Raw genomic sequence first — 57,671 nt, 5'->3', positions numbered from 1 at the left:
GAGTTCCGCCATGGCAACCAGCACGTACAGTACCCAATAGTTCCAGCCTGACGCGAAGCCGGCGAAACTGCCCCAGTATTTATAGGCAAAGTGGCTGAATGACCCGGCTACCGGCTCTTCCACGACCATTTCACCGAGCTGGCGCATGATCAGGAAGGCAATAAAGCCTGCAATGGCATAACCCAGAATAATGCCCGGACCGGCTGACTGGATAACGGAGGCACTGCCGAGAAACAGGCCGGTACCGATAGCTCCACCCAGCGCAATCAGCTGGATATGGCGGTTTTTGAGGCCGCGCTTCAGCTGGTCGCTGTGCTGTTGACCTTCCATCATGAAACCTCGTGTGTGGTTGTTATTTGTACGTTTGTAATCAGGGAATTCCATTTCCTGTATTTTTATGTTTACGAAAGAGAGTGAATAAAAATGAGAGGAACTCTTTCGTCCAGGGAAGAATAGTGGTAAGTGCGCGGAAATGCACCTGCTTTATGAGTGGTTGATGACGGATTGAATAAAAAGAAACCAGTTGTAAGTGTAGCAGCCAGCCCCAGAAGTGGGTAAGCATGTACATTTTGTCAACAATAAGTGCATAAATATTCATTGTTTGGCAAAGTGAAACGCTTCAGTGTGCGTAATTTTCGTATATTTTTCGTTAATTGTACTTCCAACGTGGTAAAGACATTTTTTGTGCAAGGTTACAATTCTGAAACATCATTTCTGTAATGTTGTTAAAAAGTGCGTGGTTTACTGATTTCAATCAAAACCTGTATGGACAGAAGGTGAATACTTTGTTACTTTAGCGCTACGAACTTGAAATTGGTAAGACCAATTGACTCCGGGCTAATGGCAGGTACAGGGAACTATGGCCTACAGCAAAATCCGCCAACCAAAACTTTCTGATGTGATTGAGCAGCAGTTGGAGTTTTTGATTCTTGAGGGGACATTACGCCCCGGCGAAAAACTTCCACCTGAACGCGAACTGGCGAAACAGTTCGACGTATCCCGTCCCTCGCTGCGTGAGGCGATTCAACGTCTCGAAGCGAAAGGGTTACTGCTTCGTCGCCAGGGCGGCGGGACTTTTGTCCAAAGCAGCTTGTGGCAGAGCTTCAGCGATCCGCTGGTAGAGCTTCTGTCCGACCACCCTGAATCCCAGTTTGATCTGCTTGAAACCCGTCACGCGCTTGAAGGTATCGCGGCTTATTACGCGGCACTGCGCAGCACTGATGAAGACCGCGAACGTATTCGCGAACTGCATCAGGCCATCGAACGGGCTCAACAATCGGGCGACCTCGACGCAGAGTCGAGCGCCGTCGTCCAGTATCAAATCGCCGTGACCGAAGCCGCCCACAATGTGGTGTTGCTCCATTTGCTAAGGTGTATGGAGCCGATGTTGGCACAAAACGTTCGGCAGAACTTCGAGTTGCTGTATGCCCGTCGGGAGATGCTCCCGCAGGTCAGCAATCATCGCACCCGGATTTTCGAGGCGATTGTCGCCGGTGAACCGGAGCAGGCGCGTGAAGCGTCGCACCGTCACCTGGCCTTTATTGAAGAGATTTTGCTGGACAGGAGCCGTGAACAGAGCCGTCGTGAACGCTCGTTACGTCGCCTGCAACAGCGCAAGGATTGAGTTTTTTCTGGCAGCGGTTTTACCAGAAAGATATGTGATAAGCGCCAATAAAAGTGCGCGGCAACTAAACACAGAACCTGTCTTATTGTGTTTTCCACTGAAAGCACAATGGGACAGGTTCCAGATAAATCAACGTACTAGATAGATAAGGAAAACCCCATGTCAGAACGTTTCCCAAATGACGTGGATCCGATCGAAACTCGCGACTGGTTACAGGCGATCGAATCGGTTATCCGTGAAGAAGGTGTTGAGCGCGCTCAGTATCTGATCGACCAGGTGCTGTCTGAAGCCCGTAAAGGCGGCGTTCAGGTAGCGGCTGGTGCAGGTGCTAGCGGTTATGTAAACACTATTGCCGTTGAAGACGAACCGGAATACCCGGGCGATCTGGATCTGGAACGCCGTATTCGTTCAGCTATCCGCTGGAACGCGATCATGACCGTTCTGCGCGCGTCCAAGAAAGATTTGGAACTGGGCGGCCATATGGCATCCTTCCAGTCTTCCGCAACCTTCTACGAAGTATGTTTCAACCACTTCTTCCGTGCACGCAACGAGCAGGATGGCGGCGACCTGGTTTACTTCCAGGGTCACATCTCTCCGGGCGTTTACGCACGTGCGTTCCTTGAAGGCCGTCTGACCGAAGAGCAGATGAACAACTTCCGTCAGGAAGTTCACGGTAAAGGTCTGTCTTCTTACCCGCACCCGAAACTGATGCCGGAATTCTGGCAGTTCCCGACCGTATCAATGGGTCTGGGCCCAATCGGTGCGATCTACCAGGCTAAATTCCTGAAATATCTGGAACACCGTGGCCTGAAAGATACCTCTAAACAAACCGTTTACGCGTTCCTCGGCGACGGCGAGATGGACGAACCGGAATCCAAAGGTGCGATCACTATCGCCACCCGTGAAAAACTGGATAACCTGGTCTTCGTTATCAACTGTAACCTGCAGCGTCTGGATGGCCCGGTCACCGGTAACGGCAAGATCATCAACGAACTGGAAGGCATCTTTGGCGGTGCTGGCTGGAACGTTATCAAGGTTATCTGGGGCGGTCGTTGGGATGAGCTGCTGCGTAAAGACACCAGCGGTAAACTGATCCAGCTGATGGAAGAAACCGTCGACGGCGATTACCAGACCTTCAAATCCAAAGATGGCGCTTACGTGCGTGAGCACTTCTTCGGTAAATATCCGGAAACCGCAGCCCTGGTTGCAGACTGGACTGATGAGCAGATCTGGGCGCTGAACCGTGGTGGTCACGATCCGAAGAAAGTTTACGCTGCACTGAAAAAAGCGCAGGAAACCAAAGGCAAAGCGACTGTTATCCTGGCCCATACCATCAAAGGTTACGGCATGGGTGATACCGCTGAAGGTAAAAACATCGCTCACCAGGTTAAGAAAATGAACATGGACGGCGTGCGCTATATCCGCGACCGCTTCAATGTTCCGGTAACCGACGAGCAGGTGGAAAACCTCTCTTACCTGACCTTCCCGGAAGGTTCTCCAGAGCATACTTATCTGCACGCTCAGCGTCAGAAACTGCACGGTTACCTGCCGAGCCGCCAGACCCACTTCACTGAGAAGCTGGAAATGCCGACTCTGGAAGATTTCGCACCGCTGCTGGAAGAGCAGAATAAAGAGATCTCTACCACTATCGCTTTCGTTCGTGCCCTGAACGTGATGCTGAAGAACAAATCGATCAAAGATCGTCTGGTTCCGATTATCGCCGATGAAGCGCGTACTTTCGGTATGGAAGGTCTGTTCCGTCAGATTGGTATCTACAGCCCGAACGGTCAGCAGTACACCCCGCAGGACCGTGAGCAGGTTGCTTACTACAAAGAAGACGAGAAAGGTCAGATTCTGCAGGAAGGTATCAACGAACTGGGTGCTGGCGCATCCTGGCTGGCTGCTGCGACCTCTTACAGCACCAACAACCTGCCGATGATCCCGTTCTACATCTACTACTCCATGTTCGGGTTCCAGCGTATCGGCGACTTGTGCTGGCAGGCAGGCGACCAGCAGGCTCGCGGCTTCCTGATTGGTGGTACTTCCGGTCGTACGACCCTGAACGGTGAAGGTCTGCAGCACGAAGATGGTCACAGCCATATTCAGTCTCTGACTATCCCGAACTGTATCTCTTACGATCCGTCTTACGCGTATGAAGTTGCGGTCATCATGCATGATGGTCTGGAGCGTATGTACGGTGAGAAACAAGAGAACGTTTACTACTACATCACCACGCTGAACGAAAACTACCACATGCCGGCAATGCCGGAAGGTGCTGAGGAAGGTATCCGTAAAGGTATCTACAAACTCGAAACCGTTGAAGGTAGCAAAGGTAAAGTTCAGCTGCTGGGCTCCGGTTCTATCCTGCGTCACGTCCGTGAAGCAGCACAGATCCTGGCGAAAGATTACGGCGTAGGTTCTGACGTTTATAGCGTAACGTCCTTCACTGAACTGGCGCGTGATGGTCAGGACTGTGAGCGCTGGAACATGCTGCACCCGATGGAAACCCCGCGCGTTCCGTACATCGCTCAGGTGATGAACGACGCTCCGGCAGTGGCTTCCACCGACTATATGAAACTGTTCGCCGAGCAGGTCCGTACTTATGTACCGGCTGATGACTACCGCGTACTGGGTACTGATGGCTTCGGTCGTTCCGACAGCCGTGAAAACCTGCGTCACCACTTCGAAGTTGATGCTTCCTATGTGGTTGTAGCGGCGCTGGGCGAACTGGCTAAACGTGGCGAAATCGATAAGAAAGTGGTTGCTGACGCAATTACCAAATTCAACATCGATGCAGAAAAAGTTAACCCGCGTCTGGCGTAAGAGGTAAAAGAATAATGGCTATCGAAATCAATGTACCGGATATCGGGTCTGATGAAGTTGAAATCACCGAGATCCTGGTCAAAGTTGGCGACAAAGTTGAAGCTGAACAGTCGCTGATCACCGTAGAAGGCGACAAAGCCTCTATGGAAGTTCCGTCTCCGCAGGCTGGCGTCGTCAAAGAGATCAAAGTCTCTGTCGGCGACAAAACCGAGACCGGCAAACTGATCATGATTTTCGATTCCGCCGACGGTGCAGCTGATGCTGCACCTGCCAAGGCAGAAGAGAAGAAAGAAGCGGCTCCGGCAGCAGCACCTGCTGCGGCAGCGGCGAAAGACGTTCACGTACCGGACATCGGCGGCGACGAAGTAGAAGTCACCGAAGTGATGGTTAAAGTCGGCGACACCGTTGCGGCTGAGCAGTCTCTGATCACCGTTGAAGGCGACAAAGCCTCTATGGAAGTGCCGGCACCGTTCGCGGGCGTGGTTAAAGAGATCAAAATCAACACCGGCGACAAAGTGTCTACCGGCTCGCTGATCATGGTCTTCGAAGTGGCGGGTGAAGCAGGCGCTGCGGCTCCGGCGAAAGCGGAAGCTGCTCCGGCGGCAGCTGCTCCGGCAGCATCCGGCGCGAAAGACGTTAACGTTCCAGATATCGGCGGCGACGAAGTTGAAGTTACCGAAGTGATGGTGAAGGTTGGCGATAAAATCGAAGCCGAACAGTCTCTGATCACCGTAGAAGGCGACAAAGCCTCTATGGAAGTTCCGGCTCCGTTCGCGGGTACCGTAAAAGAGATCAAAATCAGCACCGGCGATAAAGTCAAAACCGGCTCCCTGATTATGGTCTTCGAAGTGGAAGGCGCTGCGCCTGCTGCGGCTCCGGCTGCTGCACCGGCTCAGGCGGCTGCCGCTCCGGCACCTGCGGCAGCTCCGGCTCCGGCGGCGAAAGCTGAAGGCAAGTCTGACTTCGCAGAAAATGACGCTTACGTCCACGCAACGCCGGTGATTCGTCGCCTGGCACGCGAATTCGGCGTGAACCTGGCGAAAGTGAAGGGTACGGGTCGTAAAGGCCGTATCCTGCGCGAAGACGTTCAGGCTTACGTGAAAGACGCGGTGAAACGCGCGGAATCTGCACCGGCAGCTGCGGCTGGCGGCGGCATTCCGGGCATGCTGCCATGGCCGAAAGTGGACTTCAGCAAGTTCGGCGAAATCGAAGAAGTGGAACTGGGCCGTATCCAGAAAATCTCTGGTGCTAACCTGAGCCGTAACTGGGTGATGATCCCGCACGTTACGCACTTCGACAAAACCGATATCACCGATCTGGAAGCGTTCCGTAAACAGCAGAACGCCGAAGCTGAGAAGCGCAAACTGGATGTGAAATTCACCCCGGTTGTGTTCATCATGAAAGCGGTTGCCGCGGCTCTGGAACAGATGCCTCGCTTCAACAGCTCTCTGTCCGAAGATGGCCAGAAACTGACGCTGAAGAAATACATCAACATTGGTGTGGCGGTTGATACCCCGAACGGCCTGGTGGTTCCGGTCTTTAAAGACGTGAACAAGAAGAGCATCACCGAGCTGTCTCGCGAACTGACCACCATCTCCAAAAAAGCGCGTGATGGTAAGCTGACGGCTGGCGAAATGCAGGGCGGTTGCTTCACTATCTCCAGCATCGGCGGCCTGGGTACGACCCACTTCGCACCGATTGTTAACGCGCCGGAAGTGGCTATCCTCGGTGTCTCCAAATCGGCGATGGAGCCGGTATGGAACGGGAAAGAGTTTGTACCGCGTCTGATGATGCCTATCTCTCTCTCCTTCGACCACCGCGTGATCGACGGTGCTGATGGTGCACGCTTTATCACCATCATCAACAACACACTGTCTGACATTCGTCGCCTGGTGATGTAATCGAAAAAGCCGGCCTGACGGCCGGCTTTTTTCTGATAATCTCTTCGTAGTTTTGGGGTTATTAGCAACAAAGGACAAAATCGTTTGCCGTTTGTTGTTTCAAAATTGTTAACAATTTTGTAATATAAACGCGGATAGAACGTCCCGGTGGATATGGGCGACAAGAGTACCCAGGACCGCCGGAAATAATTAAGAGGTCATGATGAGTACTGAAATTAAAACTCAGGTCGTGGTACTTGGGGCGGGCCCGGCAGGCTACTCTGCTGCTTTCCGTTGCGCGGATTTAGGTCTGGAGACCGTCATCGTAGAACGTTACAGCACCCTCGGTGGTGTTTGTCTGAACGTCGGCTGTATCCCTTCTAAAGCACTGCTGCACGTAGCAAAAGTTATTGAAGAAGCCAAAGCACTGGCTGACCACGGTATCGTCTTCGGCGAGCCGAAAACCGATATCGACAAGATTCGTACCTGGAAAGAAAAAGTTATCACCCAACTGACCGGTGGTCTGGCCGGTATGGCTAAAGGCCGTAAAGTGAAAGTGGTTAACGGTCTGGGTAAATTTACCGGGGCCAACACCCTGGAAGTGGAAGGCGAGAACGGCAAAACCGTGATCAACTTCGACAACGCGATCATCGCGGCGGGTTCCCGTCCGATCGAACTGCCGTTTATTCCTCATGAAGATCCGCGCGTGTGGGATTCCACCGATGCGCTGGAACTGAAAGAAGTACCGAAACGTCTGCTGGTTATGGGCGGCGGTATCATCGGTCTGGAAATGGGTACTGTGTACCATGCGCTGGGTTCAGAGATTGACGTGGTTGAAATGTTCGACCAGGTTATCCCGGCTGCCGACAAAGACGTGGTGAAAGTCTTCACCAAACGCATCAGCAAGAAATTCAACCTGATGCTGGAAACCAAAGTGACTGCCGTTGAAGCGAAAGAAGACGGTATTTACGTTTCCATGGAAGGCAAAAAAGCGCCTTCTGAAGCACAGCGTTACGATGCCGTGCTGGTGGCAATTGGCCGTGTACCGAACGGTAAAAACCTCGACGCAGGCAAAGCAGGCGTGGAAGTGGACGACCGTGGCTTCATCCGCGTTGACAAACAGCTGCGCACTAACGTGCCGCACATCTTTGCTATCGGCGATATCGTCGGTCAGCCGATGCTGGCGCACAAAGGTGTTCACGAAGGTCACGTTGCCGCTGAAGTTATCGCCGGTAAGAAACACTACTTCGATCCGAAAGTTATCCCATCCATTGCCTACACTGAACCAGAAGTGGCATGGGTTGGCCTGACTGAGAAAGAAGCGAAAGAGAAAGGCATTAGCTATGAAACCGCCACCTTCCCGTGGGCTGCTTCTGGCCGTGCTATCGCTTCCGACTGCGCAGACGGTATGACCAAACTGATTTTCGACAAAGAATCTCACCGTGTTATCGGTGGTGCGATTGTCGGCACCAACGGCGGCGAGCTGCTGGGCGAAATCGGTCTGGCTATCGAGATGGGTTGTGACGCGGAAGACATCGCGCTGACCATCCATGCTCACCCGACGCTGCACGAATCTGTTGGCCTGGCCGCAGAAGTGTACGAAGGTAGCATCACCGACCTGCCAAACCCGAAAGCGAAGAAGAAGTAAGTTTCTGCGCGACGGTGCCTGATGGCGCTTCGCTTATCAGGCCTACGATGGGTAGGCCGGATAAGGCGTCAGCCGCCATCCGGCAAATAAAAAGCGGCTAATCAGCCGCTTTTTTTGCGTCTGTTACTCCTCCGGCTGCCACGGCGCTGCCGCGTCAAAGCGGGTTATTGCCGCCACTTTCTCCGCTGTTTCCTCACCGAAGTCTGCCTGATAGACCCGATCGTCCTGACTGACGATAAAACTCATCACCCCCGTTTCCCCATACTCTACCGGCCAGGCGATGAGCGCGAAACCGTCGGATTGGTTACTGTCGATAATGCGAAAACGGTAGCCGTGATAACCTTCACCCGGCGCTACCGGGCTGAACGCTGGCCCCAGCGGGCTTGGTGCTTCGCCGGGTTGCATCGGCCAGTAAAGTCCATCCTGCTGGCCTTCGCTGCTGATAAGCTTGCTGGCGTAACGTTGTTTTCTCAGGTGATAATCTTCCTGCGCATCAACGTAGGCATGCATTGCGCCAATCGCCGAAAGCTCGTTGCGCCCGATGGTGCGGGTAATGATTTCATCCTGTGCCGCCTGCATATCAAAATGCCATCCTGCCTCGGTTTTGACGATAGGCAAAGGCAGTTGCCAGCTGTCAGTACCGACATTGATATGGGCGGTATCGCCTTGTTGATCGATACGGTGGCTGATTTTCCAGTCTCGCTCAAAGCGGGCGACGGCTTCCGGGTCAGCGCCATCAGGTGGTAAGAAGTGCCGCCAGTCATCGCCCAGCAGCGCGTTAAGCTGCGGTTCATTACGGGTGGTCACCGCGTCGGCAAAAGCCGTTGCGGCATCGAGCGGGTTAGCAAACTGCTGCTGGGCAAAACTTACCAGGGGAAGCGAGAACAGCAGCGTGCTGAGAAGGATCTTTTTCATAGTGCGCTCTCTTATCGACGGTGGAATTCACGCTGCCCGGCAGCACGTTCGCGAACGGCTTCCCGGTTGCTACTACGCACAACGTTGCGGCTCTGCTGCCCGCGCTGCGCCTGCTGCTGCCAGGATGGCCCACGGCTTTCGTTGCCGCTAAAAACGTTCGCATTTCGCGTATTCACATGCTGGCGAACGTTTTCCTGCCGCTGCTTGCGTTGCTCTGGCGTAGTACTGCTGCGACGTTGCTGCACCGCTTCATGGCGTTGCTGGCGCTGTTCCGGCGTGGTGCTGTTGCGACGCTGCTGCACGGCTTCCTGGCGCTGTTGGCGTTGTTCCGGCGTGCTGTTATTCAGCCGCTGCTGCATCTGCGCTCTTGATGCTTCACGCTGAGTGGACGTGCGCGGCGTGTCGTAACCACGGTAGTTATCACGTTGGGCAATTTGCTGTAGCTGTTTTGAAGCGGCCTGACGCTGCGCATCTTTTGGCGCGGTGGCGATCGGCTGCGACGGCGTTTTAATGCCGCCCTGCGACAGTTTGTCCATGGCCGCCTGGCGCTGGCTGTCGCGGTTCACCGGCGTTTGAGTTGCGCTCAGGCCACCCGGTACGTTGGTCCGGTGGAACTGATTTGCCACGGTGTTATTAGGGTACGGTACCTGATTGCGGTACGCCGAATTATGCTGCCAGCGCAGGGTTTGCCCGTTTAAATTCTGACCCGTGATGTGATTGAAATTATTGACATTAATATTGATGTTATCGCCATTATGGTTATAACCGTCCCGGTGGTAATCATCATCGTCATGGTGATGATGATGGTCGTCGTCATCGTCCCAGTCGATATTGCTGAACAGCGCATAGGTGGTGGCGACGCCCAAACTGTAGCCAAAGCCTTTCACCAGGCTATTGGTAAACTCTTCGCCGGGAGAAGGTGGAATATAAACGGGCGGGTAGGCGGGCGTCGGCCAGGTGCCGTACACCGTTGACGGGTTGTAGCTTGGTACGTACACCACCTGCGGGTCGGCAGGCTCGATTTTAATCACCGTTGACGACGATGCCGGAGCCGATTTTTGCACAGTCGATTGTGTGGCTGGCGCAGAGGTTGAGGCCGGGTCCACCACCGTTTTCGGCACGCTGGTGACAGTTTGTTGCGGCGTCGATTTTAACGAGCCGGTTTGCTGCGCCAGCGCACGCAACTGCTGTACGGCGTTCATGACATCCTGCGGCTGCGCCAGGAAAGCATTCCCCAGATTTTCTACCCACACCGGGTCCTGACCCATCATGGTCATCAACGTTGGGAAGGCGACCAGCGATTTAACGCTGGCATCCCACGGCTGATCCGACACGCCCTGAATGGCGGCATCACCTTGCAGGGACGGATGATCCTTCGACCACTGCACCGCCTGAACCACGTTCGCCGGATAGGTGGCGGCCATCAACACCTGCGACAGCAGGGCATCAGGGTAGAGCGCAATCGGCGCGACCCACTGGTTTATTTGCGCGGGGGTATAGGTGGTTTTCACCTCAGGTGCGGCTTCCGGCGCGGGCGTGGTCACCGGTGTGGCAACGGCTGTTGCGGGCACGGGCGCAGGTACTTCTGGCGTGCGGCTTTTAACGTACAGCGTACCGGCAGCAGCAAGCAATCCCGCGCTGCATATCAGCGCGAGCACATGAGGCTTAAAGGGCAGATTCATATTTATACTCCCGATTTCGGAAGAAATCGTCAGGTCGAAGCGCCTGCATTCGGCAGGTACGATGAAGCGTGAGTATAAAGAGACGATAGTTTAATTTTTGACTAATCTTGGGATAAATTGCACAGATGAATAATCAAGGCAGGGAATTATGTGAGCAAACATTGCAGCTAAAAATTCCCCGTTTAAGGGAAGGGTACTGTTTATAGACCATCCTTAACGATTCAGCCAATATTTTATGTTGCTTTTTTGTAAACAGATTAACACCTCTCTAAAATCCTGCTATTCTGCCCATTGCGGTATCCGGCATACCCCCTACAAACTGCTGTCTCACAGGAGCGTGAAGAAGAGCCGACCGCATATGACAATGAGAGCGAGGAGATACCGTCGTGCTAAAAGAATACCGTGAGCACGTAGCTGAGCGTGCAGCCGAAGGGATTGTTGCTAAACCCCTGGACGCAACCCAAATGGCCGCGCTGGTTGAGCTGCTGAAGAACCCGCCTGCTGGCGAAGAAGAATTCCTGTTAGACCTGTTGATTAACCGTGTACCGCCGGGCGTTGATGAAGCTGCTTACGTCAAAGCCGGATTCCTTGCTGCTGTCGCCAAAGGCGAAGCGACTTCCCCGCTGATCACTCCTGAAAAAGCTATTGAACTGCTGGGCACCATGCAGGGCGGCTACAACATTCATCCGCTGATCGACGCGCTGGACGATGCGAAACTGGCGCCGATTGCTGCCAAAGCGCTCTCCCACACCCTGCTGATGTTCGATAACTTCTACGATGTAGAAGAGAAAGCGAAAGCGGGCAACGCTTACGCGAAGCAGGTGATTCAGTCCTGGGCTGATGCCGAATGGTTCCTGAGCCGTCCGCCGCTGGCTGAAAAAATTACCGTTACCGTCTTCAAAGTGACCGGTGAAACCAACACCGATGACCTCTCTCCGGCACCGGATGCGTGGTCGCGCCCGGATATCCCGCTGCACGCGCTGGCGATGCTGAAAAACGCCCGTGAAGGGATCGAACCGGATCAACCAGGCGTCGTTGGCCCGATCAAACAAATCGAAGCTCTGCAACAGAAAGGTTTCCCGCTGGCTTACGTGGGCGATGTTGTCGGTACCGGTTCTTCGCGTAAATCCGCGACCAACTCCGTGCTGTGGTTCATGGGTGACGATATCCCGCATGTGCCGAACAAGCGCGGCGGCGGTCTGTGCCTGGGCGGCAAAATTGCACCTATCTTCTTCAACACCATGGAAGATGCGGGCGCACTGCCAATTGAAGTGGACGTAAATGACCTGAACATGGGCGACGTGATTGACGTTTACCCGTTCAAAGGCGAAGTGCGTAACCACGAAACCGGCGCACTGCTGGCAAGCTTTGAACTGAAAACCGACGTGCTGATTGATGAAGTGCGTGCTGGTGGTCGTATCCCGCTGATCATCGGTCGCGGTCTGACTACCAAAGCGCGTGAATCTCTCGGCCTGCCGCATAGCGATGTGTTCCGTCAGGCGAAAGACGTGGCGGAAAGCGACCGTGGCTACTCGCTGGCGCAGAAAATGGTTGGCCGCGCCTGTGGCGTGAAAGGCATTCGTCCGGGCGCATACTGCGAACCGAAGATGACTTCTGTTGGTTCTCAGGACACCACCGGCCCAATGACCCGTGATGAGCTGAAAGACCTGGCGTGCCTGGGCTTCTCGGCTGACCTGGTGATGCAGTCTTTCTGTCACACTGCGGCGTATCCGAAGCCGGTTGACGTCACCACGCACCACACTCTGCCGGACTTCATCATGAACCGTGGCGGCGTGTCGCTGCGTCCGGGCGATGGCGTCATCCACTCCTGGCTGAACCGTATGCTGCTGCCGGACACCGTGGGTACAGGTGGTGACTCCCATACCCGTTTCCCGATTGGTATATCCTTCCCGGCGGGCTCCGGTCTGGTGGCGTTTGCTGCTGCAACTGGCGTCATGCCGCTGGATATGCCGGAATCCGTTCTGGTGCGCTTCAAAGGCAAAATGCAGCCTGGTATTACTCTGCGCGACCTGGTTCACGCCATTCCGCTGTATGCCATCAAACAAGGTCTGCTGACCGTTGAGAAGAAAGGTAAGAAAAACATCTTCTCTGGCCGCATCCTTGAAATTGAAGGTCTGCCGGATCTGAAAGTCGAGCAAGCGTTCGAACTGACCGATGCGTCTGCTGAGCGTTCCGCTGCGGGTTGTACCATCAAGCTGAACAAAGAACCGATTATTGAGTACCTGAACTCCAACATCGTTCTGCTGAAGTGGATGATTGCCGAAGGTTATGGCGATCGTCGTACGCTGGAACGTCGTGTTCAGGGCATGGAAAAATGGCTGGCGAATCCTGAGCTGCTGGAAGGTGATGCAGATGCAGAATACGCGGCGGTGATCGACATCGATCTGGCCGATATCAAAGAGCCGATTCTGTGCGCGCCGAACGATCCGGACGACGCGCGTCTGCTCTCTGACGTGCAGGGCGAGAAGATCGACGAAGTGTTTATCGGCTCCTGCATGACCAACATCGGTCACTTCCGTGCTGCCGGTAAACTGCTGGATGCCCACAAAGGTCAACTGCCAACGCGCCTGTGGGTGGCTCCGCCAACCCGTATGGATGCCGCGCAACTGACGGAAGAGGGCTACTACAGCGTCTTCGGTAAGAGCGGTGCGCGTATCGAGATCCCGGGCTGTTCACTGTGCATGGGTAACCAGGCGCGTGTAGCAGACGGCGCGACGGTGGTTTCCACCTCGACCCGTAACTTCCCGAACCGTCTGGGTACCGGCGCGAACGTCTTCCTGGCTTCTGCGGAACTGGCCGCTGTTGCCGCGCTGATTGGCAAACTGCCGACGCCGGACGAGTATCAGACCTACGTTGCACAGGTGGATAAAACCGCTGTCGACACCTATCGCTATCTGAACTTCGATCAGCTTTCTCAGTACACCGAGAAAGCGGACGGGGTGATTTTCCAGACTGCGGTTTAAGGTTTTAGCCTGCGGTGAAAAGCCACTTCTTTGGAAGTGGCTTTTTTTTGCCGGATGGCGGCTGCGCCTTATCCGGCCTACAAAAAGTACCCGTAGCGCCATCCGGCACCGTTATGCTCAGAAGTTGACCCATCGCCTCTCTTTTCGCCACAGAGAGGCACTTTATTTCCATTCCTTCAACCCGCTCCGCTTTTATTCTTCCTGTCGACTGCGATAATTACAGCATGGGTACAATGCAGCGCTGACGCATTGCCTTTGCAGAGGAAGATGATTATGGATTACGAATTTCTGCGCGATGTTACCGGAGGGGTAAAGGTGCGTATGTCGATGGGCCACGAAGTGGTCGGTCACTGGTTTAATGAAGAAGTAAAAGAGAATCTGGCGCTGTTGGATGAAGTCGAAGAGGCGGCGAGCGCAGTCAAAGGCAGTGAGCGCTCCTGGCAGCGGGCAGGCCACGAATACACGCTGTGGCTGGATGGCGAAGAGGTGATGATCCGCGCAAACCAGCTGGAGTTCACCGGCGATGAAATGGAAGAGGGGATGAACTACTACGACGAAGAGAGTTTATCCCTGTGCGGCGTCGAAGATTTTTTACAGGTGGTGGCGGCGTATCGCGATTTTCTGAAGCAGCGGTAAGCATTGCCGGATGGCGCTTCGTTTGTCCGGCCTACAAACCCAACGTGGCTGTAGGCCGGATGGTTGCTCTGTGTTCAGGCAATATTGCGCGCGTAATAAATCTCGCGCATCTCCTTCCATAGCGCAGCGGTAATTTCTTCGCGCTCGGTGTCGGTTAAATCTTCCGGTTTTGTGTGGAACATGTAGTGTTTCAGGTCGAACTCTTTAAGCATCATCTTGGTGTGGAAGATGTTCTCCTGATACACATTCACGTCAACCATGTCATACAGCGACTTCATGTCATCCGACATAAAATTCTGAATCGAATTAATCTCATGATCGATAAAGTGCTTCATGCCGTTGATATCGCGGGTGAAACCGCGCACGCGATAATCAATGGTGACAATATCGGATTCCAACTGGTGGATGAGGTAGTTCAGCGCGTTCAGCGGTGAAATGACGCCGCAGGTCGAGACTTCGATATCCGCTCGGAAGGTACACAGCCCGCTTTCCGGGTGGCTTTCTGGGTAGGTGTGTACGCAGATGTGGCTCTTATCGAGATGCGCCACCACGGCTTCGGGCAGCGGGCCGGGGTGCTCGGTTTTATCAATCAGTTTTGGGTCGACGGGTTCTTCGCTCACCAGAATGGTGACGCTCGCGCCCTGCGGTTCGTAATCCTGACGGGCGATGTTGAGAATGTTCGCGCCGATGATGGAACAGGTTTCTGACAGGATCTCGGTCAGACGATTGGCATTGTAGAGTTCATCGATATAGGCGATGTAGCCATCGCGCTCTTCTGCGGTTTTTGCATAGCAGATATCGTAAATACAAAAACTCAGGCTTTTGGTCAGGTTGTTAAAGCCGTGCAGCTTCAGTTTTTTCAATTTTCCTCACCCCCTTAGCGTCACTGTGCGGACAGTGCGTCATGTAGATATTGCGGCAGCGCGAACGATGCGGTGTGAATAGCCGGGTTGTAGTAGCGACACGCAAGCTTCGCGGTGTGGAAGCGCGCCTGGATAATCTCAGTCGATAAATGACGCAGTGCAGGGTTATCGGTCGCCCAGGCGAAGGTCATAATGCCGCCGTAATAGGTAGGAATTGCCGCCTGATAGAAACTGACATCCGCAAAGTAGTGGCTCAGTTTGCGATGGCTGTCGAGGGCTTCATCCTGCTGGAGGAAGCAAACGCCGTTTTGTGCCACAAAGACACCGCCGGGGTTCAGGCAGCGTTTGCAGCCTTCATAGAACGCCGAGGTGAACAGGCTTTCGCCGGGGCCAATCGGGTCAGTGCAGTCGGAGATAATCACGTCGAAGGTTTTCGCCGTTTGAGTGACGAAATTCACGCCATCATCAATCACCAGCGTAAAGCGCGGGTCGTCATAGGCACCGGCATTGTGATTGGGGAGATACTGGCGACAGAAGGAGACTACGCCTGCGTCGATTTCCACCATGGTGATGGTTTCAATATTCTTATGACGGCTGACTTCACGCAGCATCGCGCCATCGCCGCCGCCGATAATCAGTACATGCTTCGCCTGGCCGTGGGCCAGCAGCGGAACGTGGGTCATCATTTCGTGATAGATAAACTCATCGCGCTCGGTGGTTTGCACCACGCCGTCCAGCGCCATTACGCGGCCAAAGGCGGCGTTCTCGAAAATGATCAAATCCTGGTGATCGGTTTTCTCATGATAAAGCACGTTATCCACGGCAAAGTACTGACCAAACTGGTCATGCAGCGTTTCATGCCACACGGTGTTATCGGACATCGCTTGACCCCTCCATTGTTAACACCTTTGAAACAGGCGCAACATCATAGCTAACAATGACCGTGGGCGCACGGTCGTTTTTTCAGCCGGAAGGTAGAGAGAGTTACTTCACGTAGGCGAGCAGGCTCAGGGAGTCGCGAGCCAGCGATTTGCATTTTTTCGCCGTCGGGATGCCAATACCGCTGAGATCGCGATAGCTGTCTTCGCCAAGCGATTTCATGTCGAAGGTATCGTAGTTGCTGAGATCCCACTGATTTTGCTGGGCAAAGAAAACGAGGGCACGACGAATCTGGCCATTCGGTAGATTTTGGTAACCACAGTCGTTTTTCAGGAACACAAACACCGCAGTGAGATCGGCCATGTCTTCTGCTTCAGACTCGCTTAATGCATAGCTGTGGCTGGACGTGGCTAACAGACATCCAAGCAGCATTGTACGGAAAAACGTCTTCATTTCTTCTACCTTACCTCGTCGAGATTCAACGTTAGCACACTTCCAGACGGGACGCAGAGCCTTTTTCAACGCTTCTTACTTGACCTTACCGCAAGGGTAGGGTTTAAGCTCAAATATTCACCCGCAGCCAGCAAAAGGATGTAATGATGCACCGTCGTGAATTTCTAAAATTGAGCGCCGCCGTCAGCGTGGCAAGCGCATTACCGCTCTGGAGCCGCGCAGTTTTCGCCGCCGATCGTCCCGCACTTCCCATCCCCGCGTTGCTCGCCGCCGATGCGCGCAGCCAGGTGACGCTCACCGTTCAGGCGGGGAAAACGCAGTTTGGTGCGAAAAGCGCCACGACATGGGGTTATAACGGTAACTTACTGGGCCCGGCGATTCAGTTGACGAAGGGTAAACCCATCACCGTCAATATTCATAACCAACTGGCGGAAGAGACCACCGTTCACTGGCACGGCCTTGAAGTACCCGGTGAGGTAGACGGCGGCCCGCAGGGCATCATTAAACCTGGCGGTCAGCGTACGGTGACCTTCACGCCCGATCAACGTGCGGCAACCTGCTGGTTCCACCCGCATCAGCATGGCAAAACGGGGCATCAGGTAGCGATGGGGCTGGCGGGGCTGGTCTTGATTGAGGATGACGATATTCGTCGTCTGATGCTGCCAAAACAGTGGGGTATCGATGATGTGCCGGTCGTTATTCAGGATAAAAAATTCAGCGCCGACGGTGAAATTGACTATCAGCTCAATGTAATGACTGCCGCCGTCGGTTGGTTTGGCGACACGCTGCTGACCAATGGCGCCATCTACCCGCAGCACGCCGCACCGCGCGGCTGGCTGCGCCTGCGCCTGCTTAACGGTTGTAACGCGCGTTCCCTGACTATTGCTGCCAGCGACAACCGCCCGCTGTATGTGGTGGCAAGCGACGGCGGTTTGTTGGCCGAACCTGTCAAAGTGACGGAATTGCCGATGCTGATGGGTGAACGTTTTGAAGTGCTGGTCGAGACCCGCGACGGGAAGCCGTTTGATATCGTCACGCTGCCGGTCAATCAGATGGGAATGGCCGTTGCGCCATTCGATAAAGCGCATCCGGTTCTGCGTGTACAGCCGGTCACCATCAACGCATCGGGTGAGTTGCCGGATATGCTGTCATCACTGCCTGCTCTGCCGTCATTAGACGCCCTGACCGAACGCAGGCTCCAGCTTTCTATGGACCCGATGCTCGATATGATGGGTATGCAGGCACTGATGGAGAAATACGGTACGGGCGCGATGGGGAATATGCGTCACGGCGAGATGATGGGCCACGGGCATATGAATCATGGCAACATGGGGAATATGAATCATGGCGGCGGAGAGTTTGACTTCCACAATGCCAACCGTATTAACGGCAAAGCGTTCGACATGAACACGCCGATGTTTGCCGCCAGTAAAGGGCAGTATGAGCGCTGGTTTATCTCGGGCAAGGGCGACATGATGCTGCACCCGTTCCACATTCACGGGACCCAGTTCCGCATTGTGTCGGAAAACGGCAAGCCGCCTGCGACCCATCGTGCAGGTTGGAAAGACACGGTTCGCGTGGAGGGGGATGTCAGCGAGGTGTTAGTGAAGTTTGACCACGATGCGCCGAAAGAGTACCCCTACATGGCGCACTGTCATCTGCTGGAGCATGAAGATACGGGGATGATGTTAGGGTTTACGGTATAAGAAAGAAGCCGGGGGCGCAGCGCCCCCGGCAATATGTATTACTTCACATCTTCCGGCAACGCATACGCGACAATATAGTCGCCCATCTTCGTACCAAATGAACCATGACCGCCTGCGGAGATGACAACATACTGCTTGCCATTCGCTTCATAGGTCATCGGCGTCGCCTGACCGCCTGCCGGTAAACGGCCCTGCCACAGTTTTTCACCGTTGCTCATGTTGTACGCGCGCAGATAGTTATCGGCGGTTGCCGCGATGAACAGAACGTTACCGGCGGTGGAGATAGGCCCGCCCAGCATTGGCATCCCCATATTAAACGGCACCGGAACCGGCATCGGGAACGGCATGCTGTCCTGCGGGGTACCGATACGTTTTTTCCACACGACTTCGTTGGTTTTCAGATCCAGCGCTGAGATGTAACCCCAGGCCGGCTGTTTGCACGGCAGACCAAACGGCGACAGGAACGGGTTCAGCGTAACGCCGAACGGCACGCCGTACTGCGGCTGAATACCGGCTTCGGTACCGCTGCCTTTCGCGTCTTTTGGCGGCTCCATCGGGTTGCCTGGGCCGCGCGGGATCAGTTTAGAGACAAACGGCAGCGCCATTGGGTTGGCAATGGCGACCTGACGGTTTGGATCCACGGAGATACCGCCCCACTCGAACATCCCCAGGTTACCTGGGAACACCAGCGTGCCCTGCTCAGACGGCGGGGTGAAGATGCCTTCATAGCGCATCTGGTGGAACATCACGCGGCACACCAGTTGGTCGAACATGGTGGCGCCCCACATATCCGCGCCGGTCAAATCTTTCTTCGGACGGAAGCTCAGTTCAGAGAACGGCTGCGTTTTGGTGACGTAATCGCCTTTCGCCGCGCCCTGTGGAACCGGTTTTTCCGGAGCCGGAACAACCAGTTCGCCGTTACGGCGATCGAGCACAAAGATGTTGCCGGTTTTCGCCGGAGCGTAAATCACCGGCACTTTCTCGCCTTTCACGGTGATATCCGCCAGCGTCGGCTGGGACGGCATATCCATATCCCACAGATCGTGGTGAACGGTCTGGTAACTCCACACCAGTTTGCCGGTAGTGGCGTTCAGCGCCACGATGGAGCTGGCATAGCGTTCCTGTTCCGGCGTACGGTTGCCGCCCCAGATATCCGGGGTGGTTACGCCCATCGGCAGATAGACCAGATCCAGCTTCGCGTCATAGGCCGCAGGGGCCCACGAGTTTGGTGAGTTGAAGGTGAAGGTGTGTTCATCCGACGGTATAGCGTTCGGATCTTTCGCGCCCGGATCAAAGGCCCACAGCAGTTTGCCCGTGTTGACATCAAAACCGCGAATAACGCCGGAGGTTTCACGGGTTGAGAAGTTATCGGTCACCGAACCAGCTATCACGATAGTTTTATCGGTAATAATCGGTGGAGAGGTCGGTTCATACAGGCCCGGTGTGGTATCCGGCATGTTGGTTTGCAGGTTGAGGATACCTTTGTTGGCAAAGGTTTCGCACAGCTTGCCGGTTTCAGCGTTGACCGCAAACAGACGACCATCATTCACAGGCAGAATGATACGACGTGGACAGTCGGCTACCACTTCCGGGCTCGCTGTTTCAGCGCGCGCTTCGTGGTATGAAACACCACGGCAGGTGACGTGCTGGAAGCTGGAATTGGAATTCAGTTGTGGGTCGAAATGCCACTTCTCTTTCCCGGTGGCCGCATCAAGCGCGAACAGACGCTGGTGGGCGGTACAGAGATAAAGCATGTTGCCGACTTTAATCGGCGTCACTTCGTTGGTCAGCTCACCCGGATCGTCTTCGCGCTTCAGGTCACCCGTGCGGAAAACCCAGGCTTCTTTTAACTTGTGAACGTTCTCGGCGTTGATCTGCTTGAGGGGGGAGAAACGCTGGCCTTCCTGATTACGACCATAGGCTGGCCAGTCTTGATCGGCCACGGTGGAAATCGGCTCGGCTGGGGTTGCATCAGCACTCAGCGTACCGTTCACTTCCTGCGGGTCATTGAAGCCAGCCCAGGTCAGGATGCCGCCGCTAATCAGCAGCGCGACAACCAGCGCGGCAACGGCCCCGCCGGAAGGGATAATCAAGCGACGCCAGACAAAGGGCAGAATCAGCCAGATACCGAAGAAGACCAGAATATCGCTGCGGGGGGTCAGCGCCCAGAAGTCAAAGCCGACTTCCCAAACGCCCCAAATCATGGTCGCCAGCAGGAAAGCCGCATATAACCAAAGCGCCGCACGCTTGCCGCGCCACAGCATCGCTGCAACGGCCAGCATCACCAGACCTGCAATAGGGTAGTACCAGGAGCCGCCAATGGCGACCAGCCAGCCTCCTCCGATGAGAAGATAGAGCCCACAGATAGCCGCAAAAACGGCCGTGAGCACCACGAGTAATCGTGGTTGTTGTGAATTTGTTTCTGCCATAGAGAATACTCGCGTCAGTTTGTTAATTATTGCTTTCAATTGATTATAGGATTTAACAAGTGTGACGGGTATCACAAAATTTGCTTTATTATCCAATTCAGCGGAGAAATCGATTTGCTGGTATACTGTCGCGCTTGCCGAACGACGTCCGGGCGTAGCGCCGGGGGGTCGAAAGATTTACCTATAAAATCATATGGTTAGTTTTATGAAACATACTGTGGAAGTGATGATCCCGGAAGCGGAGATCAAAGCGCGTATCGCTGAATTGGGCCGTCAGATTACTGAGCACTATAAAGACAGTGGCAGTGAAATGGTGTTAGTGGGTTTGCTGCGCGGCTCATTTATGTTCATGGCTGACCTGTGCCGTGAAGTGCATGTCTCCCACGAAGTCGATTTTATGACGGCTTCCAGCTACGGCAGCGGTATGTCCACCACCCGTGACGTGAAGATCCTTAAAGACCTGGATGAAGACATTCGCGGTAAAGATGTTTTAATCGTGGAAGACATCATCGACTCCGGGAATACGCTGTCGAAAGTACGCGAAATTCTCAGCCTGCGTGGGCCGAAATCACTGGCTATCTGTACGCTGCTGGATAAACCGTCCCGCCGCGAAGTGAACGTGCCGGTTGAGTACGTGGGCTTTGCCATTGAAGACGAGTTTGTGGTGGGTTATGGTATCGATTACGCACAGCGTTATCGCCATCTGCCGTATGTCGGGAAAGTGGTCCTGCTGGACGAGTAATAAAAAAGCGAAACGCCTGATGGCGCCTCGCTTATTCAACCAACCTGTCCTGAGCCGGGTGAGGCAATGACGCCGCCCGGCTTTTTAACAGATGTTACTTGTGGTTAGCGTGTTTCAGCTTGAGGTTGGAAATCCCGTGGCGATAGCGCTGCTCCAGGGTTTCGCGGTTGGTTGCCGTCACATCGAGATCGCGCAGCAGGCCGTCGTGAATACCGTAGGCCCAGCCGTGAACCGTCACTTTCTGCCCACGTTTCCACGCTGACTGCATAATGGTAGAGTGACCCAGGTTATACACCTGTTCCATTACGTTCAGTTCGCAAAGCGTGTCCAGACGGCGCTCCTGCGGCATTTCGCCTAACAGTGAACTGTGTTTGAACCAGATATCGCGAATGTGCAGTAACCAGTTGTTGATAAGGCCGAGCTCCGGGTTTTCAACCGCTGCCTGAACACCGCCGCAGCCGTAGTGGCCGCAAATGATGATGTGCTCAACTTCCAGCACATCCACCGCGTACTGAACCACGGAGAGGCAGTTCAAATCGGTGTGAATGACCAGGTTGGCAACATTTCGGTGAACAAATAATTCGCCCGGCTCAAGGCCGGTTAAACGTTCGGCGGGAACGCGGCTGTCGGAACATCCAATCCATAGAAAGCGCGGTTTCTGCGCTTGCGCCAGTTTCTCGAAAAATCCGGGGTCCTCTTCCACCAGCATTTTTGACCATAGTTCATTGTTGCTGATGAGTGTATCTATGTCTTTCATGGAGGTTAACGACCTGTAACCAAGTAAGTGCGTTGCGCTAATATAGGTCAACTCGACTTTTTTTAAAACCATACATTGAACGCAAGAATTCAAAAGAGATATTCAATGACCATTGCACTGGAACTAAAACAGCTTAAAAAAACCTATCCTGGGGGCGTCCAGGCACTGCGCGGAATCGACCTGCAAGTGGAAGCCGGAGACTTCTACGCGCTGCTCGGGCCGAACGGTGCGGGTAAATCGACCACTATCGGCATCATCAGTTCGCTGGTGAACAAATCGTCGGGATCTGTGAGCGTGTTTGGCTACGATCTGCAAAAAGATGTGGTCAACGCCAAACGCCAGCTAGGCCTGGTGCCGCAGGAGTTTAACTTCAACCCGTTTGAAACCGTGCAGCAGATTGTGGTGCATCAGGCGGGCTATTATGGTGTTGAACATAAAGATGCCATTGAACGCAGCGAAAAGTATTTAAAACAGCTCGATCTGTGGGAAAAGCGTAACGAACGTGCGCGTATGTTGTCCGGTGGGATGAAGCGTCGTTTGATGATTGCCCGCGCGTTGATGCACGAGCCAAAACTGCTGATTCTTGATGAACCGACGGCGGGCGTGGATATCGAACTTCGCCGCTCAATGTGGGGCTTTTTGAAGGATTTAAACGACAAAGGCACCACAATCATTCTTACCACTCACTACCTGGAAGAAGCTGAAATGCTGTGCCGCAACATCGGCATCATTCAGCACGGTACGCTGGTGGAAAATACCTCGATGAAGAATCTGCTTTCTAAACTGAAATCGGAAACCTTCATTCTGGATTTAGCGCCGAAGAGCCCGCTGCCGACGCTCGAAGGCTATCAGTATCGACTGGTCGACACCTCAACGTTAGAAGTGGAAGTGCTGCGTGAGCAGGGGATCAACAGCGTATTCGCTCAGCTTAGCGCGCAGGGCATTCAGGTATTAAGTATGCGTAACAAAGCGAACCGACTGGAAGAGCTGTTTGTCTCGCTGGTCCATGAAAAACAAGGAGAGCAGGCATGATGCAGCTTTATTGGGTGGCGCTGAAAAGCATCTGGGCGAAAGAGATCCACCGTTTCATGCGCATCTGGGTGCAAACGCTGGTGCCGCCGGTCATCACCATGACCCTCTACTTTATTATCTTCGGTAACCTGATTGGCTCGCGTATCGGTGAAATGCACGGCTTTAGCTATATGCAGTTTATTGTGCCGGGGCTGATCATGATGTCTGTTATCACTAACGCCTATGCCAACGTCGCCTCTTCATTCTTTAGCGCGAAGTTCCAGCGCAATATTGAAGAGTTGCTGGTGGCACCCGTACCGACGCATGTGATCATCGCCGGTTATGTCGGCGGCGGCGTGGCGCGTGGTCTCTGTGTCGGGATTCTGGTGACCGCAATCTCCCTGTTCTTTGTGCCATTCCAGGTACATTCATGGGTATTTGTCGCGCTAACGCTGATTCTGACAGCGGTGCTGTTCTCGCTGGCGGGCCTGCTAAATGCGGTCTTTGCGAAAACCTTTGATGACATCAGCCTGATCCCGACCTTTGTGCTGACGCCGCTGACCTATCTTGGCGGGGTGTTCTACTCTCTGACGCTGCTGCCGCCGTTCTGGCAGGGGCTGTCGCATTTGAACCCGATCGTCTACATGATCAGCGGTTTCCGCTACGGATTCCTCGGCATCCATGATGTGCCGCTGGTGACCACTTTCGGCGTGCTGGTGATCTTTATCGTCGCCTTCTACATGCTCTGCTGGTATTTGATTCAGCGTGGGCGTGGCCTGCGTAGCTGATACGCCATTCCCCCGGAGCTTCCGGGGGAAAAATTAGAGCGTTATCACCGATATCTCGCGTTATTCCCGCTACAGTATGCTTTTGCCAGGGAGGTAAGCAGCAATGTTAGGTTGGGTAATCGCCTGTCATGACGATAAAGCAGAGGAACTGCTGGAGCGTCTGGAGAAAAAGTTTGGCCCGCTGGCTCAGTGCCGGGCGGTGAATTACTGGCGCGGAATGAGCTCTAATATGCTCAGCCGTATGATGTGTGATGCTTTGCATCAGGCCGATTCCGGCGATGGCGTCATTTTCCTGACCGATAAAACCGGTGCAGCACCTTATCGCGTTGCGGCTTTGATGAGCCATAAGCACGATCGCTGTGAAGTGATTTCCGGCATCGATTTCCCCTTACTCGCTCAGTACTATCCTTTGCGGGAAACACTCAGCAGCGAGGCTTTTCGTAATGCGATTGTCGATCGCGGCCCGGCAGGCGTCAGCAGTCTTTGGCACCAGCAGCAAAAGAATCCTCCCTTTGTCCTGCTGCATGATGCGTATAAATATTAACCGTAGTTATTGATGTCGCTTTTGTTACAATAGCGACAGTTTTTTGCTGCGGTTCTTATCCATGTTGATGCGCTTTGTATTCGTGCTGACGTTGTTGCTTTCCGGCAACGCGGCTGCTGCTCTGACAGCCCCACAAGGGCTTCCTCCTCGCTATATGCAAACCACTGAAGATGCGGCTGTTTGGGCGCAGGTTGGGGATCGTGTCATTACGGTGGGCAATATTCGCGCCGGGCAAATCCTCGATGTGGTGTCCACGGCGGCGGATTACTATGAGTTTCGCTTCGGGTTCGGTACCGGATTTATCGATAAAGATCATCTTGAACTGGTACAGGGGCGGCAGCGCGTCGAGGACGGGCTGGGGGATTTGCATCGCCCCTCCAGCAATCAGAACCTGATTACCTGGAAAGATACGCCGGTGTATAACGCGCCGGACGCGGGAAGCGCGCCGTTTGGTACGCTGGCGGAGAATCTGCGTTATCCGATTCTGAACGCGCTAAAGGGGCGCCTGAATCAAACCTGGTATCAAATCCGCATTGGCAATCGGCTGGCCTACGTCAGTTCGCTGGATGCACAGCTGGACAACGGCATCCCGATGCTGACCTATCATCACATCCTGCGCGATGAAGAAAATACGCGCTTCCGCCACACCTCCACCACCACCTCGGTGCGTGCTTTCAACAACCAGATGACCTGGCTGCGCGACAGGGGCTATACCACTCTGAGTATGTATCAACTGGAAGGCTACGTGCGTAACAAAATGAATCTTCCGGCGCGGGCGGTGGTGATCACTTTTGATGATGGCCTGAAATCGGTCAGCCGCTATGCGTATCCGGTGCTGAAACAGTACAATTTTAAGGCGACCGCGTTTATTATCTCGTCACGCATCAAAGCGCATCCGCAAAAGTGGGACCCGAAATCGCTACAGTTTATGAGTATTTCTGAACTGCGCGGTATTAAGGATGTGTTTGATTTTCAGTCACATACCCACTTCCTGCATCGTGTTGATTACTCTCGTCATCCGATATTGTTGAGCCGCAGTTATCACAATATTCTGTTCGACTTTAAACGCTCGCGCCGGGCGCTGGCGCAGTTCAACCCGCACGTGCTGTATCTCTCTTACCCCTTTGGCGGCTATAACGCCACGGCGGTACAAGCGGCAAACGACGCAGGGTTCCATCTGGCGGTGACGACGGTGAAAGGGAAGGTGAAGCCGGGGGATAATCCGTTCCTGTTAAAACGACTCTACATCTTAAGAACGGATTCACTGGAGACGATGTCGCGGCTGGTCAGCAACCAGCCGCAGGGGTAGGGCAATCAGGCAACCTGAACCGGAATCGCTTTCGCGGTGCGTTTCATCTCGTTGTCGCCTTCAAAGTAAGCGACTTTCGGACGCCAGGTGCGGGCCTCTTCATCCGGCATGGTGACGAAGCTTGCGATGATCACAATATCGCCCACTTCGGCGCAGTGTGCTGCCGCACCGTTGACGGAGATGATGCGGGAACCGCGCTCTGCCGCGATCGCGTAAGTGGAAAAACGCTTACCATTGGTCACGTTCCAGATATCAATGGCTTCGTTTTCAAGAATACCGGCTGCGTCGAGAAAATCCTGGTCAATGGCGCAAGAGCCTTCGTAGTGCAGGTCAGCCTGGGTCACTTTGACGCGATGGAGCTTACCTTGCAGCATAGTGCGAATCATAACTTCTACCTTTCTACCATAACGATAACAAAGCTGATGTGAATATCAGCTTCAGGAAATTCCTGGCAGTATTGCCCGATTTTTGTTGGGTGTCTACTCATCTGGTGTCGTTTCTTCGCACAGTTTGCGTACAGCTGCGAGAAACTGACGGTAATGAATGTATGCCTTTGATTTTTATCCCGAGCCTGCTCGAGGTGCTAACAATACCTGGCTGACGCCGCGCAGTGGTTCCAGCGATACTGCGCGCACAGGATGAATAGCAAAGGTCGGGAAAATGGAAACAGTCGCCACTATGCCGCATGATGCGGTATTCAAAAATTTTTTGACGCACACCGATACAGCACGAGATTTTCTGGATATTCACTTGCCGGAGGAAATCAAAGCGATTTGCGATCTGAGTACGCTCACGCTGGAATCCGGAAATTTTGTCGAAGAGAGTTTACAGGAGCAGTACTCTGACGTGCTTTACTCCGTATCGATGCAGGGACATCCAGGTTATCTGCATATTTTGATAGAGCACCAGAGCACGCCGAGCAAGAAAATTGCCTTTCGGATGATGCGCTATGCGATTGCCGCGATGCACCGCCATCTCGAAGCGGGGTTTCAGCAGTTACCGCTGGTGGTACCTATCCTTTTCTACCAGGGAAAAACATCGCCTTACCCCTACTCGATGTGCTGGATGGATATGTTTGCCTCGCCGGAACTGGCGCGACGCCTTTACAGCGAACCTTTCCCGCTGGTGGACATTACCACCATACCGGACGATGAAATTATGCAGCATCGCCGCGTGGCCATACTCGAACTGCTGCAAAAACATATTCGCCAGCGCGACTTAATGAAAATGCTGGAGGATCTGGTCACCCTTTTAAGCGCGGAGTACACTACCGAAAGTCAATTAATCACGCTGGTAAACTATATGCTGCTGCGTGGTCATACTGACCAGCCGAAAATATTCTACCGTGAACTGGGAAGGCGCTTGCCGAAGGAGAAAACAATGGGGACTGTTGCTGAGTGGCTTGAAGAGCAGGGAATATTGAAGGGATTAGAACAGGGTATACAGCAGGGCATGCAGCAAGGTATACAGCACGGCATGCTACAAGGGGAAAGCAATGCCACGCATCGGGTTGCGACCCGTATGCTGAAAAGCGGCATGTCGCCAGAGTTCGTTGCGGAGATGACCGACTTAACCCGCGAAGAAATCGACAAAATCCCCGACTGGCGCTAACCGTCGTCAGCGCCAGTATTGGTCAATCAGCCTAATTCGACAATTTTGTTGTCGATCAGGCGTGCCTGTCCGAGCCATGCGGCCATCAGGATCACTGCACGTTTGCTGCTGTCGGTCAGGTCGAGCAGGGTATCCGCGTCGCGAATCTGAATGTCGTCGGCGCGGAAGCCTTTTTCATTCAGTTCCTGCTCGGCGATGGCGATGATTTCCGGCTGATCGCGTTCACCGTTTTGCAGTTTTTCTGCCACGTTACTCAGTACTTTATACAACCCAGGCGCAATTTTACGCTGATCTGACGTCAGGTAGCCGTTACGTGAACTGAGCGCCAGGCCATCTTTGGCGCGAATAATTGGCACGCCAACGATTTCAATATCGAAGCCCATGTCGGCAACCATCTTGCGAATGAGCGCCAGCTGTTGAAAATCTTTCTCGCCGAAGCAGGCGATATCCGGCTGAATCAGGTTAAAGAGCTTGCTGACGATGGTGGAGACGCCACGGAAGTGTCCTGGGCGGCTGGCGCCTTCAAGCATGGTTGAGAGGCCCGGCACGTCAACAAAGGTGTGATGCTCGGTGCCTTGCGGATAGATTTCTTGCGCAGAAGGCGCGAAAACCAGATCCACTTTGCGTTTGTTCAGCTTCTCGCTGTCTTCCTGCAAGGTGCGCGGATAGCGCGCCAGATCTTCCGGTCGATCGAACTGCATCGGGTTAACGAAAATACTGACCACTACCACATCCGCGCGCGATTTTGCTTCATCGACCAGCTTCATGTGGCCATCGTGCAGGTTGCCCATGGTTGGCACCAGCGCCACGCGCTTGCCCTCCATACGCAGACGACGGATATGCTGACGCAGCAGCGGCAGGGTTTCGATAATTAACACAACGTGACTCCTTAATGGAAACTGTGTTCTTCGCCCGGATAAACGCCGGACTCCACTTCAGCCATATACTGCCGTACGGCAGCGCGGATGTCGCCCGTTTCGGCAAGGAAATTTTTGGCAAATTTAGGGATATGGCCGCCGGTAATGCCGAACGCGTCGTGCATCACGAGGATCTGCCCGTCGGTGACGTTACCTGCACCGATACCGATAACCGGAATCGCCAGCGCCTCGGTGACACGTTTTGCCAGTTCAACCGGCACACACTCCAGCACCAGTAGCTGTGCGCCCGCCGCTTCCAGCGCCAGCGCGTCGCTCAGCAACTGGTCGCCCGCATCGCCTCGCCCCTGCACTTTATAACCGCCGAAAACATTGACTGACTGCGGCGTTAGCCCCAGATGACCGCACACCGGTACGGCACGTTCGGCCAGCATTTTGACCGTATCAGCAAGCCAGGCACCGCCTTCAATTTTGACCATGTTCGCGCCCGCGCGCATCACAATAGCCGAGTTCTCAAAGGCTTGTTCCGGCGTGGCATACGCCATAAACGGCAGGTCAGCCAACAGCAGGCAGTTTGGCGCGCCACGACGTACGGCGGCAGTGTGGTAGGCGATATCGGCAACGGTCACCGGCAGGGTGGAGTCGTGACCCTGAACCGTCATGCCCAGAGAATCGCCTACCAGCATGACGTTCAGCCCTTCGTCAGCAAACAGTTTGGCGAAGCTATAGTCGTAAGCGGTGATAGTGGCGAAGCGTTTTTTTTCTTGTTTGTATTTGTTCAATAAGGAGATGGTGGTCGGTTTCATCATAACCCCTGTTAGTCATAAGTGTTATCGATAGGATTGGCGCATTGTAGGGGATGTGAGTGATGAGTGTTAGCCCTTTGTGGTCAAAACCGGCAGGGTTAACTGCCGATATTTTACTCAGGGGTAGGTGATGGAGAAGACGCCCGTTGCTTTGAACTCTCCTCCCCGGATTTGCTGATTACCATCCTGCTTGAGCGTCGCGGTAAAATTCAGCGTCTGGTCGGCAGGCGAACCCGAAGCATTGCTGCCAATAATACCGTTTGAGGTTTCCGGGTTATCACCATACGCTTTATAGATTGAGGAGGCGTCGTTTGGTTTGAGCACCACTTCCGGATAATGCGAGTTGGCTTCGCCTTTAATTTCTACGCCTACACCGCTGGCGGCATCGGTTGTCAGCGAGTTGCCCAATAGCGAGGTTGATACCGCAGGAGCCCCGGTGGTCAGTTTGACATCAATATTGGTTACCCGATAACACCCTTTCAGCACAATTGAAAAAGGCACGCCGTTCAGGCCGTCAATAACCTCTTGTGAGCTGTATTCGCCCAACCCTACCGTATCGCCGTTGCTCACGCTGCTGCCGGTGAGTATCGCCGACGAACAAGTTGGAGAGGTTAATGTGACATTCCCCATATTGAAGGTCTGGAAAATAGTATGGGTATTGAGATTTCCCCCGGGAGACAGGTTTTTCAGCGTGTAGTGATAGGTGGTATCACTCAGCAGGGCAACACTGCCACTCGCGTTGGGATCAAAGGTAGCGTCGTTATAAAAGTCGATATCAATATTTGAAACCAGGCCGCCAAGTTGTTGATACCAGCCAAGATCGCCAGGACAGCTCGTTGAGTGTAAGTTAAGCGTCTGTTGCGCGGCATCCCCAACATAAAAGTCATCCGGTGAAGAGGTGGCGTATGACCAGAGGTTATACATGCGCATGGTGAAATACAGCCCTTGAATGTTGGTTTTAAAGAGCTGGTGGTTATTGAAAACGTAGGGCGCTTTAAGGAAATGACTCTCAAGGGTAATAGGCCCTCCCATGCCACCCGGTGCGCAGTATAGTGCGCCGGTATTGCCATTCCCTGCAGTATCGGCTTGCAACTGTAGCTTTATATTACTGTATTGAAGGGTTGTGGCCCGCCCGATCACCATCTGGCTGTTGCCAGTGGTAAAAGTGGTTGTTGAATAACCATCGCCGGCGGGGCCTTTGTTTTTACTACTACCACTACCGTCAGCGGTTGTTTTACTGCCAACAATCAGTGTATTTGCGGCCTGGAGATAACCTGAATATAAGGGCAGAAGAAGCAGTAGAATTTTGCCCCAATTTAATAACAGAAAACGGTTCATTTCATCATCCTTGAGAACGAATAAGATTATTCATAATAAACACCGACAAACACACTGGCCCGCACGACACCGCTGGTAGCGGATTGCGTCGGGTCGATCTTCTGCATCCGTGCATAAAAATGGTAAGTAGCATTGGCTAACTGATCCGCGCTCACGGGGTAAATACTTTGCGATTGGCCGTGGGTATCCAGCACATTGAAAATATTTTGCGCATCCTGGGTGGATAAAATTACGATGCCGACGTTTTTAGCGCCATCACCTGCCTGATTGGCAAAAACCTGTTGATTGGTTGCGCCGAGGGTACCCCCGACGGGCGTAAAACTCACCGTAAGACGGGAAGGATTTTTACCCGCCATCTGCGCGCAGTCGCTGACGGTGATGTAGAACGCCTGACCACCGCCATAAACGCGATCGACAGCAGTATTCGTGTTCAGATAGTCGTAATTAACCGTGCCCAAATCAATGCTGCCGCTATTGTCGAGTGTGACTTTGCAACTGGTGCTGACAACGTTGGCGGTCATATTAATATTGGTGTTGGCAACACAGACCGCTGAAATAAACCCTAAGCTGGAAACGAACAGTCGAAAGCGTGATTTCATCGTCGTTTACTCATAGGTTACTGAAAAGACAGCGTTAGTGGAGAACTGTCCCGCGCGTACATCGGCGATAGTGTTATCGGCGGCGACGACAATTCTGGAGCTTAACCACCAGTGGACAACGTTCACACCTGACGCGCCCGTCAGATCAACAATACTGGTCGGTTTTGTTTTGCAGTTTAGCTGCACACTTCCCTGACCTTCCGGCTGATTGGTCGTCCATACTTCAATCGATACGCCGGTTGCGGCATCATTGCTGCTGGAGGTCAGTGCATTGCGGAATCCGCCACCCGTACTGGAAGCACCATCGCAGCCTGTTTGCGGCGAAAGTGTGACGGTCGCCTGATCTTTGGCTAATCCTTCACAATTTGAAAATACCAGGCTGAAATTCTGATATTTAGTCTTATTTGCAAGTTCGTTCAGATAGACATCGCCAATATCAATCGTTGTCGCTTGCAGGTCCTGCGCATTGTGAAGTTCTGCTGTGCAGGTACTGGCGGTGACGGTTGTCCTCACCGTCACGTTCAACGTACTGGAACCGGCCAGACTTTGCGTATTTATTCCGATGATCAACAGTAGCGCCACCATTATGCGTTGATAATTCATACACCATCCCTGTTAGTTATAAGTAAAAACGAATATCGCTTTTGTCTGAACTGTACCTGGTTCCATGTTATGAGAAGATGTTGTCTGGCGAACTATCCCTGTAATATCAAATCCATTGGCAATATCATTTCGTGTCCAGTTAATTGACGTCGTTCCATCGACCTTAAACCGCAGGCTGTCATCGTCATTGAGTCGTTTAAAGCCCACGCCAATATAATTTGCGCCGCCGGTTACTGAGGAATCATTCACCAGCAGCGTGTCGGTATAATCGCTGTGTTTACCGCCAATGGTCATCGACATGCTGGAGATATAGTTATTACAGTTAATCGGCAATAGCTTAAAGCTGGCTTCGGTTTTGGAGGTTTTATTTGTGATATCGGAAACCCCCATTGCGGGTATATCCAGAAAGTAGTTTTCTGACGCCGAGTCACCGCTAATATTCGCGCCATTGAGCGCGCTCACCGTCATGGCGCAGGTGGTCTCTTTGATTGTCGCGGTAAAGTTAACCGAAATATCGACGGCCAATGCCCATGAGGCATTGAGTAGCATGGTCAGTAACAGGGTTAACCGTAAAAAGAATCTCATTTCCTCTCCTGTGATTGCAGGGTGCAGGGCACGGCGTTTAATACGATAGTTTTGCCCGTCATGGTGGGGGAGGGCGGTATCTGGTAGTGAATGCGACACTGTTTCTGGCTATTTTTTTCATACCAGGAAACCACCAGATCCCCTTCGTCGGCAATGCCGCGAACGAAAGCCTGGCTCCCTTGCCCAACTGTGCCGATGGACTGCCCGCTGCTGTCTGTCACATCGGAAGCAAACGGTACGGGCTGCTTATCACTGCGCAGCAGGTTAAGAATGGCTGAACGCCCGGTGTCGGTGTCGAAATGGCTGAAGATAACTGCACCCTGGCGCGGGATCGCGACGGTGCTGGTGCTTTTCAGCTCTACATCTTCATCCAGGTTGTCTACGTTGAGGGCGACGGTGTTTTCATGATACGGAGAAAGCGCACTGGTTACCCCGTAGCCGAAACGGTCCACGGTACTGCTGCCGAAGTTGATTTGCGCCCCTTTCGCACCGGGGGCGTTGACCAGCGCCAGCGTGTCTGAGTCGGTGAAACTATCGTTGCTAAACGTGAGCCCGTGGCGATGTAACACAAAGCCGCCATCGGTACTCACGCCATACTGACGACTGTGGTCGCTACTGGCGGAGACGGAACCGGAAAGGGTTCCCCAGGGTGACTCATAGCTGGTGAAACCACTGATGGTTTTCAGGCTCTCCGTCTCTTTCATTGCGTTATAGGAGGTGTTGACGCTGTAGTTCCAGCGGTTGTCCTGGCTGTAGCCGGTGGCATTAGCGTTGTATTGCGAACTGCCCTTCATATCGCTGTTGACGCTGGTATTCAGCGTCCTAAAGCCACCTTCGCGGCTATCGCGGCCGAACAGTTTGTCCAGCGGAATGGTCAAGCTGAGATAGATAGAGTCATCTTTGTTATTGTCTTCGTCATAGGTACGTTGCAGGCTGACGCTGTAGCTGGCCCAGTCAAAGCCGTTGCTGTAACCAAACGCAAAACTACTCTGTGATTCATTCGTGGCCCAGTAGTCCGTCCATGTCCCGTTCAAGTAGAAGGAACCATAATCCTGCTCGCTATTTTTTAACGTCTGGTTGAGGCTGACGCTGAACTGGTTTTTCATACGCCCATAGGAGACGATTCCCTTGTAACCTTCATCATAAGGATGGTTAGCGGAGTTAATCAGCGTCAGGGCGTCGTTCAAACCGAGATAGTTTTTTGTCGAGTAGCGATAGGCCGCAATGTTGAGTGACGTTTCGGTCGGTGCAAAATATTTGTTCCACGAAATACGGTAGCTCTGGCCCTCATAGGTTTTGTCGTTGGGGATTTCGGTGTGCGACTGCGTCACATCCAGGGAAAATGCCCCCAGAGAGGTGTTCATCCCAAGCCCTAACAATCCGGCCCAGTAGCCGTTATCGGTCATTTGCAGGCCGGTATAGCCGGTAAACGTATTGCTTAACCCGTAGTAGTACGTTCCCTGTATCAGGTTGGGCTTGTCCTTCAGCTCATCTTTTTTGACTTCACCCGCGCTGATGTCCCATTTGCCCACGCCGGGGCGCATCATCTGGATCACCGACGAATAGGCCTGAGTGAATGTTCGCTGTGAGCCGTCAGATTCGGTGACCGTGACTTCGAGATCGGCACCAAATCCGGCTGGCGACAAATCATCGATAGCAAAGGGGCCTGGCGGCACCGTCGTTTCGTAAATCTTGTAGCCGTTCTGGGTAATTGTTACTTTGGCGTTGGAGTTCGCGACCCCACGGATCACCGGCGCGTAAGAGGCGAGCGTCGGTGGCAGCATGCGGCTTTCGCTGTAGAGACGAACACCGCGAATACGAACAGAATCAAAGGTTTCCCCCGTGGTGTTGGTTTCACCAACAACCAGTTGTGACCGCAGCCTGGTGATATCACGTTGCAGGTACTTGTCCTGGAACTCGAAACTACCACCACTGTCTTTGTCCCATGAATAGTTGCCGTGCGAACGGAAATGCCATCCCCATAAATTAAAGCCGCCCATCAGCCCGGCATAGGTACTCTCTGCGGTTTGATCGGGCGATTCACTGCGCCAGCCATTCAGCGTGTAAGAAAACATGGCTGCGTTGATCCCTTCGTCCCACAGGGAAGGATCCACATAGTTAGCGTAAGTTTTTTGCAACCACAGCTGAGGCACATTAATGTCCATCCGCTGATCGTTACTGTTATAGGTGAGGCTGGACTGGGGTATGGCGACCTCAAGATTAAGGCAGTCTTGCGCGGTACTGTCGCGCTTTTGCAAAATCGCTGTATCGTCGAGATTATCCGGCAGGCGAATATGCAGCTGGAGCAGGGTGCTGGCAGAGATACAGGGTTTGGCGTTACGGCTATTCGCTATTTCAATAAACTCAATGGACAGATTGCTGATCGGCTTATTGTTGATAAACACGCTTACGTCGTGACGGCCTGGCAATGCGGGGTTGCCATCACTGTAGCGATTGACGTCGATATTTTTGGCACCGGCCCCCATCAGGAAGGTGTTATCAAATTCAACGGATTCCTCTGCCGCCACGGCACTGTAGGCGCAGGGCAGCAGACTGAACGCCACCAGACAAGCGAGTGGAGAGAGGGGAAATTTTGTGCCGTTGAAAGGCGTCGTCATTGTGCAATCCCTGCGTAGTTAGTCAGCGCGTTAAAGCTTTACTTTGCCTTCAATGGCACCGCCGAAGTCATTAATGGCGGTATATTCAATCGTCGCACCAGCAGGTGCAGTGCTCAGACCTTTCACTGTCATGTCAGCGCTGCTTTTTGGGGAGACCATCGTGGCGCTGACGGCGTATTTTTTCCCACCCGAAATCAGGCTAATACCGCTAAAAGAGACGTGAAATGGCGTTGGGTTAGTGGCCTGAAGCACGACTTTCCCGCCAGAGGATTGCAGATGCCAGGTCAGTTGTTTGGGGGCGTCCGGTGCGCTGCCGGCCAGGTTAGCCGGGCGGTAAAACAGCTTGATGCGGGTGCGGAAAGCCAGTTGCAGAATATTTTTCCCCTGAGCCTCGGTCTCGCTCATTTTGGGTGGCACTTCCAGCGCATTGAACCAGAAAACACTTTCGCGATCGGCGGGCAACGTTTGGCTGGTATTCCAGGCGATTTTCACCGTCTGCCCACGTTTACCGTCCACACGAGAGACCGGTGGCGTGACGGTAAAAGGCACGGTGATGGTGCTGGGATCCGCGTTTTCACTCCCGGTATCGATCCAGGTTTGTACCAGCAGCGGGCGGCTGCCTTTGTTTTCCATACGCAGAGAAACTTCTTTCTGGTTTGCGTTGTAAATAATACGCGTGCCGGAAAGCACAATATCGGCACAGGCGGAAAAGCTGGCTAATGCGCCTGCGCAGGTGAAAAGTGAAGCAAGGAGTAACTGACGCATCCTGGTCATAATGATGTCCTTATTAAAGTTATACAGGCAGCCCGACATCGACTGCCTGGTCTGTATCATGAATTACGGGTAAGTGATCGTATAAGCCGCGTTGGTTTTCACAAAACCGGCAACGATAGGAATCGACGCTGCCTGCTTAACGTAAGATGCCTGGAAGTTCCAGGTCGCTTTCCCGTTGGTTAACGTGAGGTTTTTAATATCGGTGCTGTCATTGATTTTGACCTGCTCGAAAGTGCCGGCGCTTGGTACATAGTGAACGGCAATAGCGACGCCGCTTGCCGCCTGGCTTACGGACATATCGTTATTCAGGGTACCCTGGCTATTACTGAAGAATACCGAGCTCATATTCAGATTCGCTTCAGTGGAGGCAGGCGTTTTTGCTGAGCAATCCACTGTAATAGAGAACGGTTCAGCTTTCGCGCCGACAGCGGCCGCATTGACTACGCCTGCGCCTTCAACTTCCGCAGTTGTGGCGGTTGCAAGATTAATTTGTCCATCCTGTGCACCACCGTTGACGTGCAGGATACACGTGTTGTCACTCACTAAACCTGCGAAATCCAGTTGGCCGCCATCCAGCGCGAAGGCCGAACTGGTAAACATAACTAATGCCGCAGCAATAGCGCTTTTCTTCAACATACAAATGTCCTTATAAAATTTTATGGAGGTGATGATATTCACCTGCGCAGAGTATAAATAACGGCGACAGTGAAGAAAAATAAGTAAGGCGAATGCAAAGGTCATGAATTATTTAGTTATTCATTGTTTGAATGCTTTTGGTTTTTTTACGTTGTTTCGTACGGTATATATTAATACCGTACGAAGGAAACGTTCTAATCTTTAAGGATACGTTATTGTATAAGCCGCGTTGGTTTTCACAAACCCGGCAACGACAGGAATCGCTGCTGCTTGCTTAACGTAAGATGCCCGGAAGTTCCAGGTCGCTTTCCCGTTGGTGAGCGTGAGATTTTTAATATCGGTGCTGTCATTGATTTTGACCTGCTCGAAAGTGCTGGCATTTGGTTCATAGTGAACAGCAATAGCGACGCCGCTTGCCGCCTGGCTTACGGACATATCGTTATTCAGGGTGCCCTGGCTGTTACTGAAGAAGACCGAGCTCATATTCAGATTGGCGGCAGTGGCGGCAGGCGTTTTTGCTGAGCAGTCCACCGTAATAGAGAACGGTTCAGCTTTCGCGCCGACAGCGACTGCATTGACTACGCCAGCACCTTCAACTTCAGCCGTTGTGGCGGTTGCAAGGCTAATTTGTCCATCCTGTGCGCCACCGTTGACGTGCAGGATACACGTGTTGTCACTCACTAAACCTGCGAAATCCAATTGGCCGCCATCCAGCGCTAACGCCGGTAGTGAAACGAGTGAAAAGAGAATGCCAAGAGCGAGTTTTTGTTTTGCCATTAAAATGTCCTTATTAAACAAGAGATAGAAAAATAACCAGTAATGATATTTCTCGGCGCTGTTATACAGAGAGTGCGTTTTTTTGTAAAATTCACGAATTCAATGTAATACAATATTTTATTTATTATTTATATTAAATGTCATGTATTTATATTTTTGGTGTCTATTATATTTTTGATGCAATGCTTTAAAAAAGAGGTGATGTGACCAAAATTTACCGCTAATGTATTGAAAATAAAGAAGGTGTTTTTATGACTGCTGTGTTTCTCAGGCGGGTTTAGATGCATTTGCTATGTGTATTTTATGGTTCTTATGCATTCTGTTTATTGATATTATTTGTTTTAATGTATTGGTTACATCAAATTATTAATTATATTTAAATGAGATTTAAGAAAATATAATGATCAGGACATAGGTGACGTTCAGTAAAATGTAAACATTAACAATAAAGATTAAAATAATTTTACTGAACTGCCATCCAGGCTCTACGGGTGATGTAGTGAAAAGATTACCAGCGTGGAGGGCAGGGAGTATTCAAGGCGTCAAGGCACTGGCGTAGTGTTTCACCATTTGGAAACACGCTTTCCGGCGCAATCTCAAACAGCGGCCACAGCATAAACCCGCGATTTTTCATATCGTAATGCGGCACCGTCAGACGCTCGGTGTTAATCACCACATTGCCAAACAGCATGATATCGAGGTCCAGCGTGCGGGGCCCCCAGCGTTCCGCTTTACGTACGCGGCCCTGCTGCAATTCGATGCGTTGGGTATGGTCGAGCAGTGCCTCAGGGGCAAGAGAGGTTTCCAGCGCCACGGCGGCGTTGAGGTAGTCTGGCTGATCCTGCGGCCCGAGCGGAGGGGTGCGGTAGAAAGAAGAGAGCGCGACAATTCGGCTTTGCGGGATCTCGCCCAGCGCCTGAATTGCCGCATTGACCTGCTCCAGCGGAGAGGCCAGATTGCTGCCGATGGCGATATACGCCACGGTCATGCGTTGTTGCTCTCGCGACGCGGCGCGCGTTTGCGCGGGCGACGATGGCGACGGCGGGTATCCGGCTCGTCATCCAGGTTGGTAAGCATGTCTTTCTGCGCCGGCGGCGCGGCCACCTGGAATTCGCCCCACCATTGGGTCAGACGTTGCAGCTCCGTGTTGCGTTCCGCTTCGGCACGCAGCGCCAGCAAATCGTAGGCGGCACGGAATTTCGGATGCTCCATTAACTTCCACGCACGTTTGCCCTGGCGGCGAGACATACGCAGCTGTAATTGCCAGATATCACGAACCAGCGAGGTAATGCGTTTTGGAATGGCAAGCGATCGGCAGGCTTCGTCCAGCACATCGTTCATCGCCAGTGCGAACGCATCGTGATAGGTCAGGCCGCTTTCCTGGGTGATTTTCTGCGCCATCTCCAGCAGCGGATACCAGAACATCGCCGCAAACAGGAACGCCGGGTTCACACGCATATCGTTACGGATGCGGTTATCGGTATTTTTGAAGACCTGGCTGATGATCCGTTCCATCGCGCTGTCGCCTTCTTCAGTGAAGTAGCGAGTAATGGTCGGGAACAGCGGCTGGAAAAGATTATATTCGCGCAGCAGCTTATAGGTATCGTACCCGTAGCCTGCCTGCAGCAGCTTCAGCGACTCTTCAAAGAGGCGCGCTGGTGGGACGTCGTTAATCAGCGTCGCCAGACGTGGGATCGGCTCGGCGGTCTCTTCGCTGATGCGCATGCTCAGCTTGGCAGCAAAACGCACGGCGCGCAGCATACGCACCGGATCTTCGCGATAACGCGTTTCCGGATCGCCAATCAGGCGAATCACGCCTTCTTCCAGGTCCTGCATGCCGCCGACGTAATCACGCACGGTGAAATCGGCCACGCTGTAATAAAGGCTGTTAATGGTGAAGTCGCGGCGCTGGGCATCTTCTTCGATGGAACCAAAGATGTTATCGCGCAACAGCATGCCGTTTTGCCCACGCTGAGAGGTGGTACGGTCAGATTGCGCATCTTCGTGGTGCCCACGGAAGGTGGCGACTTCAATGATTTCCGGGCCAAACATGACGTGGGCCAGACGGAAACGACGGCCGACCAGGCGGCAGTTGCGGAACAGTTTACGCACTTGTTCCGGCGTCGCGCTGGTGGTGACATCGAAATCTTTCGGTTTTTTGCCCAGCAGCAGGTCGCGAACACCGCCACCGACCAGATAGGCTTCGTAACCCGCCTTGTTCAGACGATAGAGAACCTTCAGGGCGTTTTCGCTGATATCTTTGCGGGAAATAGCGTGCTGCTCGCGCGGAATGACCGTCATTTGAGGACGGGCGACGGCATTGGCAGCCTCGCTTTCCTCACGGCTTAGCACCTTGCGGCAAAAATTAGCGACTCGGGTAAAAATGGTACACCTCGGTAGTGTCAGTCTTATGGACTAAAAAAATAGCGGCTAATCATAGCTCAGCATCATGCATTTGAGAATGGCGGATTTACAATCGCCCTTTCCGGCACGGTGTCAAGCGTCCAGTTATCTACAGCATTTTTTAGCAATTCGGCAAGCGTAAGATCCTGCCACTGCGCCACGATGTCCTGCCCTAAAAAGCGTAACGCCTGGGTTAAAATTGGGCGAGGATCGCCTTGTGGTAAGGCAGGCGCATGATTTTGCTTGGAAAGTTTAGCGCCTTCTGCGTTGAGCGCCAGCGGCAGATGAATATATTCGGGCTCAGACCAGGCAAAATGGCGATAGAGGGAAATCTGGCGCACCGTCGGCTCGATTAAATCGGCGCCGCGCACAATTTCCGTCACGCCCTGAAAATGATCGTCGACCACAACGGCGAGGTTATAGGCAAACAGGCCATCACGGCGATGAATAATAAAATCTTCCGTGGCCAGTCCTGGGTTGGCAATAATTTCACCGCGCAGATTATCGTGGAACGCCAGCACAGGCGCATGCTGACGAATACGCAGCGCGGCGTTTTCCGCCCCGAGGGCTAAATCCCGGCAGTGCCCATCATACATGCCACCAATACTCTGAATGCGTGCGCGGGTACAGTTGCAGTAATAGCAGAGCCCTTGCTGACGCAGCCAGGCCAGCGCCTCGCGATAGGCGTCATGGCGCTGTGATTGCCACAGTACATCGCCATCCCACTCCAGCCCATAATGTTCCAGCTGGCGCAAAATGGTGGTTGCGGCACCGGGAACTTCACGAGGGGGATCGATATCTTCAATGCGGACCAGCCAGCGGCCCTGCCGGGCGCGAGCCTGGAGATAGCTGCCAAGCGCGGCAATCAGCGAACCAAAATGCAGCTCACCGGATGGGGAGGGGGCAAATCGCCCGATGTAAGGTTGTGATGACATGCTTATAGAGTCTATAAAAACGGCAAGGCGGGAATCGCTCCCGCCTTGAGAATAGTTATGGTCGTTAGCGCTGGTTAGCCGGCCATCTGTTTTTCGCGGATTTCCGCCAGCGTCTTGCAGTCAATGCACAGGTCGGCGGTTGGACGCGCTTCCAGACGACGGATGCCAATTTCGACACCGCACGATTCGCAGAAGCCGAAATCTTCGTCTTCTACTTTTTTCAGCGTTTTCTCGATCTTTTTAATCAGCTTACGCTCGCGATCGCGGTTACGCAGTTCGAGGCTGAACTCCTCTTCCTGGGCTGCACGGTCAACCGGGTCCGGGAAGTTGGCTGCTTCATCCTGCATGTGTGTAACGGTGCGATCGACTTCATCCCGAAGTTGATTACGCCATGCTTCCAGAATACGACGGAAGTGCGCCAGCTGGGCTTCGTTCATATACTCTTCGCCCGGCTTCTCCTGGTACGGCTCCACCCCAGCGATGGCGAGAATACTCAGGGACGATGTTTTACGGTTTTGCCCTTCTTGCATGTTGCTTCTCCTTAACACGCACTATCGATCCCCGTGTTCGGGGGAAAAATCAGGCCGCTATAAATAGCAGATGCGATTCCGTATGGCAATTATCTAAACGTAACACTTGACAATGCTGTGAGGAAAAGCGTATTTGCGACGCAGCCCGAACACTTAATATCCAGATCACACCCGTGGTAACGTGACGGGCAACGGTGATCTCAGAGTGATGTTATTGGCAGAAAGTTCCGCTTTATAAGCCAGAATCTCCACCCCCCGTTTATGTGCTTCCGCTAATAATTGTGCGTATTGAGCATCAATATGGTGTGCAGGTGCGAAATATTCAATGGCTGAGTGTAAAACAGTGAACAATAACACCGCCCGATCGCCCGCTGCGACAACGCCCATCAGCTCGCGTAAATGCTTCTGCCCGCGCAAAGTGACTGCATCCGGGAAGTAGCCATACTCCTTTTCCGCCAGCGTGACCGATTTCACTTCAATATAGCACCGGGGACGATCATCCGCCTGTAACATAAGGTCAATCCTGCTGCCCTCTTCGCCATATTTCACTTCACTTTTCAGTGAACTATAGCCAACCAGCGCTGGAATCGTTTCAGACATTATCGCCTCTTTGGCAAGCTGATTGGCGCGTTGGGTGTTCACACAAATGAATGCACCGTTTTGGGTTTGCGTAATTTCCCATGTGTGCGGATATTTGCGTTTAGTATTTTCTGATGTGGAATACCACACGGTGTCGCCGGGTGTCGCGCAGCCGGTCATTGCGCCGGTATTTGGGCAATGAATGGTGAGGGTTTCGCCTTCCGGTGTAACCACGTCGGCAAGGAAGCGTTTATAGCGTTGAATCAGCGTGGCGTGCTGGAGAGCGGGCGTAAAATCCATAAGGCGTCCTTGATTATTCTGAAAGTGTCCAGCGTTGAAGTGGGGTATAGCGCGTTCGACCGTTAATGAAGTTCGACTCATAGAGCACAAACTCGCTCACCGGGATTTCCCAGTGAAAGCCGGGAGCCGGAATCGGCACCGCATGCGCCGTATTGCGCAGTAAAGTGAGATGCGGACGAAACGGCTGCGGGCTCTGATAACAGCCGCTACGCGCCGCCTGTGCTCTTAGCAGATTAGCCAGCTGTAACAATCCACGCGGCGGCTGACGCGTGCCCAGCCACACCACGCGCGAACGCAGCCATTGCCCGGCGTCGTCGAGATGCAGCGTAAAGCCTGGCTGGCGGATACGGCCCGCCATTGCCGCCAGCGCGGCCTGCTTTTCGGCGCTAATTTCACCCAGAAACGCCAGAGTAATGTGCATATTCGCTGCCGCAACCGGCCTTCCTGCGTCATCCGGGAAGTTGTCCGCTCGCCAGCGCACAATCTGGCGCTGGATTTTGGTCGGGATCTCAATGGCGAAAAAGACTCTTTTCGACTCAGACATAGTGGGTACTCGGTAATGAATTGTGGCGATGCTACAATGTCCGCCTTTCAATGTTAACCCTTTGGAGCCAAACGTGTCGCTGTTGCCGGTCGCCGCTGTTCTTCCCGATCTTCTTTCCGCACTGGCAAACGCGCCTGCGGTATTGCTTAACGCGCCGACGGGGGCGGGGAAATCGACATGGCTGCCGCTGCAAATTTTGCGCGAGGGTAACATTAACGGGCGGATTATTTTGCTCGAGCCGCGCAGGCTGGCGGCGCGGAATGTCGCGCAACGACTGGCTGAACTGTTGGGTGAAAAGCCAGGTGAAACCGTTGGTTACCGGATGCGCGCGGAAACCTGCGTCGGGCCAGCTACTCGTCTTGAAGTGGTGACGGAAGGCATTCTGACGCGCATGATCCAGCACGATCCTGAACTGACGGACGTAGGGCTGGTGATCCTTGATGAATTCCATGAACGCAGTTTACAGGCGGATCTCGCGCTGGCATTGCTGCTTGACGTTCAGCAGGGGCTGCGTGACGACCTGAAGCTGCTGATTATGTCCGCCACGCTGGACAACGATAAGTTGCAGCGCTTGTTGCCTGATGCGCCGGTTATCATCTCTGAAGGGCGTGCGTTCCCGGTGGAACGCCGCTATCAGGCGCTGCCCACTCATCAACGTTTTGATGAAGCGGTGGCCATCGCCACGGCGGAACTGCTGCGCGCAGAGCCGGGCTCGCTGCTGCTGTTTTTGCCGGGCGTAGGCGAAATCCAGCGCGTGCAGGAGCATCTGGCCGCGCGCGTGGCGTCCGACGTGCTGCTTTGCCCGCTTTATGGCGCGTTGTCGCTCAGCGAACAGCGTCAGGCCATTCTTCCTGCGCCTGTCGGTAAGCGTAAAGTCGTGCTGGCCACTAATATCGCCGAAACCAGTCTGACTATCGAAGGTATCCGCCTGGTGGTCGATTGTGCGCAGGAGCGGGTTGCGCGATTTGATGTGCGCTCCGGGTTGACCCGGCTGGTGACTCAGCGCGTCAGTCAGGCATCGATGACCCAGCGCGCGGGCCGTGCAGGGCGACTGGAGCCGGGTATCTGTTTACACCTGCTGGGAAAAGAGCAGGCGGAACGCGCCGCTGCGCAAAGCGATGCGGAAATTCTGCAAAGCGATCTCTCTTCACTTCAACTGGAACTGTTGCAATGGGGCTGCTATGACCCGCAGCAACTGAACTGGCTGGATACGCCACCGGCGGTCAATCTGGCTGCGGCACGGCGCTTACTGACGCAGCTTCAGGCGCTGGACGGCGAACGTCTGACGGCGCAGGGGCAGAAAATGGCGGCGCTGGGTAACGACCCGCGTCTGGCGGCGATGCTGATTGCCGCGAAAAGTGACGATGAGGCTGCTACGGCGGCCCGGCTGGCAGCAATTCTTGAGGAGCCGCCGCGCGGTGCGGGTAGCGATCTGGGGCATGCGTTTTCACGCAGTCAGTCAAACTGGCAGCAGCGTAGTCAGCAGCTCCTCAAACGAGTGAATCGACGCGGCGGCAAAGCGGATAGCGACGCCATTCCCGCGCTGCTGGCGCAAGGTTTTCCTGACCGTATCGCCCGCCGTCGCGGGCTGGATGGGCGCTATCAGTTGGCGAACGGTATGGGCGCAATGCTCGATAGCGATAACGCGTTAAGCCGCCATGAATGGCTGATTGCGCCGCTGTTGTTGCAGGGCAATGCGTCGCCCGATGCGCGTATTTTACAGGCTTACGCGCTGGATATTGACGCACTGGCGGCACGATGCCCTCAGCTGCTTGAACAGTCCGATACCATCGAATGGGACGAGGCGCAGGGAACCCTGAAAGCGCTGCGCCGTAGCCGCATTGGGCAACTGACGGTAAAAGTCCATCCGCTGGCAAAACCCTCGGAAGACGAATTGCATCAGGCGATGCTCAACGGCATTCGCGATAAGGGTTTAAATGTTCTGAACTGGACAGAAGACGCGCAGCAGCTACGCTTGCGTCTGCAATGTGCAGCGCGCTGGTTGCCAGATGAAGCCTGGCCGGCGGTTGATGAGGCGTCGCTGCTGGCTGCGCTGGAAGCCTGGCTGCTGCCGCATATGGGAGGCGTAAAATCGTTACGTGCGCTGAAAAACGTCAATGTCAGGGAGGCATTACAAGCCTGGCTTCCCTGGACATTACGACAACGTCTGGATAGTGAGCTACCAACTCATTACACTGTGCCCACCGGAAGCCGGATTGCTATTCGCTACGATGATGAAAAACCGCCCGCGCTGGCGGTGCGAATGCAGGAGATGTTTGGCGAGGCGATCACGCCGACCATCGCCCAGGGGCGGGTGCCGCTGGTACTGGAGCTGCTCTCCCCGGCGCAGCGCCCATTGCAGATTACGCGTGATTTGAGCGCGTTCTGGCAGGGGGCGTACCGGGAGGTGCAAAAAGAGATGAAAGGGCGCTATCCGAAACATGTCTGGCCGGACGACCCGGCGAACACCGCGCCGACGCGGCGGACGAAAAAGTATTCGTGATTTTTGCCGGATAGCGACGAATTCGTAGGCCGGATAAGCGAAGCGCCATCCGGCGTGCAGACCACGAAAATTGAGAGATATCTTCTTCTGTTGCAAAACGGAAGAACTGAGAATCAGGCCTTTGCGCCTGAATGTTGCGGAGAGAAAGCATGGCGGGGAATGACCGCGAGCCGATTGGACGTAAAGGCAAGCCTGCGCGTCCGGCGAAACAAAAGGTGAGCCGTCGTCGCCTCAGAGATGAGGAATACGACGACGATTATGATGATGACTATGAGGATGATGAGCCAATGCCACCACGTAAAGGGAAGGGCAAGGGCGGCAAGCCTCGTAGAAAACACGGCTGGTTCTGGCTGCTGTTGAAGCTGGCTATCGTCTTTGCCGTTCTGCTGGCGATTTACGGTGTCTATCTGGACCAGAAAATTCGCAGCCGTATCGACGGTAAAGTCTGGCAACTGCCGGCGGCGGTGTATGGCCGCATGGTTAACCTTGAGCCGGATATGCCCATCAGCAAGAAAGAGATGGTGCAGCTGTTAACGGCGACACAGTACCGTCAGGTGACCGCGATGACGCGTCCGGGCGAGTTTACCGTGCAGGCCAACAGCATTGAGATGATCCGTCGCCCGTTCGACTTCCCGGACAGTAAAGAAGGGCAGGTACGCGCGCGTCTGACCTTCGACGGCGATCATCTGGATACGATTGAGAATATGGAGAACAACCGCCAGTTCGGCTTCTTCCGTCTTGATCCGCGTCTGATCACCATGCTCTCATCGCCAAACGGCGAGCAGCGCCTGTTTGTGCCGCGCAGCGGTTTCCCGGATCTGCTGGTGGACACCCTGCTGGCAACTGAAGACCGTCACTTCTACGAGCACGACGGCGTGAGCCTCTACTCGATTGGTCGTGCGGTGCTGGCAAACCTGACGGCGGGCCGTACGGTGCAGGGTGCCAGTACGCTGACGCAGCAGCTGGTGAAAAACCTGTTCCTCTCCAGCGAACGCTCCTACTGGCGTAAAGCCAACGAAGCGTACATGGCTGTGCTGATGGATGCGCGTTACAGCAAGGATCGTATCCTTGAGCTGTATATGAACGAGGTCTATCTCGGTCAGAGTGGCGATAACGAAATTCGCGGCTTCCCGCTGGCGAGCCTGTACTACTTTGGTCGCCCGGTGGAAGAGCTGAGCCTCGACCAGCAGGCCTTGCTGGTGGGGATGGTGAAAGGGGCGTCCATCTACAACCCCTGGCGCAACCCGAAACTGGCGCTGGAGCGTCGTAACCTGGTGCTGCGCCTGCTACAGCAGCAGAACGTTATCGACCAGGAGCTGTACGACATGCTCAGCGCACGTCCTCTGGGCGTGCAGCCGCGCGGTGGGGTGATTTCACCGCAGCCCGCGTTTATGCAGATGGTACGCCAGGAGCTGCAGGCGAAACTGGGCGATAAAGTGAAAGATCTCTCCGGCGTGAAGATCTTCACCACCTTCGACTCAGTGGCGCAGGATGCGGCAGAAAAAGCCGCGACCGAAGGCATTCCGGTGCTGAAGAAGCAGCGTAAGCTCAGCGATCTTGAAACGGCGATGGTGGTTGTCGACCGCTTCAGCGGTGAAGTCCGCGCGATGGTCGGTGGCGCAGAGCCACAGTTTGCCGGGTATAACCGCGCAATGCAGGCGCGTCGTTCCATCGGCTCGCTGGCGAAACCGGCGACCTATCTGACGGCGCTGAGTCAGCCGAATCAGTATCGCCTGAATACCTGGATTGCCGATGCGCCGATTTCTCTGCGTCAGCCAAATGGCCAGGTGTGGTCGCCGCAGAACGATGATCGTCGCTTTAGCGGTCAGGTGATGCTGGTGGATGCACTGACGCGTTCCATGAACGTGCCGACGGTTAACCTCGGTATGGCGCTGGGCTTGCCGGCGATTACCGATACCTGGCAGAAACTGGGTGTACCGAAAGATCAGCTGCACCCGGTTCCGGCGATGATCCTGGGGGCGCTGAACCTGACGCCTATCGAAGTTGCACAGGCGTTCCAGACCATCTCCAGCGGCGGTAACCGCGCGACGCTCTCTGCATTGCGTTCGGTAATTGCGGAAGACGGCACGGTGCTGTATCAGAGCTACCCGCAGGCTGAGCGTGCCGTTCCGGCGCAGGCCGCGTATATGACGCTGTGGACCATGCAGCAGGTTGTGCAGCGCGGTACCGGGCGTCAGCTCGGGGCGAAATATCCGGGCCTGCATCTGGCGGGTAAAACGGGGACCACCAACAACAACGTCGATACCTGGTTTGCCGGCATCGATGGCCGTGAAGTGGTGATCACCTGGGTAGGGCGCGATAACAACCAGCCGACCAAACTGTACGGGGCGAGCGGTGCAATGTCGATTTATCAACGCTATCTGGCAAACCAGTCACCGATCCCGCTGGTGCTGACGCCGCCGGAAGATATCGTTGATATGGGCGTCGATTACAACGGTAACTTTGTGTGCTCTGGCGGCTCACGGATGTTACCGGTGTGGACGACCGACCCGGATGCGCTTTGCCAGCAGGGTGAGATGATGCAGCAGCAACAGGAGCAGCAGTCGGCTAATCCGTTCGACCAGTCTGCTCAGCCGCAGCAACAGCAGCAACCACAAGAGCAGCCGAAGAAAGAAGAGAAAGACAGCGATGGCGTCGCTGGCTGGATCAAGGATATGTTTGGCGGTAATTAATATCGTCAACGCGCAAAGCCCGCTGAGTTAAGCGGGCTTTTTTATGCGCGATTGTCAGAATGTCGTAATCACTAAAACCAATCTATTAACCCTCTGTTTTCATCTGGTTATTTCTTGAACCTTTAGCCCACCACATCCCCTATATTGCTTGCTATATCGCCGCCGTTTGGCCTATTATTCGGCGGTTATAATAATAATTCTCGTTTACGTTATCATTCACTTTCATCAGAGATATACCAATGGCGCGTTTCAAAACTGCTCAGCCAAACCACTCGCTGCGTAAAATCGCAGTTGTAGTAGCCACAGCGGTTAGCGGCATGTCTGTTTACGCACAGGCTGCGGACCAACCGAAAGAAGAAACCATCACCGTCACAGCGGCTCCTGTTTCCCAGGAAAGCGCGTGGGGCCCGGCACCGACTATCGCGGCGAAACGTTCAGCGACAGCGACAAAGACCGACACGCCGATTGAAAAGACGCCGCAGTCTGTTTCGGTTATCACTCGTCAGGAAATGGATACTCGTCAGCCGACGACGGTAAAAGATGCGATGGCCTATACGCCGAGCGTCTTCTCTACCCGTGGTAGCTCTTCCACTTATGATGTCGTTTCTATTCGCGGATTTACTGCACCTACTACCGTAAACACCAACCAGTATCTGGATGGTATGAAACTTCAGGGTAACAACTATTCTGAAGTCTCTATGGACCCCTATTTCCTGGAACGCGTTGAAGTCATGCGCGGGCCAACGTCTGTGCTGTACGGCAACAGCAACCCAGGCGGTATCGTGAGCATGGTCAGCAAACGCCCGACCACCGAACCCCTGCGCGAAATTCAGTTTAAAATGGGTACGGACAACCTGTGGCAGACCGGCTTTGACTTCAGCGACGCGATCGATGATGCGGGCGTGTGGTCCTATCGTCTGACCGGTTTAGGCCGCAGTCAGGACACCCAGCAAGAGATGGCAAAATCAACCCGCTACGCGATTGCGCCTTCCTTCAGCTGGCGTCCGGATGATAAAACCGACTTCACCTTCCTGAGCAACTTCCAGAGCGATCCGGATGCGGGTTACTATGGCTGGCTGCCGCGCGAAGGCACCGTTGTGCCTTATGTTGATGCGAACGGTAACTCACATAAGTTGCCGACCGATTTCAACGAAGGCGAAAAAGACAACAAGATGCAGCGTCGCCAGCAGATGGTGGGCTACAACTTCTCTCATGCGTTTAACGATACCTTCACCGTGCGCCAGAACCTGCGCTACGACCAGGTGAAAACGCTTTATAAAGCGGTATATGGTTTTGGCTATGACGGCGCGGGTAAAATTAACCGCAACTATGTTCGTTCTGACGAAGCGCTGAATGCCTTTACCGTTGATACGCAACTCCAGTCCAACTTTGCTACCGGCGACGTTGACCACACGCTGCTGACCGGCGTCGATTACTCCCGTATGCGTAATGACGTTGATGCGCTTTACGGATCTGCCAGCCCGCTGGATATGAGCAACCCGCAGTATGGTAATGCGAATGTGTCCGTCAACTTCCCGTACGCAGTACTCAACCGTATGGAACAGACCGGGCTCTACGCGCAGGATCAAATCGAGTGGGATAAGTGGGTGTTGACGCTGGGTGGTCGCTACGACTACGCGAAAACCTCAACCCTGACCCGTTCAAGCAACTCTTTAGCTGAGAAGAACGACCAGCAGTTCACCTGGCGCGGTGGTCTGAACTATCTGTTCGATAACGGTATTTCTCCGTACTTCAGCTACAGTGAATCTTTCGAGCCGACCTCTGGCTCAACGAAAGAGGGCGCGCCGTTTGATCCGTCTCGTGGTAAGCAGTACGAAGCGGGCGTGAAGTACGTGCCTAACGACAGACCGATCGTGCTAACTGCGGCGCTGTATGAGCTGACCAAAAATAAAAACCTGACGGCGGATCCGAACGATCCAACCGGTCTGTATAGCGTACAGTCAGGTGAAATTCGTTCTCGTGGCGTTGAACTTGAAGCGAAAGCCGCGTTGAATGAAAATATCAACCTGACGGCTGCCTACAGCTACACCGATGCGGAATACACTGAAGATACGATCTTCAAAGGTAAGCGTCCGGCGGAAGTTCCGCGTAATCAGGCTTCCCTGTGGACGGACTATACCTTCTACGATACCGTTCTGAGCGGTCTGACCTTCGGTGCGGGTGTGCGTTATACGGGTTCAACGGTCAGCTACTACAAAAACGATACCTCAACCGGGAAGAAAAACGAGTCGTTCAATGTCGGCAGCTACACCGTGGCGGACGCGATGGTTAAATACGATCTGGCGCGTTTCGGCCTGCCGGGTTCGTCTGTTGCCGTGAACGTCAACAACCTTTTTGACCGTGAATATGTCTCCAGCTGCTATAGCGAATATGCATGCTACTGGGGCGCGGAACGTCAGGTTGTCGCGACAGCGACCTTCCGCTTCTAATCTCTCCTATCGGGCGCGGTTTATCCGCGCCCTTTGACAAGTTGACGGCTATGCAGGACATCACAACCCCTCCAGATACCACCTTTGCACTCGATAGCGTCTCGTTTCGGGTTCCTGGTCGCACGCTGCTTCATCCTCTCTCGCTCACCTTCCCGGTGGGAAAAGTCACTGGCCTTATCGGCCATAACGGCTCCGGTAAATCCACGCTTTTGAAAATGCTCGGTCGTCATCAGCCGCCGTCAGAAGGCGAGATCCTGCTGGATGGTCAGCCGCTCGATAGCTGGAACAGCAAAGCGTTTGCCCGCAAAGTTGCCTATCTGCCGCAGCAGTTGCCTCAGGCGGAAGGGATGACGGTGCGTGAGCTGGTGGCGATTGGCCGCTACCCGTGGCACGGAGCGTTGGGGCGTTTTGGCGCAGCCGATCGTGAAAAAGTGGAAGAAGCGATTACGCTGGTGGGGTTAAAACCGCTGGCTAATCGGCTGGTGGATAGCCTCTCCGGCGGCGAGCGTCAGCGTGCGTGGATTGCCATGCTGGTGGCGCAGGACAGCCGTTGTTTACTGCTGGATGAGCCGACCTCCGCGCTGGATATCGCGCATCAGGTTGATGTGCTGGCGCTGGTGCACCGTTTAAGCCAGCAGCGCGGGCTGACGGTGGTGGCAGTACTGCACGACATCAACATGGCCGCGCGCTACTGCGACTATTTAGTCGCGCTGCGCGGCGGCGAGATGATCGCTCAGGGCACGCCTGCTGAGCTGATGCGCAGCGAAACGCTGGAACACATTTATGGTATCCCGATGGGGATACTGCCACACCCGGCAGGCGCAGCGCCGGTAAGTTTTGTCTATTGATGGATGCCTCCTCTTTGATTAGCCGTCGGCGTTTACTGACGGCAATGGCGCTCTCGCCGCTGCTCTGGCAAATGCGCAACGCGCAGGCGGCGACGGTCGATCCTCACCGCATCGTGGCGCTGGAGTGGCTCCCGGTTGAGCTGCTGCTGGCGCTCGGCGTCACGCCTTACGGCATTGCCGATATCCCAAACTATAAGCTGTGGGTGAATGAACCCGCGTTACCGGACTCGGTGATTGACGTAGGCCTGCGTACCGAACCCAACCTCGAACTGCTTACTCAGATGAAACCGTCGTTCCTGGTCTGGTCGGCGGGCTATGGCCCTTCCGCCGAGACGCTGGCAAAAATTGCGCCGGGGCGCGGTTTTGCTTTCAGCGACGGGAAAAAACCCCTGGCGCAGGCGCGTCATTCGCTGGTTGAAATGGCGCAGCTGATTGGCCGCGAGCCGCAGGCGCAACATCACCTGCGTGATTATGATGCCTTTGTTGAAAGCCTGAAGCCGCGCTTTGTGATGCGCGGCGAACGCCCGTTATTGATGGTCACGCTGCTGGATGCGCGGCATATGCTGGTTTTCGGGCCGAACTGCCTGTTCCAGGAGATGCTCGACACGCTGGGCGTTAAAAACGCCTGGCAGGGCGAAACCAACTTCTGGGGCAGCGTGGCGGTGGGGATTGATCGCCTGGCGGCCTACAAAGATGCGGATGTGCTCTGTTTCGACCACGGCAACGACCCGGAGATGCGTAAGCTGATGGCGACGCCGCTGTGGCAGGCCATGCCGTTTGTGCGGGCCAACCGTTTCCAGCGTGTACCGGCGGTCTGGTTCTACGGCGCGACGCTCTCGGCAATGCATTTTGGCCGCGTGCTGGATAACGCGCTGGGAGGCAAAGCATGAGAAGCAAAATTTCTCCATTTGCCGCCCTGTTGCTGCTGGCGTTGTTTATTGTCGCGCTGGCGTTAACCTGGTTTAACTTCAACGTCGCGCTACCGCGTGGGCAGTGGTTACAGGCGCTGCGTCAGCCGAATATCGATTCTATCGACCAAATGCTGTTCCACTATAGCCTGACGCCACGGCTGGCGATTTCGCTGCTGGTGGGCGCGGGGCTGGGGCTGGTCGGTGTGTTGTTCCAGCAGGTGCTGCGTAACCCGCTGGCGGAACCGACCACGCTTGGCGTGGCGACCGGCGCGCAGCTTGGCATGACCGTCACCACACTGTGGGCGATCCCAGGCGCGTTGACCTCGCAGTTTGCCGCGCTGGCCGGAGCCTGCATTGTCGGTGCGCTGGTGTTTGGCGTGGCGTGGGGCAAGCGACTTTCGCCGGTGACGTTGATTCTGGCAGGGCTGGTGGTCAGCCTTTACTGCGGCGCGATTAACCAGCTGATGGTGATATTCCATCATGACCAGCTGCAAAGCATGTTCCTGTGGAGCACCGGCACGCTGACGCAAACCGACTGGAGCATCGTCGAGCGTCTGTGGCCGCAGTTGCTGGGCGGGGTGATGCTCACGTTGCTGCTGCTGCGCCCGCTGACGCTGATGGGGCTGGATGACGGCGTGGCTCGCAACCTGGGGCTGGCGCTATCGCTGGCACGTCTGGCGGCGTTGACGCTGGCGATTGTGATCAGTGCCTTCCTTGTTAACGCGGTAGGCATTATCGGCTTTATCGGCCTGTTTGCGCCGCTGCTGGCGAAGATGCTCGGCGCGCGTCGCCTGCTGGCACGTCTGATGCTGGCGCCGCTGATTGGCGCGCTGATCCTCTGGCTCTCGGATCAAATTATTATCTGGCTCACCCGCGTGTGGATGGAAGTCTCAACCGGCTCAGTCACTGCGCTGATTGGCGCGCCATTGCTGCTGTGGCTGCTCCCGCGCCTGCGCAGCATGACCGCGCCGTCGATGAATGCCAGCGACAGCGTCGCGCAGGAGCGCTACCACGTGCCTGCGTGGGCCATCGCCGGGCTGGTGATTCTGCTGGTGGCGATTTTTGCCGCGCTGGCGTTTGGCCGGGATGCCGATGGCTGGCGTTGGGCGAGCGGTACGCTGCTGGATGAACTGTTGCAATGGCGCTGGCCGCGCGTACTCTCTGCGCTGATCGCCGGGATGATGCTGGCGGTGGCGGGCTGTATTATTCAGCGTCTGACGGGTAACCCGATGGCCAGCCCGGAAGTGCTGGGGATCAGTTCCGGCGCAGCGTTCGGCGTAGTGCTGATGCTGTTTATCGTGCCGGGCAACGCCTTTGGCTGGCTACTGCCCGCGGGCAGCGTTGGCGCGGCGGTGACGCTGCTGATTATTTTGATTGCCGCCGGGCGCGGCGGCTTTTCGCCACACCGCATGCTGCTGGCAGGGATGGCGCTCAGCACAGCGTTTACCATGCTGCTGATGATGTTGCAGGCGAGCGGCGATCCGCGCATGGCGCAGATCCTGACGTGGATTTCTGGCTCAACCTATAACGCCACCGGCACGCAGGTGCTGCAATCGGCGGTGGTGATGGTGGTGCTGTTCCTGCTGGTACCGTTGAGTCGCCGCTGGTTAACGATTCTGCCGCTGGGGGGCGATACTGCGCGGTCTGTCGGTATTGCGCTAACACCCGCACGCATTGCGCTTCTGCTGCTGGCGGCCAGCCTGACGGCAGCGGCCACGCTGACCATCGGCCCACTGAGCTTTGTTGGCCTGATGGCACCGCATATCGCGCGCATGATGGGCTTCCGTCGCACAATGCCGCATATCGTGATGTCTACGCTGGTAGGGGGCTTGCTGCTGGTGTTTGCCGACTGGTGTGGGCGCATGATCATGTTCCCGTATCAGATCCCGGCAGGGTTGCTGTCGACCTTTATCGGCGCGCCGTATTTTATTTATTTGCTGAGAAAGCAGAGTCGTTAACTTGCCGGGTGGCGGCTTCGCCTTACCCGGCCTGAATCACCGACTCGTAGGCCGGGTAAGGCGAAGCCGCCACCCGGCGAAACCAACTTACAGCTGTGCAAACACCTTACGCGCCGCATCAATGGTTTTATTGATATCTTCCGGCGTGTGTGCCACGGACATAAAGCCCGCTTCAAACGCCGACGGCGCCAGGTAAATCCCTTCGTCCAGCATCAGGTGGAAGAAACGCTTGAAGCGCTCCACGTCGCACTTCAGAACGTCCTGATAGCAGGTCACCGTTTTCGCGTCGGTGAAGAAAATCCCGAACATGCCGCCAACGTGGTTAACCACCAGAGGAATGCCCGTCTCTTCAGCGGCTTCCAGTAAACCTTCAGCTAACTGGGTCGTGAGCTCGTCTAAGGTTTCGTGCACGCCCGGCTGCGCCACCTGGGTCAGACATGCGTAGCCGGCGGCCATTGCAATCGGGTTACCGGAAAGCGTACCCGCCTGATAAACCGGGCCGGTTGGTGCCAGCGCGTCCATCACATCGCGGCGTCCGCCGAATGCGCCCACCGGCATGCCGCCGCCGATGATTTTACCAAGGCAGGTCAGATCCGGCACGACGTCATAGTAAGACTGTGCGCCCGCCAGAGCGACGCGGAAGCCGGTCATCACTTCATCGATGATCAGCAGCGCGCCAAATTCATCGCACAGGGCGCGCAGGCCAGGCAGGAATTCTGGCAGCGGCGGTACACAGTTCATGTTGCCCGCAACCGGCTCCACGATGATACAGGCGATCTCCTGCGGGAACTGCTCGAACGCCTCGCGCACGGAGGCGAGATCGTTATAGGTGCAGGTCAGCGTGTGTTTGGCGAAATCCGCCGGAACGCCTGGGGAATTTGGCTGGCCGAGGGTCAGCGCGCCGGAACCGGCTTTCACCAGCAGGTGGTCGGCATGGCCGTGGTAGCAACCTTCGAATTTGATGATTTTATCGCGGCCCGTGAAGCCACGCGCCAGACGAATGGCGCTCATGGTCGCTTCCGTACCCGAGTTCACCATACGTACCATGTCCATGGTCGGCACCAGTTCGGTTACCAGCTCCGCCATTTTCACTTCCATTTCGGTTGGCGCGCCGAAGCTCAGACCACGCTCGGCAGCTTCAATCACCGCATTACGGATGGTGGGGTTATTGTGGCCCAGCACCATCGGGCCCCAGGAGCCGACGTAATCCACGTAGGCTTTGCCATCCGCATCATACAGGTAAGCCCCGTCCGCACGTTCGATAAACAGCGGTGTGCCACCCACGCCGGTGAAGGCGCGTACCGGTGAGTTGACGCCGCCGGGAATAAGTTTTCGCGCTGCGTTGTAGAGGTTTTCCGATTTGCTCATGAAACGGCTCCTGATTCGGGGGAGGAAAATGATTAACGGGCTATTCTAATTATTCCAGGAAGGTTATGAAAGTTTTGCCGAAATGAAACACCTGGCGATTCAGGGGAATTTTTACGCGACGAGGGGCGAGAGGCCCGCTAGAATGCCCCCTTCGGATTTGTATTACCAATTAATGATAAGCAGATGAAAGCAGATTCTTCCTCTTTTGAGTCACAGCAAGTCGCGCGCTTACGTCGTGGCGATACGATACGGCGGTTGTTGAACCGCGATAAAACGCCGTTAAAAATTCTGTTGATGGCCGCGCTGGTCGGCACCGTCGCGGGTTTCGTTGGCGTGGCGTTCGAAAAAGCGGTGAACTGGGTGTCGAACCTTCGGATGGCGTCGATCGCCCACGTTGCGGATCACTGGTTTATCGTCTGGCCGCTGGCTTTTATTCTTTCCGGGCTGCTGGCGATGGTGGGCTACCTGCTGGTGCGCCGCTTCGCGCCGGAGGCGGGCGGCTCCGGTATCCCCGAAATCGAGGGCGCGCTGGAAGAGTTGCGTCCGGTGCGCTGGTGGCGGGTGCTGCCGGTGAAATTCATCGGCGGGATGGGGACGCTTGGGGCCGGGATGGTACTCGGGCGCGAAGGGCCGACGGTGCAAATCGGCGGTAATATCGGGCGCATGATTGGCGATATCTTCCGTATGCGCAGCGCCGAAGCGCGTCACACCCTGCTGGCAACCGGCGCGGCGGCGGGGCTGTCGGCGGCGTTTAACGCTCCGCTGGCGGGCATTCTGTTCATCATTGAAGAGATGCGCTCGCAGTTCCGCTATAACCTGGTTTCGATTAAAGCGGTGTTTACCGGCGTCATTATGTCGAGCATCGTGTTCCGCATCTTTAACGGCGAAACGCCGGTGATTGAAGTGGGGAAACTGACCAATGCACCGGTGAACACGCTGTGGCTTTATCTGGTACTGGGGATGATTTTTGGCATCGTCGGCCCCATTTTCAATACGCTGGTGTTGAGAACGCAGGATATGTTCCAGCGCATTCACGGCGGCGAAATCAAAAAGTGGGTGTTGATCGGCGGCCTGATTGGCGGGCTGTGCGGCGTGCTTGGGTTGATTGAACCGGCGGCGGCGGGCGGGGGTTTTAACCTGATTCCGATTGCGGCTGCGGGTAACTACAGCGTAGGTTTGCTGCTGTTTATCTTTGTCGCGCGCGTGCTGACCACGCTGCTTTGCTTCTCCTCCGGTGCGCCGGGCGGGATTTTCGCCCCAATGCTGGCGCTGGGCACGCTGCTGGGCACCGCGTTCGGTATGGCGGCAATGAATATGTTTCCGGGCTACCATCTGGAAGCGGGCACGTTTGCTATCGCAGGCATGGGCGCTTTGATGGCGGCATCGGTGCGCGCGCCGCTCACCGGGATTGTGCTGGTGCTGGAGATGACCGACAATTATCAGCTCATTTTGCCAATGATTATTACCTGCTTAGGTGCCACGCTATTAGCGCAGTTCCTGGGCGGCAAGCCGCTCTACGCCACGATCCTGGCGCGAACGCTGGCGAAACAGGAAGCGGATCAGGCGGCAAAGGCCCAGCAAGCGGCCGGGCAGAATACTTGAATGAATTACCAGGGTATTAGATAATGACCAAAAGAATCGGGTTATTATTTGCCCAGATTACAGTATTAATGGGAGCAAAAAATGAGTGATGAAGTCGTGCTGCCGCTGGAGTTTACCGACGCCGCAGCCTCTAAAGTAAAAGACCTGATTGCGGATGAAGACAATCCGAATATGAAACTGCGTGTGTATATCACCGGTGGTGGTTGCAGCGGTTTCCAGTATGGCTTCACCTTTGACGATCAGATCAACGAAGGCGATATGACCATCGAGAAACAGGGCGTGGGCCTGGTGGTTGACCCGATGAGCCTGCAATATCTGGTTGGCGGTTCTGTTGATTACACCGAAGGTCTGGAAGGTTCGCGTTTCATCGTGACCAACCCGAACGCCACCAGCACCTGCGGCTGCGGTTCTTCGTTCAGTATCTGATACTCGCCGGGCTATCCGGCCTGGGGAAATAATACCGCTCTACAGAAGCGGTAAATATAAAAAGCCTGAATACCTTTGGTGTTCGGGCTTTGTTTTTATGGCTAATAACACGGAATGTAACTTTTTAATATTAAAGGACTTAATTATGAAATACGTTAAATTAGCGGCTATTTTGGCATTTACTCTGGCGGCTTCACACAGCGCAATGGCTCTTGATATTCAGCCTGGTGAATGGGTCATGGAAAGTCAGGGGACGGCTATCCATATGTGCTATACGGAAAAAATGGCCGAAGATTCAAAAAAAATCGCCAAAGGTTTTGAGACCACCGCGGAAGGTTGCACCACCAAATTTACCGAAAGTACCGATACCTTACTGGTAAACGAAACCACCTGTAATAAGCCAGACAGCAAAATGCACACCGTGGTTGAGACGAAGAAAATCAGCGATACCGAGTTCCATATGTCCATGAAGATGGATCTCGATAACGGTGGCCAGAAGATGAGTACCAGCAGCGAAACCGTGCAGAAATTTGTCGGAAAAGAGTGCTCAGAAGCGTCGAAAGGGAAGGCGCAGAAGTAATTCTCAGGCCCGATGGCGTTGCGCCATCGGGCTTCATCACATCACTTCCCCGGCTCGTCCAGGGCAAAGGTCGGCAGCTTCAGATGCCAGTGAATCGCCGCCAGACGAATCACCAGCGTCACCACCATACCAATCATACTGGCGCT

49 protein-coding genes (2 of these 49 only partly in view) are annotated in these 57,671 nt (G+C 54.5%); 22 read left to right on the top strand and 27 right to left on the bottom strand.

All coding sequences use genetic code 11. The features are described from left to right. On the bottom strand, nucleotides 1-333 hold the start of the coding sequence (gene aroP, locus G163CM_RS13950; protein WP_231825370.1) for an aromatic amino acid transporter AroP. It extends 1,044 nt beyond the left edge of the window; 333 of the gene's 1,377 nt are visible here — the first part of the coding sequence; the start codon lies at nucleotides 331-333; its stop codon lies off the left edge, out of view. A gap of 526 nt (nucleotides 334-859) precedes the next feature. On the opposite strand from aroP, the gene pdhR reads away from it, so the two are divergent. The 4 genes from pdhR (at nucleotide 860) to lpdA (ending at nucleotide 7,975) form a co-directional block, all read left to right on the top strand. Further along, nucleotides 860-1,624, top strand: a complete 765-nt coding sequence (pdhR, locus tag G163CM_RS13945) for a pyruvate dehydrogenase complex transcriptional repressor PdhR (RefSeq protein ID WP_015965898.1) — start codon at nucleotides 860-862, stop codon at nucleotides 1,622-1,624. A gap of 159 nt (nucleotides 1,625-1,783) precedes the next feature. Beyond that, nucleotides 1,784-4,447 (top strand): pyruvate dehydrogenase (acetyl-transferring), homodimeric type, encoded by a 2,664-nt coding sequence (gene aceE / locus G163CM_RS13940; RefSeq protein ID WP_015965897.1) that lies wholly within the window; start codon nucleotides 1,784-1,786, stop codon nucleotides 4,445-4,447. A 14-nt stretch (nucleotides 4,448-4,461) separates the two neighbouring features. Beyond that, a complete protein-coding gene (gene aceF, locus G163CM_RS13935) occupies nucleotides 4,462-6,348 on the top strand; it encodes a pyruvate dehydrogenase complex dihydrolipoyllysine-residue acetyltransferase (protein ID WP_231825369.1) in 1,887 nt (628 codons plus the stop codon). Between the two features lie 202 nt (nucleotides 6,349-6,550). Next, nucleotides 6,551-7,975, top strand: coding sequence for a dihydrolipoyl dehydrogenase (lpdA, locus tag G163CM_RS13930; protein WP_015965895.1), 1,425 nt, complete (start codon nucleotides 6,551-6,553; stop codon nucleotides 7,973-7,975). Between the two features lie 123 nt (nucleotides 7,976-8,098). On the opposite strand, the gene G163CM_RS13925 is transcribed toward lpdA, so the two are convergent. After that, complete coding sequence (locus tag G163CM_RS13925; RefSeq protein ID WP_231825368.1) at nucleotides 8,099-8,890, bottom strand: DUF2950 family protein; 792 nt, start codon at nucleotides 8,888-8,890, stop codon at nucleotides 8,099-8,101. Nucleotides 8,891-8,901: 11 nt separating this feature from the next. Continuing rightward, nucleotides 8,902-10,572 (bottom strand): DUF3300 domain-containing protein, encoded by a 1,671-nt coding sequence (locus tag G163CM_RS13920; RefSeq protein ID WP_231825367.1) that lies wholly within the window; start codon nucleotides 10,570-10,572, stop codon nucleotides 8,902-8,904. A gap of 386 nt (nucleotides 10,573-10,958) precedes the next feature. Between G163CM_RS13920 and acnB the strand changes: the two genes are divergently transcribed. Together acnB and yacL are read left to right on the top strand one after the other, a co-directional pair. Next, nucleotides 10,959-13,556 (top strand): bifunctional aconitate hydratase 2/2-methylisocitrate dehydratase, encoded by a 2,598-nt coding sequence (acnB, locus tag G163CM_RS13915; RefSeq protein ID WP_231825366.1) that lies wholly within the window; start codon nucleotides 10,959-10,961, stop codon nucleotides 13,554-13,556. A 273-nt stretch (nucleotides 13,557-13,829) separates the two neighbouring features. Then, nucleotides 13,830-14,192: a protein YacL gene (gene yacL, locus G163CM_RS13910; RefSeq protein WP_231825365.1), complete on the top strand. Its 363-nt coding sequence runs from the start codon at nucleotides 13,830-13,832 to the stop codon at nucleotides 14,190-14,192. A 74-nt stretch (nucleotides 14,193-14,266) separates the two neighbouring features. On the opposite strand, the gene speD is transcribed toward yacL, so the two are convergent. The 3 genes from speD to G163CM_RS13895 form a co-directional block, all read right to left on the bottom strand. Next, nucleotides 14,267-15,055 carry an adenosylmethionine decarboxylase gene (gene speD, locus G163CM_RS13905; RefSeq protein ID WP_231825364.1) on the bottom strand — a complete coding sequence of 263 codons (789 nt, stop codon included), beginning with the start codon at nucleotides 15,053-15,055 and terminating at the stop codon, nucleotides 14,267-14,269. Between the two features lie 20 nt (nucleotides 15,056-15,075). After that, nucleotides 15,076-15,936, bottom strand: coding sequence for a polyamine aminopropyltransferase (gene speE, locus G163CM_RS13900; protein ID WP_231825363.1), 861 nt, complete (start codon nucleotides 15,934-15,936; stop codon nucleotides 15,076-15,078). Nucleotides 15,937-16,039: 103 nt separating this feature from the next. Further along, entirely contained in the window at nucleotides 16,040-16,387 is a 348-nt protein-coding gene (locus tag G163CM_RS13895) for a YacC family pilotin-like protein (protein WP_015965884.1), read from the bottom strand. Between the two features lie 146 nt (nucleotides 16,388-16,533). Between G163CM_RS13895 and cueO the strand changes: the two genes are divergently transcribed. After that, nucleotides 16,534-18,093 carry a multicopper oxidase CueO gene (gene cueO, locus G163CM_RS13890; protein ID WP_231828380.1) on the top strand — a complete coding sequence of 520 codons (1,560 nt, stop codon included), beginning with the start codon at nucleotides 16,534-16,536 and terminating at the stop codon, nucleotides 18,091-18,093. Between the two features lie 38 nt (nucleotides 18,094-18,131). Here cueO and G163CM_RS13885 read toward each other — a convergent pair whose 3' ends face one another. After that, nucleotides 18,132-20,522, bottom strand: coding sequence for a glucose/quinate/shikimate family membrane-bound PQQ-dependent dehydrogenase (locus tag G163CM_RS13885; RefSeq protein ID WP_231825362.1), 2,391 nt, complete (start codon nucleotides 20,520-20,522; stop codon nucleotides 18,132-18,134). Between the two features lie 205 nt (nucleotides 20,523-20,727). On the opposite strand from G163CM_RS13885, the gene hpt reads away from it, so the two are divergent. Continuing rightward, complete coding sequence (gene hpt / locus G163CM_RS13880) at nucleotides 20,728-21,264, top strand: hypoxanthine phosphoribosyltransferase (protein ID WP_015965881.1); 537 nt, start codon at nucleotides 20,728-20,730, stop codon at nucleotides 21,262-21,264. Nucleotides 21,265-21,358: 94 nt separating this feature from the next. Here hpt and can read toward each other — a convergent pair whose 3' ends face one another. Then, entirely contained in the window at nucleotides 21,359-22,021 is a 663-nt protein-coding gene (can, locus tag G163CM_RS13875) for a carbonate dehydratase (protein ID WP_149463140.1), read from the bottom strand. A 105-nt stretch (nucleotides 22,022-22,126) separates the two neighbouring features. Here can and G163CM_RS13870 point away from each other — a divergent pair, with 105 nt between their 5' ends. From G163CM_RS13870 to G163CM_RS13855, 4 genes are all read left to right on the top strand, one after another. Beyond that, nucleotides 22,127-23,053 carry an ABC transporter ATP-binding protein gene (locus G163CM_RS13870; RefSeq protein WP_015965880.1) on the top strand — a complete coding sequence of 309 codons (927 nt, stop codon included), beginning with the start codon at nucleotides 22,127-22,129 and terminating at the stop codon, nucleotides 23,051-23,053. Further along, nucleotides 23,050-23,820 carry an ABC transporter permease gene (locus G163CM_RS13865; RefSeq protein WP_015965879.1) on the top strand — a complete coding sequence of 257 codons (771 nt, stop codon included), beginning with the start codon at nucleotides 23,050-23,052 and terminating at the stop codon, nucleotides 23,818-23,820. The genes G163CM_RS13870 and G163CM_RS13865 overlap by 4 nt, the downstream gene beginning before the upstream one ends. A 103-nt stretch (nucleotides 23,821-23,923) precedes the next feature. Next, nucleotides 23,924-24,364, top strand: coding sequence for a PTS sugar transporter subunit IIA (locus tag G163CM_RS13860; protein WP_015965878.1), 441 nt, complete (start codon nucleotides 23,924-23,926; stop codon nucleotides 24,362-24,364). A gap of 61 nt (nucleotides 24,365-24,425) precedes the next feature. Next, nucleotides 24,426-25,673 (top strand): polysaccharide deacetylase family protein, encoded by a 1,248-nt coding sequence (locus G163CM_RS13855; protein WP_231825361.1) that lies wholly within the window; start codon nucleotides 24,426-24,428, stop codon nucleotides 25,671-25,673. A 5-nt stretch (nucleotides 25,674-25,678) separates the two neighbouring features. On the opposite strand, the gene panD is transcribed toward G163CM_RS13855, so the two are convergent. Next, nucleotides 25,679-26,059, bottom strand: coding sequence for an aspartate 1-decarboxylase (gene panD / locus G163CM_RS13850; RefSeq protein ID WP_015965876.1), 381 nt, complete (start codon nucleotides 26,057-26,059; stop codon nucleotides 25,679-25,681). Between the two features lie 274 nt (nucleotides 26,060-26,333). Between panD and G163CM_RS13845 the strand changes: the two genes are divergently transcribed. Next, nucleotides 26,334-27,284, top strand: a complete 951-nt coding sequence (locus tag G163CM_RS13845; protein WP_231825360.1) for an Rpn family recombination-promoting nuclease/putative transposase — start codon at nucleotides 26,334-26,336, stop codon at nucleotides 27,282-27,284. A gap of 26 nt (nucleotides 27,285-27,310) precedes the next feature. Here the strand turns inward: G163CM_RS13845 and panC are convergent, their stop codons facing one another. The 16 genes from panC to thpR all read right to left on the bottom strand — a co-directional run bounded on the left by panC (nucleotide 27,311) and on the right by thpR (nucleotide 42,186). After that, on the bottom strand, nucleotides 27,311-28,162 hold the full coding sequence (panC, locus tag G163CM_RS13840) for a pantoate--beta-alanine ligase (protein ID WP_231825359.1): 852 nt from the start codon (nucleotides 28,160-28,162) through the stop codon (nucleotides 27,311-27,313). Between the two features lie 11 nt (nucleotides 28,163-28,173). Further along, nucleotides 28,174-28,965 (bottom strand): 3-methyl-2-oxobutanoate hydroxymethyltransferase, encoded by a 792-nt coding sequence (gene panB, locus G163CM_RS13835; RefSeq protein ID WP_231828379.1) that lies wholly within the window; start codon nucleotides 28,963-28,965, stop codon nucleotides 28,174-28,176. A gap of 117 nt (nucleotides 28,966-29,082) precedes the next feature. Continuing rightward, nucleotides 29,083-30,303 carry a fimbrial protein gene (locus G163CM_RS13830; protein WP_231825358.1) on the bottom strand — a complete coding sequence of 407 codons (1,221 nt, stop codon included), beginning with the start codon at nucleotides 30,301-30,303 and terminating at the stop codon, nucleotides 29,083-29,085. A gap of 26 nt (nucleotides 30,304-30,329) precedes the next feature. Beyond that, nucleotides 30,330-30,902 carry a fimbrial-like protein gene (locus tag G163CM_RS13825; protein ID WP_231825357.1) on the bottom strand — a complete coding sequence of 191 codons (573 nt, stop codon included), beginning with the start codon at nucleotides 30,900-30,902 and terminating at the stop codon, nucleotides 30,330-30,332. A gap of 6 nt (nucleotides 30,903-30,908) precedes the next feature. Then, complete coding sequence (locus G163CM_RS13820) at nucleotides 30,909-31,505, bottom strand: fimbrial protein (RefSeq protein ID WP_231825356.1); 597 nt, start codon at nucleotides 31,503-31,505, stop codon at nucleotides 30,909-30,911. Between the two features lie 12 nt (nucleotides 31,506-31,517). Continuing rightward, complete coding sequence (locus G163CM_RS13815; RefSeq protein WP_231825355.1) at nucleotides 31,518-32,090, bottom strand: fimbrial protein; 573 nt, start codon at nucleotides 32,088-32,090, stop codon at nucleotides 31,518-31,520. After that, nucleotides 32,087-34,708, bottom strand: coding sequence for an outer membrane usher protein (locus tag G163CM_RS13810; RefSeq protein WP_231825354.1), 2,622 nt, complete (start codon nucleotides 34,706-34,708; stop codon nucleotides 32,087-32,089). The genes G163CM_RS13815 and G163CM_RS13810 overlap by 4 nt, the downstream gene beginning before the upstream one ends. A gap of 30 nt (nucleotides 34,709-34,738) precedes the next feature. Beyond that, nucleotides 34,739-35,473, bottom strand: coding sequence for a fimbrial chaperone (locus G163CM_RS13805; protein WP_231828378.1), 735 nt, complete (start codon nucleotides 35,471-35,473; stop codon nucleotides 34,739-34,741). Between the two features lie 72 nt (nucleotides 35,474-35,545). Beyond that, nucleotides 35,546-36,118, bottom strand: a complete 573-nt coding sequence (locus G163CM_RS13800; RefSeq protein ID WP_231825353.1) for a fimbrial protein — start codon at nucleotides 36,116-36,118, stop codon at nucleotides 35,546-35,548. 201 nt (nucleotides 36,119-36,319) lie between these two features. Further along, a complete protein-coding gene (locus G163CM_RS13795) occupies nucleotides 36,320-36,895 on the bottom strand; it encodes a fimbrial protein (protein WP_231825352.1) in 576 nt (191 codons plus the stop codon). 508 nt (nucleotides 36,896-37,403) lie between these two features. Beyond that, on the bottom strand, nucleotides 37,404-37,883 hold the full coding sequence (gene folK, locus G163CM_RS13790) for a 2-amino-4-hydroxy-6-hydroxymethyldihydropteridine diphosphokinase (protein WP_231825351.1): 480 nt from the start codon (nucleotides 37,881-37,883) through the stop codon (nucleotides 37,404-37,406). Continuing rightward, nucleotides 37,880-39,280, bottom strand: coding sequence for a polynucleotide adenylyltransferase PcnB (gene pcnB, locus G163CM_RS13785; RefSeq protein ID WP_231828377.1), 1,401 nt, complete (start codon nucleotides 39,278-39,280; stop codon nucleotides 37,880-37,882). Before pcnB ends, folK begins: the two co-directional genes overlap by 4 nt. Nucleotides 39,281-39,342: 62 nt before the next feature. Further along, entirely contained in the window at nucleotides 39,343-40,233 is an 891-nt protein-coding gene (gene gluQRS, locus G163CM_RS13780) for a tRNA glutamyl-Q(34) synthetase GluQRS (RefSeq protein WP_231825350.1), read from the bottom strand. A gap of 74 nt (nucleotides 40,234-40,307) precedes the next feature. Continuing rightward, nucleotides 40,308-40,763, bottom strand: coding sequence for an RNA polymerase-binding protein DksA (dksA, locus tag G163CM_RS13775; RefSeq protein ID WP_002463986.1), 456 nt, complete (start codon nucleotides 40,761-40,763; stop codon nucleotides 40,308-40,310). Between the two features lie 165 nt (nucleotides 40,764-40,928). Further along, nucleotides 40,929-41,642, bottom strand: a complete 714-nt coding sequence (gene sfsA, locus G163CM_RS13770; RefSeq protein ID WP_231825349.1) for a DNA/RNA nuclease SfsA — start codon at nucleotides 41,640-41,642, stop codon at nucleotides 40,929-40,931. Nucleotides 41,643-41,655: 13 nt separating this feature from the next. Next, complete coding sequence (gene thpR / locus G163CM_RS13765; protein ID WP_231825348.1) at nucleotides 41,656-42,186, bottom strand: RNA 2',3'-cyclic phosphodiesterase; 531 nt, start codon at nucleotides 42,184-42,186, stop codon at nucleotides 41,656-41,658. Between the two features lie 73 nt (nucleotides 42,187-42,259). Here thpR and hrpB point away from each other — a divergent pair, with 73 nt between their 5' ends. From hrpB to fhuB, 6 genes are all read left to right on the top strand, one after another. Beyond that, on the top strand, nucleotides 42,260-44,689 hold the full coding sequence (gene hrpB, locus G163CM_RS13760; protein ID WP_231825347.1) for an ATP-dependent helicase HrpB: 2,430 nt from the start codon (nucleotides 42,260-42,262) through the stop codon (nucleotides 44,687-44,689). Between the two features lie 149 nt (nucleotides 44,690-44,838). Next, complete coding sequence (mrcB, locus tag G163CM_RS13755) at nucleotides 44,839-47,382, top strand: bifunctional glycosyl transferase/transpeptidase (protein ID WP_231825346.1); 2,544 nt, start codon at nucleotides 44,839-44,841, stop codon at nucleotides 47,380-47,382. 239 nt (nucleotides 47,383-47,621) lie between these two features. Next, nucleotides 47,622-49,832, top strand: a complete 2,211-nt coding sequence (fhuA, locus tag G163CM_RS13750; protein ID WP_231825345.1) for a ferrichrome porin FhuA — start codon at nucleotides 47,622-47,624, stop codon at nucleotides 49,830-49,832. A gap of 50 nt (nucleotides 49,833-49,882) precedes the next feature. Then, the gene (gene fhuC, locus G163CM_RS13745; protein WP_231825344.1) at nucleotides 49,883-50,680 is read left to right on the top strand and encodes a Fe3+-hydroxamate ABC transporter ATP-binding protein FhuC; all 798 of its coding nucleotides are present in this window, start codon (nucleotides 49,883-49,885) and stop codon (nucleotides 50,678-50,680) included. Next, a complete protein-coding gene (fhuD, locus tag G163CM_RS13740; RefSeq protein ID WP_231825343.1) occupies nucleotides 50,680-51,570 on the top strand; it encodes a Fe(3+)-hydroxamate ABC transporter substrate-binding protein FhuD in 891 nt (296 codons plus the stop codon). Before fhuC ends, fhuD begins: the two co-directional genes overlap by 1 nt. Continuing rightward, a complete protein-coding gene (gene fhuB / locus G163CM_RS13735) occupies nucleotides 51,567-53,549 on the top strand; it encodes a Fe(3+)-hydroxamate ABC transporter permease FhuB (RefSeq protein ID WP_231825342.1) in 1,983 nt (660 codons plus the stop codon). Before fhuD ends, fhuB begins: the two co-directional genes overlap by 4 nt. Nucleotides 53,550-53,636: 87 nt before the next feature. On the opposite strand, the gene hemL is transcribed toward fhuB, so the two are convergent. Beyond that, nucleotides 53,637-54,917 carry a glutamate-1-semialdehyde 2,1-aminomutase gene (gene hemL, locus G163CM_RS13730; RefSeq protein WP_231825341.1) on the bottom strand — a complete coding sequence of 427 codons (1,281 nt, stop codon included), beginning with the start codon at nucleotides 54,915-54,917 and terminating at the stop codon, nucleotides 53,637-53,639. A gap of 183 nt (nucleotides 54,918-55,100) precedes the next feature. Between hemL and clcA the strand changes: the two genes are divergently transcribed. From clcA to G163CM_RS13715, 3 genes are all read left to right on the top strand, one after another. Beyond that, complete coding sequence (gene clcA / locus G163CM_RS13725; RefSeq protein ID WP_231825340.1) at nucleotides 55,101-56,519, top strand: H(+)/Cl(-) exchange transporter ClcA; 1,419 nt, start codon at nucleotides 55,101-55,103, stop codon at nucleotides 56,517-56,519. Between the two features lie 81 nt (nucleotides 56,520-56,600). Continuing rightward, nucleotides 56,601-56,945, top strand: a complete 345-nt coding sequence (gene erpA / locus G163CM_RS13720; RefSeq protein WP_015965859.1) for an iron-sulfur cluster insertion protein ErpA — start codon at nucleotides 56,601-56,603, stop codon at nucleotides 56,943-56,945. Nucleotides 56,946-57,090: 145 nt separating this feature from the next. Next, nucleotides 57,091-57,525: a DUF3617 domain-containing protein gene (locus tag G163CM_RS13715; RefSeq protein WP_420851087.1), complete on the top strand. Its 435-nt coding sequence runs from the start codon at nucleotides 57,091-57,093 to the stop codon at nucleotides 57,523-57,525. A 41-nt stretch (nucleotides 57,526-57,566) separates the two neighbouring features. Here G163CM_RS13715 and G163CM_RS13710 read toward each other — a convergent pair whose 3' ends face one another. After that, nucleotides 57,567-57,671 carry the 3' portion of a TRIC cation channel family protein gene (locus G163CM_RS13710; RefSeq protein ID WP_231825339.1) on the bottom strand. The gene runs 519 nt beyond the window's last position, so only the last 105 of its 624 coding nucleotides appear in the window; its start codon lies off the right edge, out of view — the gene reads right to left on this strand; its stop codon occupies nucleotides 57,567-57,569.

Origin of the sequence: Pseudocitrobacter corydidari, from assembly GCF_021172065.1 — a bacterium.
GTDB lineage: Bacteria > Pseudomonadota > Gammaproteobacteria > Enterobacterales > Enterobacteriaceae > Pseudocitrobacter > Pseudocitrobacter corydidari.
The sequence above is the reverse complement of the archived record's forward strand: the minus strand, read 5'-3'. Positions and strand labels throughout refer to the sequence as shown.

Coding starts and splice junctions, on each gene's coding strand:
- pdhR (WP_015965898.1), top strand. CDS start 860: ATGGCCTACAGCAAAATCCGCCAACCAAAACTTTCTGATGTGATTGAG.
- aceE (WP_015965897.1), top strand. CDS start 1,784: ATGTCAGAACGTTTCCCAAATGACGTGGATCCGATCGAAACTCGCGAC.
- aceF (WP_231825369.1), top strand. CDS start 4,462: ATGGCTATCGAAATCAATGTACCGGATATCGGGTCTGATGAAGTTGAA.
- lpdA (WP_015965895.1), top strand. CDS start 6,551: ATGAGTACTGAAATTAAAACTCAGGTCGTGGTACTTGGGGCGGGCCCG.
- G163CM_RS13925 (WP_231825368.1), bottom strand. CDS start 8,890: ATGAAAAAGATCCTTCTCAGCACGCTGCTGTTCTCGCTTCCCCTGGTA.
- G163CM_RS13920 (WP_231825367.1), bottom strand. CDS start 10,572: ATGAATCTGCCCTTTAAGCCTCATGTGCTCGCGCTGATATGCAGCGCG.
- yacL (WP_231825365.1), top strand. CDS start 13,830: ATGGATTACGAATTTCTGCGCGATGTTACCGGAGGGGTAAAGGTGCGT.
- speE (WP_231825363.1), bottom strand. CDS start 15,936: ATGTCCGATAACACCGTGTGGCATGAAACGCTGCATGACCAGTTTGGT.
- G163CM_RS13895 (WP_015965884.1), bottom strand. CDS start 16,387: ATGAAGACGTTTTTCCGTACAATGCTGCTTGGATGTCTGTTAGCCACG.
- cueO (WP_231828380.1), top strand. CDS start 16,534: ATGCACCGTCGTGAATTTCTAAAATTGAGCGCCGCCGTCAGCGTGGCA.
- G163CM_RS13885 (WP_231825362.1), bottom strand. CDS start 20,522: ATGGCAGAAACAAATTCACAACAACCACGATTACTCGTGGTGCTCACG.
- hpt (WP_015965881.1), top strand. CDS start 20,728: ATGAAACATACTGTGGAAGTGATGATCCCGGAAGCGGAGATCAAAGCG.
- can (WP_149463140.1), bottom strand. CDS start 22,021: ATGAAAGACATAGATACACTCATCAGCAACAATGAACTATGGTCAAAA.
- G163CM_RS13870 (WP_015965880.1), top strand. CDS start 22,127: ATGACCATTGCACTGGAACTAAAACAGCTTAAAAAAACCTATCCTGGG.
- G163CM_RS13865 (WP_015965879.1), top strand. CDS start 23,050: ATGATGCAGCTTTATTGGGTGGCGCTGAAAAGCATCTGGGCGAAAGAG.
- G163CM_RS13860 (WP_015965878.1), top strand. CDS start 23,924: ATGTTAGGTTGGGTAATCGCCTGTCATGACGATAAAGCAGAGGAACTG.
- G163CM_RS13855 (WP_231825361.1), top strand. CDS start 24,426: ATGTTGATGCGCTTTGTATTCGTGCTGACGTTGTTGCTTTCCGGCAAC.
- panD (WP_015965876.1), bottom strand. CDS start 26,059: ATGATTCGCACTATGCTGCAAGGTAAGCTCCATCGCGTCAAAGTGACC.
- G163CM_RS13845 (WP_231825360.1), top strand. CDS start 26,334: ATGGAAACAGTCGCCACTATGCCGCATGATGCGGTATTCAAAAATTTT.
- panB (WP_231828379.1), bottom strand. CDS start 28,965: ATGAAACCGACCACCATCTCCTTATTGAACAAATACAAACAAGAAAAA.
- G163CM_RS13830 (WP_231825358.1), bottom strand. CDS start 30,303: ATGAACCGTTTTCTGTTATTAAATTGGGGCAAAATTCTACTGCTTCTT.
- G163CM_RS13825 (WP_231825357.1), bottom strand. CDS start 30,902: ATGAAATCACGCTTTCGACTGTTCGTTTCCAGCTTAGGGTTTATTTCA.
- G163CM_RS13820 (WP_231825356.1), bottom strand. CDS start 31,505: ATGAATTATCAACGCATAATGGTGGCGCTACTGTTGATCATCGGAATA.
- G163CM_RS13815 (WP_231825355.1), bottom strand. CDS start 32,090: ATGAGATTCTTTTTACGGTTAACCCTGTTACTGACCATGCTACTCAAT.
- G163CM_RS13810 (WP_231825354.1), bottom strand. CDS start 34,708: ATGACGACGCCTTTCAACGGCACAAAATTTCCCCTCTCTCCACTCGCT.
- G163CM_RS13805 (WP_231828378.1), bottom strand. CDS start 35,473: ATGCGTCAGTTACTCCTTGCTTCACTTTTCACCTGCGCAGGCGCATTA.
- G163CM_RS13800 (WP_231825353.1), bottom strand. CDS start 36,118: ATGTTGAAGAAAAGCGCTATTGCTGCGGCATTAGTTATGTTTACCAGT.
- G163CM_RS13795 (WP_231825352.1), bottom strand. CDS start 36,895: ATGGCAAAACAAAAACTCGCTCTTGGCATTCTCTTTTCACTCGTTTCA.
- folK (WP_231825351.1), bottom strand. CDS start 37,883: ATGACCGTGGCGTATATCGCCATCGGCAGCAATCTGGCCTCTCCGCTG.
- gluQRS (WP_231825350.1), bottom strand. CDS start 40,233: ATGTCATCACAACCTTACATCGGGCGATTTGCCCCCTCCCCATCCGGT.
- dksA (WP_002463986.1), bottom strand. CDS start 40,763: ATGCAAGAAGGGCAAAACCGTAAAACATCGTCCCTGAGTATTCTCGCC.
- sfsA (WP_231825349.1), bottom strand. CDS start 41,642: ATGGATTTTACGCCCGCTCTCCAGCACGCCACGCTGATTCAACGCTAT.
- thpR (WP_231825348.1), bottom strand. CDS start 42,186: ATGTCTGAGTCGAAAAGAGTCTTTTTCGCCATTGAGATCCCGACCAAA.
- mrcB (WP_231825346.1), top strand. CDS start 44,839: ATGGCGGGGAATGACCGCGAGCCGATTGGACGTAAAGGCAAGCCTGCG.
- fhuA (WP_231825345.1), top strand. CDS start 47,622: ATGGCGCGTTTCAAAACTGCTCAGCCAAACCACTCGCTGCGTAAAATC.
- fhuC (WP_231825344.1), top strand. CDS start 49,883: ATGCAGGACATCACAACCCCTCCAGATACCACCTTTGCACTCGATAGC.
- fhuD (WP_231825343.1), top strand. CDS start 50,680: ATGGATGCCTCCTCTTTGATTAGCCGTCGGCGTTTACTGACGGCAATG.
- fhuB (WP_231825342.1), top strand. CDS start 51,567: ATGAGAAGCAAAATTTCTCCATTTGCCGCCCTGTTGCTGCTGGCGTTG.
- hemL (WP_231825341.1), bottom strand. CDS start 54,917: ATGAGCAAATCGGAAAACCTCTACAACGCAGCGCGAAAACTTATTCCC.
- clcA (WP_231825340.1), top strand. CDS start 55,101: ATGAAAGCAGATTCTTCCTCTTTTGAGTCACAGCAAGTCGCGCGCTTA.
- erpA (WP_015965859.1), top strand. CDS start 56,601: ATGAGTGATGAAGTCGTGCTGCCGCTGGAGTTTACCGACGCCGCAGCC.
- G163CM_RS13715 (WP_420851087.1), top strand. CDS start 57,091: ATGAAATACGTTAAATTAGCGGCTATTTTGGCATTTACTCTGGCGGCT.